Here is a 57,671-nt window from a genome sequence, read left to right on the forward strand (position 1 = left end):
ATTGGACGTTCCGTTTAGGTAAGGAACGCGGCGCTTATGCGCAGCAACCAGTCGGCATTAGAGGTTAGCTTGATTACTTAATTGTACCGGGTGATCGGAACTAAATGACCAATTATAGCGAGGACACGGACGAAGTTTTGTTTGCGCTGCTGCGCGATGGCGATCAGCGTGCGTTCAAAGCCTTGTATGAACGGTATTGGACACCCTTGTGGAGCTATGCCAGAAATGCCATAAATGATCCAGGCGATGCCGAGGATATTGTGCAGGAATTGTTCATGACGCTCTGGGAGAAGCGGGCATCCCTGCGAATAAGCACTTCCTTGAAAGCATACCTGTACCGGTCAACGCTAAACAAAGTGATTGATCGTGCCGATCGTTCAAAATACCGATTGTCGTATCTTCAGGACCTGAAACGTACATACGTTGAGGGCAACTATGCCACTGATAGTAAACTTTTTGAAAAGGAACTGGTGCAACGGTTCGAAGCTTGCCTGGGTAAAATGCCGCCAAAGATGCGGACGATCTTTACGCTCAGCCGACACCACATGATGACCCATCAGCAGATCAGTGATTCGCTGAAAATCTCCCGGGATAATGTGAACCGACAAATAAAAAACGCGTTGATCCTGCTGAAGAAGAGCGTATTGATCGGATATGCTACACTAATTTTAAAATACTTTTTACCCTAACAACCGTTTCGACCGTCATCATCCTATAAACCGATAGTATTGATGGACGAAAACGACTTGGCGAAGCTTTTGGATCGCTACCGGCGAGGTCAATGTACGGACGCTGAGCGCCTGCTAATCGAAAGCTTGCATTTGCATGCGTATACCAGCGAGCCCGTTGCTGAGGAGACGGCAACCAAAAAGCGCGTTTGGAAACGCTTACGGAAAGGGTTGCCGCCAAATGGCAGAAAGAGCTCCACTCCGTGGCTGGCTGCAGCTGCGTCAATCATACTGATTGCCGCGATAGCGTTGCTGTACAGGCCGGTAGCAAGCGATAGCGCTGCCGATCAATTGACCGATATACCGGCAGGAGGAAATAAAGCGATACTGAAGTTGGCAAGTGGGCAGACCGTCCATTTGGATAGCAGCCAACATGGGGTGATGGTCCTGTCCGATCGGCTGCTTTACACAGATAGCACGTTTGCGGGAGACTTCCACAATGGACATGAAGCGGGCGAAAGCGCATACAACGAAATCATTACGCCGCGGGGCGGAACGTATCAGGTGGTGCTTAGTGATGGCACCAAGGTCTGGCTTAATGCCGATTCTAAATTAATCTTTCCACAACGATTCGCCCGGACGATGCGTCAAGTAACCTTGGTTGGCGAAGCCTATTTCGAGGTGACAAAGAGTCAACACAGCCCGTTTGTCGTAAAAACCGCTGGCCAAGAGATTGCTGTGCTGGGCACGTCGTTCAATGTAGCGGCGTATGCTGATGAGCGGTTGGAGCAAACGACATTGGTGGAAGGTGAAATCATGGTGTCAACAGCACAGCGCGCCCGTCAATTGGTACCGGGTGACCAAGCGATAGTGAACGCCGGGGAGATATCGGTAGACAAAGTGGATACCTCACCGTTCATTGCCTGGAAATCGGGTTTTATCGCATTCAATGAAGAAACACTCGAACACATCATGCGTGACATCAGCCGTTGGTATGACGTTGATATTCATTTTGAAGGGGTGGATAAACAACTTCGTTTCGGTGGAACGGTTTCGCGGTATGCGAATGTATCGGAAGTATTGCGACGGCTGGAGCTGACCGGTCAGATTCATTTTAAAATTGAAGAAAGGGGGATTGTGATTAAACCGTAATACCAACTTATAAACTAAAAAACCGGAGATGTCTCACCATCCCCGGCTTATTGTGATGATAAATTAACTTTCGAACAGCCTGCTGTTTCAAGACTAACTGGTCTGTTCGAGTATCAAACACCTGACAAACTTAACCAACATGCACCAGCTTTCAAAGGCCTGGGGTTGTTTGTCAAAGCGTTAACCATTTTATGGACATTTATTCGTTGAAACGCAATCGCAGTGCGATTGCCATCCTGACAACACGGTTATTGAGGATTATGAAGATTGCGTATTTTCTATTGACGGTCTGCCTGGTTCAGGTATTTGCTGAAACATCGGCACAGAAACTGACCATCCAACGGGAACGCGTGGGGCTTCGCCGTATCTTTTCTGAAATACGCGTTCAAACCGGATACTCTGTGGTTTACAGCGTAAAGCATATTGATCAGATACCGCCCATAACGGTTTCCTTGGCAAATGTGGACCTCAATGAGGCTATGAAGCATATCCTAAGGGGACTTCCATTGGACTATGTGATCACCGGCAAAGAGATTGTGATTAAGGAGAAGCCCGACACACGCCGGTCTCCCGATATCCCGGCGGATTTCGAACTGCAACAGCAAACGCTCTCGGGTAGGGTACTCGATGAGCATGGTAACCCATTACAAGGCGCCGCGGTGCGGATAAAAGGGTCACAGCAGGAAACCAGCACGGATAACGATGGTCGATTTACGTTCAACAATGTGGAACGAAACGCTGTCATCGTTGTCTCTTTTGTGGGGTATGAGACCCGGGAGCTTGCAGTTTCGGCTGCTCTGGGTTCTATAGCGATGAAGCCCACTTTTGCCGACCTGAGTGAGGTGGTGGTGGTTGGGTATGGTACCCAGCGGAAAAGCGACATTACCGGCGCGGTGAGCTCGATCCGTGCGGAAGACTTCAATAAGGGAACAAATGCAACCTTTGACCAGCTAATTGCCGGAAAGGCGGCAGGGGTACAGTTCGTTCAGAGCAGCGGTGAGCCTGGTGGTGGTGTAGCCGTGCGTATCCGGGGCGCGAGCTCTGTCAATGCCGGGACGAGCCCGCTGTATGTCATCGACGGGTTGCCGATCGATAATTCTCCGGTGGCAGGGGGCGGAGGGGCTAATTTCGATGCACCGCCCTCTCCTCGGAATCCGCTGGCAGGCATCAACCCGGAAGATATCGAGTCGATCGAAATTCTTAAAGATGCTTCTGCGACGGCGATTTATGGTTCGCGCGGGGCCAATGGAGTGATTATGGTCACGACAAAAAAGGGTAGGGCAGGCCGGAATATGGTTTCATACAGCGGGTCGTATGGGCAGCAACGGGTGGCCAACACCATCGATCTGCTGACGACAGCGGAATACATCCAAGTTATCAATGAGCTCGTTGACGCGGGCGCAGGCCCCGAGTCCAATCGGATTACGGACGTAAATGCAGTGGGTACCGATTGGCAGGAACAGGTGTTTGATAACCGTGCGCCCATTCAGAACCACAGCCTGGCATTTAGTGGTGGAAACGAGCAAACCCGGTATTACTTGGCACTTAATGCCTTTGACCAAGGGGGGATATTGAAAAATACGGCATTCAGCCGGTATGCGGCGAAACTCAATATCAGCTCCAATATCACAGACCAGCTGGAAGTGGGAGCTGCCCTCAATGTAAGCTATACACACGATAGGCAGGTGCCATCGGGCTTCGGGATCAATGCACAATCCGGCACAATGTACACGGCACTCAATTTCGATCCCACGCTACCTATCTATGATGACGGAGGAAATTATCAGCTGTCGCCTTTCTTGGATATGGACAATCCGATGTCGCTGATTAACGAGGTTATGGCTGCATCCAATGCCTATCGGACATTTGGTACAGCCTATGCCCAATATAAAATCACGCCTTACCTGACCGCTAAAATCAATGCTGGTGGCGACATTAACACCAGGAGACGGGATGTTTACGTGGGGCAAAAAACTCGTCGTGCCATGGCGGCAGGCGGAAGCGGATCTGTAATAAGTGGCATGCAGGGCAACTACCTGCTCGAAGGAACGATTACGTATGACCGGAGGTGGGATAATCACTACCTGAATGTGATCGGAGGAGCTACCACACAGCGCTTTGTATACTCGTCTTCTTTCCAAGACGCTATGGGTTTCCCGTCAGATGTCACCGGTTCTGACAATATGGGCTTGGGCGATCAGGAGACGTTCAGGATAGGCACCGGCCGGGCGGCCAACCGGCTCCTCTCTTACTTGGGACGGGTAAACTATGAGTTGAATAACAAGTATCTGGTTACCGCTTCACTAAGGGCCGATGGCTCGTCGCGATTCGGTGCCAACAATAGGTTCGGTTATTTCCCATCGTTTGCGCTGGGCTGGAAGCTGATGGAGGAGGAGTTTATGCAGGGAATATCGGTTTTCTCCGAACTCAAACCGCGGTTTAGCTGGGGGCAGACTGGCAATCAGGAAATCGGCAACTACAGTGCGCTTACTACCTTCAGCGGCGGGCCAACCGCGATTTTGGACGACCGGCTCAATGTCGGTACACAACCGGCACGGTATCCCAATCCGGACTTGAAGTGGGAAACTACCGAACAGCTGAACGCCGGATTGGATTTCGGTCTCTTCAATGGGCGGATAACGGGAAGCGTCGACTATTTTACGAAGACGACCTTCAATATGTTGTTTGCGCTTCCTATCCCGTCATCCACAGGCTATTCAACCAGGCTTTCTAATGTCGGTAGTATACGCAACAGAGGCTGGGAGTTTGCTTTGAGTACTGATAACCTGACCGGCAACCTCAAATGGAGTACGCAGGTGAACCTTGCCACACTGGCAAATGAAGTGCTCAACATCGGTCAGGACAACCCGATTATTTCTGGAAACGTCGGGCAGACCAGTGGCGTGTTTATTCTAAGGCCTGGTTCTCCGCTGTTTTCGTTCTATGGTTGGGAAATCAATGGGGTTTGGCAGGAGGGTGATGATTTTTCGACGACACGTGATGTCGTGGAACCGGGTGATATCAAATACCGCGATGTCAACGGTGATGGGACCGTAAATGGCGAGGATCGGGTACTGTTGGGTAATGCGTTCCCGAAGTTAACATGGTCTGTGGGTAACCAGTTTTCCTATAAAGGATTTAACTTTTCGATTTTTCTGGATGGCGTCTCGGGCGTGAAGATGCTAAACAACAACTTGGTTGAATCGTATTTTCCTGTTAGTTTCAGGAGAAACCGGTATGCCGAACCTTACCTGAACCGGTGGACCCCGGAAAACCCATCAGATCGCTACCCCTCGTTTATCAATCCGGGCGGACAAGGGGATAAACGTGTAAACAGCTATACTGTGGAAGACGCCTCCTTTGTTCGTATCCGTAATGCCTCACTGTCCTACAGGTTTTCGCCGGGATGGACTTATCTAAAGAATCTTGGTATAAGTTTTTCGGTCGAGAATCTGGCTACGTTTACCGATTATTCCGGGTTTGACCCTTCGGTAAATCCCAACGGCGGTGCTTTTAACCGAATAGACTATAACGCCTATCCCCTTGCGCGTACGTGGATGGTTGGGCTGACAGCTGATTTTTAATCCTTTTATCTGTAAAGTCATGAAAACAAATCATATCAATTTGACACGTCGACTGCGGTACCTAATGAGTGTGGTTGCTTTGGCGCTTAGCACGGTGAGTTGCGAGAAATACCTCGATGAGCCTGTTTATTCCGAAATGGATCCTGAAACATTGCTAGCTACTGAGGCGGGTGTCAACTCGCTGCTTAATTCCACATTCGGTGAGCTCCTCTTAAGCGGCTGGGACGGGAAGTCACGGATGAACCTGGAAAGCTGGTGTACGGATATTGAGTGGGAAACAGGTGGGGGTGAAAACCTGATTGCAACCCAAATGATCAATTTTACGTGGGACGCCTCGTTGCCTTGGTTCAATAACATTCTATGGCTAAGGCCATACCGCGCGATTCGGAATGCAAATTTGTTGCTGGAAAACATTGATCGGGGCTCATACGATGCAGCCCGAAAGGCGATGTATACGGCTGAAGCACGTTTCATGAGGGCTTTGGCCTATGCAAAGCTACATAGCTGGTTTGGCCCCGTACCGCTCCGTACGTCAAGCGATGATCCGTTAGAATTGGGAAGGCCTTCGGAGGCGGAAATGCGTGCATTCATCGAAGGCGAGCTGCAGTTGATAATTGATGCACTGCCCATGCCGGGTGATGAAGTGAATTATGGGAGGCCCAATAGGGGAGCTGCGTTGGCGACGCTATGCAAATTTTACCTGAATACCAAGCAATGGGAAAATGTGGCGGCTACCGCTGATGACATCATCGCCCTTGATAAATACCGGTTATATCCGGAGTACGAGCGATTGTTTAGGGTAGAGAACGAACGGAACAACGAATATATACTGGTATTTCCGCAATCGCCTCAGGGGGCTGGCAATAACTATATCAATGGTGCATTTCCTCCCGGTTTTCAACGCGATCCTGTGTTGGGTTTGGAATTTCGGAGTGGTTGGCAAAATTGGGCGGCGCAGTACCGGCTGTACGATAGCTTCTACGATTCCTTTCATATATCGGATAAGCGTAAGAATTCGATTATGACCGGCTATATCAATGGCGCCGGGCAGACCATATCATTGCTGAATAACAACGATACACGGTCCATGAAATTTTGGCCCGACCCGGATGCGATCGTGAATGAACATGGTAATGACCTGCCTGAAATCCGGTACGCCGATATTTTACTGGCTAAGGCTGAGGCGCTCGCTGAGCTGAACTGGCCAAGCCAGTTAGCGGTAGACCTGGTAAATCAGGTGCGGGAACGGGCCGGTCTGGTTGGCGAAAATGCGATTTCAGTATCGGATTTTGCAAACCTGCAGGCTTTCCGTGACCACTTGCTAAACGAGCGTGCATGGGAGTTTTACAACGAAGCGGGTATACGCCGTGAAGATCTCATCCGTTTTGGTAAGTTTGTGACTTCGGCCCATGCACGTGGGAAAACAAATGCGACCGAAAACCATACGCGCTTTCCGATACCACAGGCGGCGATGGATGCAGATCCTTCTTTGGAGCAGAACGACGGGTATTGAATGATAAAACAGCGTTGATATATTTGGATATGAAAACAATGACAGTATTGAACATTAAAAGGAGGACGGCAGGATATAAAAAGGTAATCGCACTATGTGCGGTTACCATCGCGCTTTTGGCCGGTACTTCCTGCACCACGGCAAGCAAGCCGGATAAGCCGAATGTATTGCTAATCTTGGTAGACGACCTGCGCCCCGCGATTGGTGCGTATGGAGACCGTCTAGCCATCACCCCAAATATGGATAAGTTGGCTGCGAACGGATTTCGGTTTGAACAAGCTTATTCCAATCAAGCTGTCTGTGCACCATCGCGGTTTAATCTACTGTTGGGCAGCAGGTCAACTTCATCGGGAATTTATGGTTTCGGGCAAAATTTTCGCGACTATTATCCCGATGCCGTGACGTTGCCCCAATATTTCAAGCAGCATGGCTACCACACAGAATCCATGGGCAAGGTGTATCACATTGGTCACAACACGTATGCCGATGAAGCCTCTTGGAGCGTGCCTCATTACAAAGACTTGGTGATTGAATACGTAGATCCGGAAAGCAAAAAAGAAGGCTTTACCCGCGAAGAGGCGCTGTTTTCGAATCAGCCTGCACGCGGATTACCCCGTGGATGGGCTTGGGAAGCGCCAGACGTCGAGGACGATGCTTATGCCGATGGCCGTGTGGCACAACGGGCGGTTGAGCGGCTGCGAAACTTTCAGTCGCAGCCCGACCAGCCATTTTTCCTTGCTGTAGGATTTGCCCGGCCGCACTTACCGTTCTCTGTGCCGAAGAAATATTGGGATATGTATGATGAAGAAGCGCTTCCCTTGCCTCAATACACCATCCGGCCGGAGGGCGCCCCCCCATATGCTGTGAAATATGGCGATGAAATCGATCAGTATATCCCGATTCCCACAACGGTTACCGCGGAGCCGTTCCCAGATAGCCTTACCCGCAAATTGATACATGGGTATTACGCAGGGGCGAGCTATGTGGATACCCAGATTGGGAAAGTGTTGGACGAATTGGCTGCGCTTGGCCTCGATGATAATACGATCGTGGTGCTCTGGGGTGACCATGGTTACATGCTCGGCGATATGGGTATGTGGACCAAACATGTCAACTATGAACTGGCAAACCGCATCCCGCTGATTATTGCTGCACCGGGCGTCGCCCGCGCAGGCTCGCATACGGATCAGCTGACCGAAACAGTTGATATCTACCCCACATTGGTTGAACTCGCCGGGTTGCCCATACCGGATGTGCAGCAGCCGTTTGACGGCCTGAGCTTGGTGCCTGTGCTGAGCAATCCAGAGACCCGGATACGGGATCACGCCTACCATTGCTTCCCGCGGGGCGGCCACCTTGGAAGGGCCATCCGCACCGATCGCTACCGGCTGGTGGAATGGAAGAAAATCGGTGACACCGCCGAAACGGCAACGTATGAGTTGTATGACTACGAGAATGGGCTAATGGAGGTGAAAAATATCGCGGAGGAACAACCGGAAGTACGGAAGGCGCTTCAAGACATATTGGCACAGCACCCCGCGCCGATGCCCTCGCGTCCGCAAAGTCCGCGCAGGGAGTAATTTTGATATTTCGCTATCCGAATCTTATCTTTGTAGTGACGATGAAATTGAGCAAGAAGGAAATACAAGCGATTACACAGTACTTTATAGGTTTGCCCGTGAATAAGGCTTACCTTTTCGGATCCTTTGCTCGTAATGAAGCTGACGCTGATAGCGACATCGACATACTGGTGGAGTTGGATCATGACCAACCTATTGGACTTCGCTTTTTTGCTTTTAAAGATGAATTGTCGGCACTGTTACGCAGAGACGTCGATTTGGTGAGTGAAGAAAGTCTTTCTCCATATGTAAAGCCTTTCATTGAGAGAGATAAGGTGCTTATTTATGAAAAACCGGTTGGGTGATCGTATTCGGTTGCAACATATTTTGGATGCCATCGCTGAAATAGAAATGTATCTCGACGGAGTGACTTACGAGTCCTACGTCGCAAACTCTGAAAAGCGATTTGCTACCGTGAAGCAAATTGAGATAATTGGAGAGGCGTGCAACGCGTTAACCGAGAAGCTGAAAGCTGAGCATCCCGAAGTTCCGTGGGGTCCAATCAGAGGATTCCGGAATATTTCAGTACACGAATACTTTGGCGTAAATTTTCATTTGGTATGGGAAATCGCCAAATATGATTTGCCAGATCTTGAAGAGCAAATTAAATCTATTGTAAGTAGTCTTGACTAACCTCGAATCGATGATTTTTATACTTACCGCTCAACGAAACTTCTTTGCATTATTCATAGGCTTGTTTACAGCCTGCCTGATCGGTCCGGCGACAGCTCGGGAAACGTACCGGACCGAAGAGAACATCAATTACCGGTCGGGGGCCTCCGATGATACGTACATCCGTGAACGGTGCATATTGGACATTTACTACCCCGAAGATGCAACGGGCTTCCCTACCGTGGTCTGGTTCCATGGCGGCGGGATCACGGGCGGCGAAAAATTCATTCCCAATGAGCTGAAAGAGAAAGGGCTCGCCGTCGTGGCGGTCAATTACCGGCTGAGCCCGAAAGTGAAGAACCCTGCGTATATCGACGATGCCGCCGCGGCCATCGCATGGGTGTTCAAGCACATTGATGAATACGGGGGAGATCCCGGCAAGATTTTCATCTCCGGCCATTCCGCTGGCGGTTACCTCGCGGCGATGGTGGGGCTGGATAAGTCGTGGTTGCAACAGTACGGTGAAGATGCCGACAGGCTTGCGGGGATTATCGACTTCAGCGGACATGCCGTTACCCACATGACCATCCGCGCGGAGCGGGGCATAAGCGATAAACAGCCCATCATCGATGAGTTTGCGCCGCTGTACCACGTGCGCAGCGATGCGCCGCCGCTGGTGCTGGTGTCGGGAGACCGCGAGCTGGAGCTGTTGGGCAGGTATGAGGAAACCGCATATTTCTACCGCATGATGAAAGTGGTGGGCCACCAGCAGGTATACCTCTATGAGCTGGATGGTTTTGACCATGGTGCCATGGCTGCACCGGGGTTTCATATCCTGCTCCGCCATGTAAACGAATTGACAAGAAAAGATAAATAGATGAAATTGACCCGTAAAGTTATTGCCGCTGCGCTGTTCTTAGTCCTGCCGTATCTCGGCAATGCCCAGGAGGTGCCGTCTTCTTCCCATAATCCGCTCGATGTTGTTTTCGGCGATCCGTATATCATCTATGACGATGCGACCGCGCGCTACTATATGTACGGCACGGGGGGAGGAGCCAAGAACGGGTTTGCGGCCTATTCCTCAGACGACCTGGTAAATTGGCGGAACGAAGGCCAGGTCTACCATGCCGGTAACGAAAATGGCTGGAGTGACTCAACCGCGGCATGGGGCGGCGCATACTGGGCACCGGAGGTATATGCGCATAAAGGCAAATTTTACCTGTTCTACAGCGCGCAGTGGAAAGACAACCCCGGCAAGGAGCTGGAAAATTTCCGTATCGGCGTTGCCGTGGCCGACAAACCCACCGGACCCTTTGTTGATCTGCAAAACCGTCCGGTTTTTGATCCCGGCTATCCCATCATCGATGCCAACGTTTATTTCGCGGACGATGGCCGGATATACCTGTATTACTCCCGTTGCTGTTATAAGCATCCGGTGCAGAGCGAGGTGGCCGACTGGGCAAAGCGGAAGGGCTGGTTTGACGAGATCGAAGAGAGCTGGGTGTATGGCATAGAACTGAAACCGGACTTTTCGGGCGTCATTGGCGAACCGGTGTTGCTTTTGCGCCCGCCCGTTAGCATGAACGATGCCCAGGCTGAATGGGAGAGCCGTTCGGTAACCAGCCGTGAAGTGAATCGCCGCTGGACAGAGGGCTCCTTTACGTTCAAACATGGCGATACGTACTACATGATGTACTCGGCCAATCATTTTGCCGGAGAAAACTATGCGGTGGGCTATGCAACGGCTAAACATCCCTTCGGGCCATACACCAAGGCGACCAACAACCCGGTGCTGGAAAAGAACACGGCAACGGGCGGACAGGTGACGGGTACCGGCCACAACAGCGTGGTGTTCCTGCCAGACGGTCGCATGCTGTGTGTCTATCATGGCCGCACCAGGCAGACCGGCGATGAGCGTGTGGTATTCATCGATGAAATGAAAATCGATGACAATGGCCTGCTGACGGTGCAGGGACCGACAACACGGTCTCAGTAAACGGCCCGCCGGATCAGAACTCTTTTTCCCCGAACTCGCTTCCCGGAAGCCTGAGTTGGCGGGTCAGCTTATTCAGGTTAAACGACAGGTTAAGCATAATCACATCCACCTCATAAATGTAGTTGGTGGTCGTGTAGAAATCGGGTGCCCATGTCGTAATCCGTTGTTCATTGCTCGGCAGGATACCCATCCCGATGTTTTGCCATTGCACGAGCGCGGTCAGTGCGCCATCCATGAACGTGTGTTTCAGTGAAAGGTTGGGTGAAAGGAAACGGGAATCCTCTCCTTGCACCGTCGGCCTCGCCGACAGGTAATTCACGTTGCCCTGGATGCTGAATTGCTGCGTCAACTGTACGTTGGCGTTGCCGTTTACCGAATATGCCCATGCGCGGTTTTCCCGCGGCTCGGCGTAGTCCAGTACGACTCCCCGTGTGGTGCTCCGGAACACATTAGCGCCGAGGTAAAGCTGGGCCCATTTTACCGGAGTGTAATTGGCGCCCAGTTCAATTCCGGTACGCGTAGCGCGGTCTGCGTTGGTAAATACACGGTTCAGGATGGTGTCTGCAAAGACACTGTTTACCCGCTGGATGGGGTTTTTGATGTCCTGATAATAGGCGGTGGTGAAAAAAGAGCCCTGTTTGAAGTTCCGTATAATGCCCATTTCCGCTAAATATATAAACTCAGGCAGCAGGTTTGCGTCGCCTTGCTCCAAGGTTTCCGAGTGTTCGCGCTCGGGAATGGGATTCAGCTCGAAATTGCTGGTTCGCTGCACGCGTCGGCTGATGCCCGCTTTCGCTTTCCACCGGTCGTCGATGCTGTACAAGGCGCTTGCCGAGGGAAACAGGTTGTGCAGCTCCAGCGTGTAATTGTCATCATCCAGCGAGCGGACCTGCAGATCCCGGTAGGCATACTCGTAGCGCAATCCGCCCATGTACTCCAGTTTCTCGGTTTTACCTGAGTACTGGGTATAGATGGAATGGATCTGGTTGATGGCTTCGACGTCGCCCGTAAACTCCGGCATGATGGCGAAATCGGGGTCGCCGATCTCTTTTGCCCGGTAGATGAAGCGTCCGTCCTGCGCATCGCGCCTGTACTGATAGCCGCTTTCCCAGATCCCGTTTCCTGCCGGAGCGGTGAAGTCGACTTTTCCGCGAAACCCGTTCAGGGGATTCTGATAAGTACTTATCGTATTTTGCACCGTGTCGGCCCCTTCGATATTTCCATTGAAGGTAGATCCGTACAGATCAGCGCGTTCATACAAGGCAGAGAATGCCAGCGACGCCCCGCCCGTAAACGTATGCGTATAGTCAATATTGCCCAGCACAAAGTCGCCCTGTTTATTCTGCAGGTTGGCGTTGAAATAACGGCTGCGGCCAAGGACGGCGCCGGTGTTGAGGTCTGTGGTTACATTATCGTAGTGGATGTCGGCTATCCGGTCCTGGAATTTGTGGCCGGCAAAAAAGCCTGCGGAAAGCTGGTTGCGCTCGTTGGGGGTGTAGCTGACATTAAACCGCCCGCCGTAATTGTACTTGTCGAAGCTCCGTTCACCGTGTGAGGGAAAGGAGGTCCGCCGGTTACCGATTATGGTGTAGACGTCCCCATCGCGCAACCCGGCGTTGTCGTTGCGCAGGTAATTAGCGCTGGCCGAGATGTCCCATTTATCCTTGCGGTAATTGACCGTCACGTCTGCGCCATAGCGTTGCTGGCGCTGAGGGTTGCCGTAGTCTTCAATTGACGGAAGGCCGCCCTGGAGGTTGGCAATCAGCGCGAACCCGTCATCAGCTCCCCTTTTTGTCGTCACGTTGATGATACCACCCCTGCCATCAGGATCATACTTTGCCGAGGGGGACGTTATCAATTCGATGTTTTCGATTTGGTTGGCCGGCAACTGGCTCAATATGGTGGCGGCATCGGTTTGCACGGGTTTACCGTTGATGAGCACGAGAAATCCCTGTGCCCCGCGCATGGTGATCTGCCCCTGGCCGTCCACAGAGACGGAGGGCATATTGCGAATCACATCGATGGCCGTACCGCCTTTGGCCGACTCGAATTGTTCGGCTTTGTAGACCTGCTTATCGATTTGGTTGATGTGTTGCAGCTGCCGCCCGGTTACCTGCACTTCGCTTAAAAACTGCGGATTGACGGCCAGTTCGATCCGGCCCAGATCGATGTGCTGGTTGGCGGTTAGTGTGATATGGGATGATTCGGCCGGTTCGTAACCCAGGAACTGCAAGCGGATGAAGTAGCTTCCCCGCTTCAGCTTGTCGAACTTGAAGGTGCCCGTCGTATCGGAAAGCTGCCCATTGACGAGCGTAGAGTCGGTGGCCTGGTGGAGCGAAACGCTGACGAAGGCAAGCGGATGCGCTGCCGCTTTATCAAATGAGACCCCGGTGATCGAAGCTGTTTGCGCAACGAGGTGTGTCGAGGCGGTCAGGAAAAAGAAACAAAGGCCCAGTAGGTATGAATTGTTCATTATCTATTATGTTTTCGCGGCAAAGGTAAGGGAAGCTACCACTAATTTGCGGTCGATTTGAAAATAGTATGGTATAATCTGCAGCTAAGGTATTAGGTGTGTTGGCGGAAAACGTTTGGCGTGGTTCCGGTGTGTCGCTTGAAATACTTGGTGAAATGCGAGTTGTCGCTGAAGTCGAGCCGGGTGGCAATTTCTCCGACGCCCATGTCGGTGTATAGCAGCAGGCGTTTTGCCTCACTTAGCAGGTGCCGTGCCACGACGGATGCGGCAGATTCCCCGACAGCTTTGCGGCACACAGCATTCAGGTTTTGTGGACTTGTGTTCAGTAATTCGGCGTAGTGGGCCACGTTGTTCTGCAAGGTGCTGGTATCCCTCAATAGCGCCTCGAACCGCTGAAATATGTCGGAGGCGCCCACGTGCTGCGGCTTTTTCGGCTGAGCTAGCTGAAGTACTTTAGCCAGCAACGCTTTCATGAGGCCGTCTACCACATCTTGACTGTATGAACCGGCTTTTTCACTTTGCCACTCGTCGAGCAGAAGTTTGAAAAGCGCGGTGAGGGGCTCTGGAGCGGTGATGTGAACGCACGTGTGCGCACTAACTTTCGAAAGGAGATCGCCGAGGGCTTTGTCAAGACTAGCCGCTACGTACTGTCTCTTGATGATTAATACGTATCCCTCAGGCTCATCCGTTATTTCCCAATGGTGAACCTGTTCCTTGCGGACAGTGAACAAAAGTGGGGGCGAAACGTTGTAGGGCTTTCCATCGATGGTATGAAAGCCGCTCCCTTTTGACAGGAATATGAACTCGATGTAACTGTTATGCCTGTGCGGAGCGGTCCGGCGGATGTCCCTCCGAAACTCCGAAATTTTAATAAATTGATGATGAGCTATCTTGTTTTTAGTCGCAAGCATTGGTCAACCGAAAATTATACACTTCATCGCGCAAGGTTAGCAAATATCCGATTTTCCCGCCGTATTTTAGTGCCTATGTCGTTCGTTTTCGATTTACAAGATACCAGCTGCTTCTGATGGCATCGATTTGCAATTCCCCTAAGAAGTACGTAGCTTTCGCCAATAGTTTTTGTTGCATGTTTTATGGGGAATCAAGCCAAGTTTATCGAACGTATATCAGCGTCCTATAACCCAAAGGGGGCTTTTATTTTTTTGGGGGCAGGATTGCTCCATGGTGAAGTGGTGACCGGCGCGAAGATCAACCTGCCACTGCGGATGATGAACCGCCATGGCTTGATCGCGGGGGCTACAGGTACGGGGAAGACCCGTACATTGCAGCTGATGGCCGAACAGCTTGCTGATGCCGGTGTGCCCGTGTTCTTACTCGACGTGAAAGGCGATCTTTCCGGCTTGAGCCAGCCGGGTGAACTCAGTCCTGCTTTGGTGGAACGCGGAGAGGCGCTGGAATGGCCGTTCGTGCCGTCTGGTTTTCCTGTGGAACTGTATTCATTGTCAGGCAAGGTCGGCAATCCCATGCGGCTGACAGTAGGGGATTTCGGTCCGGTGATGTTGGCCCGGATCCTGGAGCTTAATGATACTCAAACCGGTGTGTTGGCTGCTGTGTTTAAGTATGCCGAAGACAACCGGCTGCCGTTGATCGACTTCGCTGATTTGAAAAAACTGCTCACTTACCTTGCCGATGGGCCGGGTGCGGAAGAAATAAAGGATAGCTATGGCCGCATCAGCGGCAGCACGTCCGGCACCATGCTACGCAAGCTGGTCGCGCTGGAACAGCAAGGGGTGTCGGGCATTTTCGGAGAGAAGGAATTCGATATTAACGACCTGTTTGAGCGTGTTGACGGCAAAGGGGTGATTAGCTTGTTGAATATATCAGACATACAGGACCAACCGGTACTGTTCTCCACGTTCTTATTGAGCCTTTTGGCACAGCTTTTTAAAAACCTTCCGGAGGTTGGCGATCTGGATAAGCCCAAGTTGGTGTTCTTTTTCGAAGAAGCGCACCTGCTGTTCAAAGGCGCCCCTAAGGCGTTCCTTATGCAGGTTGAGCAGATTGTGCGGCTGATCCGCTCTAAAGGGGTAGGGGTGTTCTTTTGTACCCAGTCGCCCACGGATATTCCGGAAAGCGTGCTTGGTCAATTGGGGAATCGCGTGCAGCATGCGCTGCGGGCGTTCACGCCCAATGATGCCGAGGCGCTGCGAAAAACCGTCAAAACATACCCGCGTTCGGAGTTTTATGAAATCGACCGGATACTGACCTCGTTGGGCACCGGGCAGGCATTGATAACCGTCCTCAATGACAAGGGAATTCCCACGGAAGTGGCAGCCACTCACCTGATACCGCCACGCGCGTTGATGGGGCCTGCGGATGAGCGCACTTATCGGCAGCTGGTCGGCGCTTCACCCTTTTATGCCAAGTACCATCAGGTGGTGAATAGACGGAGTGCGTCCGAAATATTGGAAGAACGGTTGCGGGAGCATGCCGCGAAAACCGCCAAGGCAGAAGCGGCCAAGCAACCGACGAACGCGTCTGGGCGGAGAAGCACCCGGCAGACACCACTGGAGGCTGCGCAGCGGGCGGCAACCACAACCTTGGCGCGGGAAGGCACTAAGCTGCTGGCCAGACTTGCCAACGGTCTATTGACGGCTATGTTTCGAAAGAAACGTTGAGATAACATAGAAGTTGTATATTTGGACGTAGTATATAGAACGTTAATTTTCAGTAACCATAATTTTTAGTTATGAGTAAACCCACTTTGTTGATTCTTGCGGCCGGAATGGCCAGCCGCTATGGAAGTATGAAACAGATAGATCCCTTTGGGCCCAATGGCGAAACCATCATTGACTATTCAATCTACGATGCTATACGCGCTGGATTCGGAAAGGTGTGCTTCATTATCCGTGAGGAATTTGCGGATAAGTTTAAGGGGATTTTCGAACCCAAGTTGGCGGGAAAAATCGAGACGGACTATGTATATCAAAGCTACGACCTGACATCATTTGGTATAACGAAACAAATTGAGCGGTCTAAACCGTGGGGTACGGCTCATGCGGTGTTGTCCGCTCGTAACCAGATCAACGAACCATTCTGTGTCATCAATGCCGACGATTTTTACGGCTTCGAGGCGTTCGAGAAAATGGCTAAGTTCCTAACGAGCGAAGTTACGGACAACAATTTTTCCCTGATGGGGTATCAAATTGACAAAACCCTTTCGGAATATGGTTCGGTATCCCGTGGTGTGTGCAAGGTGGACGATGAAGGAAACATGACAGAAATCAATGAACGGCTCAAGGTTTATTTTAAAGAGGTGGATGGTGAAAAGCGGATCTTTTTTGAAGAAGATGGGATAGAAACTGAATTGCCCAAAAGCAGCCGGGTATCCATGAATTTTTGGGGATTCACTCCGGCAATCTTTGAGGTGAGCGAAACATTGTTCAAAGCATTTGTGCCAGCTAATGAAGATAATCCGAAATCCGAATTCTTGATTCCCAAGGTTGCGGATGAGTTAATTAAAGAAGGTAAAGCCACCTTTAAGGTTATACCCACATCACAGAAATGGTTTGGGGTTACCTATCCAGATGATAAACCCATCGTACAGGAAAATATTGCGCAACTGGTAAAGGGCGGAACATATCCCGAACAATTGTTTTAATCGATCAGGCGCGAATGGAAACAAAAAACCTCGCAGGAGTTATCCTGCGAGGTTTTTTTATTGACAATGGACTCCGTATTTACTTCTTATCGTTGTCCTTCACTTCTTCATATTCCACGTCAGTTACATCGTCGCCGGCGGAATTGCTGGTTGATGATGATCCGGCACCTGCACCGCCGCCTGGCTGTTCGTTTGCAGCGGCTTCCTGTGATGCTTTGTACATGTCTTCTGAAGCAGCGTTCCAAGCGTTCTGCAGCTCAGCCTGTGCCGCATCGATGGCAGCAAAATCTTTGGCGGCATAAGCGTCCTTCAGTTTCTTCAAGCCGTCTTCAATAGGTGCTTTTTTATCAGCGCCGATCTTATCGCCATATTCATTCAACTGCTTCTCGGTCGAGAAAATCAGTGCGTCCGCAGCATTTAGCTTATCTATCTCCTCTTTGGCCTTTCGATCAGATTCAGCGTTGGCTTCCGCTTCCTGCTTCATCTTCTTGATTTCGTCCTCCGTAAGGCCAGAAGATGCTTCGATGCGGATTTTCTGTTCCTTGCCGGTTGCCTTGTCTTTCGCCGATACGTGCAATATGCCGTTGGCATCGATATCGAAGGCTACTTCGATTTGCGGTACGCCGCGAGGTGCAGGCGGAATCCCGTCCAGGTGGAACCGCCCGATTGTGCGGTTTTGGGAAGCCATTGGCCGTTCGCCCTGCAAGATGTGTATCTCTACGGAAGGCTGGTTGTCCGAAGCGGTCGAGAATACCTCTGATTTCTTGGTCGGGATAGTCGTATTCGCCTCGATGAGTTTAGTCATCACGCCGCCCATAGTTTCGATACCCAAAGACAGCGGGGTTACGTCGAGCAGCAATACATCTTTCACTTCACCGGTCAATACACCGCCTTGAATAGCAGCACCCAAAGCAACTACTTCATCTGGATTTACACCTTTGGAAGGTTCTTTTCCAAAGAACTTCTTCACCGCTTCCTGAACTGCCGGGATACGGGTAGAACCACCCACCAGAATGATTTCATCAATGTCAGAGGCCGAATAACCAGCATTTTTCAATGCGGATTTACAGGGCTCGATGGTCCGCTTAATTAAATTATCTGCCAATTGCTCGAATTTAGCGCGGCTCAACGTACGCACCAAATGCTTTGGACCGGTTTGATCGGCTGTAATATAAGGCAGGTTAATTTCGGTCGACGAAGAGCTGGATAGCTCGATTTTAGCCTTTTCAGCAGCCTCTTTCAACCGTTGCAACGCCATCGGGTCCTTGCTTAGGTCGAAGCCGTTATTCTCGTTTTTGAACTCCTCATTCAGCCAATCGATGATCACCTGATCGAAGTCGTCACCACCAAGGTGAGTGTCACCATCGGTTGATTTTACTTCAAATACACCATCGCCCAATTCCAGTATAGATACGTCATGCGTACCACCGCCACAATCGAATACGGCGATTTTCATATCCTTGCTGGACTTGTCTAAACCGTAGGCCAAAGCGGCGGCTGTCGGTTCGTTGATAATGCGCTTCACGTTCAACCCTGCAATTTCGCCCGCTTCTTTCGTGGCCTGGCGCTGCGCGTCATTAAAGTAAGCCGGTACCGTAATTACAGCTTCGGTCACTTCCTGGCCGAGAAAATCTTCAGCGGTCTTTTTCATTTTCTGTAAGATCATCGCCGAAATTTCCTGAGGCGTATATTTGCGGTCATCAATCTCTACACGCGGCGTATTATTATCTCCCTTTACCACGGCATAAGGCACACGTTGCACCTCTCTGAGGGCCTCATCGTAGTTGGTGCCCATAAACCGCTTGATGGAGTAGACGGTTTTCTTCGGGTTAGTGATGGCTTGGCGCTTCGCAGGGTCACCTACTTTGCGTTCGCCATTTTCAACAAATGCCACAATCGAGGGGGTCGTTCGCTTCCCTTCGTTGTTGGTGATGACTACCGGCTCATTACCCTCCATCACAGCTACGCAAGAGTTGGTAGTTCCTAAGTCGATTCCAATAATTTTTGCCATATCTATATTTCCTTGTTCTACGTAAATATTCCAATTCCTTCATTCCATTGTAACAAGGCCTGTGCCAATTGGCCGGTCACCGCCAATTAGAGCCTGTCAGCCGCGAAAGCGTCATTGGCTCATGACGCATACATGACAATGTGTCATTTATTGCTCGTGAAAAATGTAGCCGTGCGCGGAAGTGGCTGGGTAATTCAGGAGTAGTGAATAAGTGACGGAGGTGTGGTGGTACAAATGAAAATTGTATTTTTGCGTAGCTATGCACATCGAACAATTGCGCGATTACTGCCTTTCCAAACCTGGCACCACCGAGAGCTGCCCTTTCGGGCCGGATACATTGGTCTTCAAAGTGGCTGATAAACTATTCCTGCTGACCGGGCTTGACAGCCAGCCGCTTTCATTCAGCGTAAAATGTGATCCTGCATATGCGCTGGAGCTGCGTGAGCGGCATCCGCATACCGTGAAGGGTGCCTACCATATGAATAAGCGCCATTGGAATGAAGTGGTTTGCAACGGTGAACTAACGGATGAAATGCTGCTTCATCTTGTTGATCACAGCTATGAGCTCGTCGTGGCTGGTTTGCCGCGGAAAGTGCGGGAGCAATTATGCAAGTGATCAAAGCTGTTTTTGATAGTTTCGGCGTCCCTATCTTGGCGGGTGTCTTTGTTGTACTATTTTTGATTGAGAGCAAATTCCAACTGCGCAGAAGGGTACAGAACCGTTGGAAGCGGATCGTGATTAATTCCATCTTGTCCATACCTGCCTTTTTATTGCTCCGCTTGCTGTTTATTCCTGTAATGGTCTGGCTGGCCATAAAAAACCAGACGTGGCAAATTGGGCTGAACTATATGCTTGATTTGCCGACTGTTGTTAGCGCCATGGTTGCCTTTTTATCGCTTGATTATAGCAACTACCTTTGGCATATTTTATTGCACCGGCTGCCGGTGCTGTGGCGGTTTCATTTGGTGCACCACACCGATCTCGATCTGGATATTACCACCGCCTTCCGTTTTCACTTTGGTGAGATGATCGGTTCGGTGCTGTTCCGCGGCGCGGCCATTGTATTGATAGGAGCTTCTCCATTTATGGTGCTTATCTATGAAATTGTATTTGAGGCGGCTACCCAGTTTCATCACAGCAACATAAAAATGCCCTTCCGGATGGAAAGGTTATTGAATTTATTCATTGTCACTCCGCGCATGCATGGCATTCATCATTCCATAATCAAAAGGGAGACAGACAGCAATTACGCGGTGATATTCTCGGTCTGGGATCGGCTACACCGGACCGTCCGGTTAAACGTTCCACAGGATAAAATTGTGACGGGCGTGCCGGCATATCGCGATGAAAAAGAATTGACCATAGGAAACCTGTTGATACTGCCTTTCACTAAGATCCGTCCTTGGTTGACGCGCTTAAGCAGGCACCCATCTGAAGAAGGAAACGAGCAACGGGACTGCCTGCATAGGTAAACGGCCTTCGTCAGCTGAAAACCTTGTAGGCGATGTGCAATAGACGCTTTGCCAGCGGGCCCAGCCCTTCGGATTTCCACTTGATGATTGCTGCTTGGTTGATGCGCGAAGCAGTTGGGTAGGGATAGATTTTATTGAATATCGCATTGATCGAAAGCCCCTGACTATTGGCCAGAATTAGTTCCTGGACCAGTTCCCCCGCGTTTGGCGCTACCATGGTGCCCCCTAAAATGCGTTGTTTTCCAACTAGGTTTTTGCTGGACAAGTACAGGATCAGCCTGCCGTATTGATAGTCGTCGGTGACCGCCCGGTCATCGTCTTTAAACCTATGATCCAGCTTCGTATAGCTGATGTTGCGCGCGTTCAGCGCCTCTTCATTAAGTCCGAAGGTGGCTACCTCCGGGTCGGTAAAGGTTACCCAGGAAAAGTGGTCGTTGCGTAGTTTTTTGCGAAAAGGAGAGAAGAAATTGTTCAGTAGGATACGGGCATGAAATTCCGCTGCATGCGAAAATTGGAGACTTCCTGCGACATCCCCACACACGAAAACATGTTTGTTGGTCGTTCGCAGGTACGCATCCGTTTTAATCTTATTATCTGTTACTGCGATGCCGGCGTTCTTCAGCCGGAGCGATTCCAACCTGATCTCCCGCCCCACAGCGACAAGCACGGCATCGAAATGCACGTGCTGTGCATTTCCGCTGGATCGGACAACAACTGCCTCGTTTGGCGAAATGAAATGGCTCACTTCCGCTCCGAAGTGAAATGTTATCCCTTCTTTTTCCAATCGTTTCACTAAAACGGCCGTCACCTTTTCGTCGTCGTGGGGCAATGCACGCTTACCGTGGCTGACCAGCGTTACGTCACTGCCAAGCCGGCACATGGCCTGGCTGATTTCCATGCCAATCGGGCCGGCGCCGACGACCAGCAGCCTTTTTGGGAGGGTAGCCAACTCGAAGAAGTTTTCATTGTCGTAGTATGTTACGTTCTCAACGCCGGGAACCCGTAGTTTCGTTGGCGATGAACCCGTTGCGATGACGATTTTTTTTGCAGTATAGCGGGTGCCATTCACTTCAATTTCCCGCTTCCCAACAAAGAAACCTTCGCCTAATGCTACATCGATGCCCTGCTCCCGCAGCCATGCTGCATTCTCGTGGGTTCTGATTTTTTCCTGACGATTTGTAATGTAAGCGGTTACTTTTTCGATATCAATGCTGCCTGTTAAGGACAGCCCGAACTGTTGCGCCTGTTTTGCATGGTGAGCTGATTTTGCGGCATAGATCAACGACTTGCTCGGTACGCAGCCATCGTTCAAGCATTCGCCACCTATATCACGGTCCGAGCGCGATACCATCAGCACCCTGAAGCCCATCGTGCCCATGGAAAGCCCGATACTTAGTCCGCCCGATCCGCAGCCAATGACGATGATGTCATATTGATATTGATCCATGTGGTATGAGTTGCGGTACGCCGGCCTGACCCGGTTTCCCTGCCGGTATTCTAACAAGATAAACATTAAATCCACTTATTAGTTTACTATATAATGTTGTTGCGGTATGGCCGGAACAGGTTGCGATCATTAGTTTTGCTCGGATACAGCACCGGGATAGGGAATAGCGTGATTTTTTAACTTAAAATACATAGCCAAAGGACCATGAGTGAGCATTATTACAACAAAAAAGATCTGGCTAAATTTGCTAGGGTAGCAGATTTTCAAAAAGAACTCGGCGAAAAATTTTTTGATTATTACAATGAAGTTTTCAAAGACAGTGCATTGACCGCGAAGGAGAAATCGTTGATTGCGCTGGCCGTGGCACATGCTGTGCAATGCCCATATTGCATCGACGCATACAGCAGCGACGCCTTTGAAAAAGGGTGGAACGAGGCACAGATGATGGAGGCCGTGCATGTGGCCAGTGCCATCCGCGGCGGGGCTTCCCTGGTGCATGGTGTGCAGATGATGGAAAAGGTCAACCAAATAGCGATGTAGATGAAGTCATTGAAAGCACAGCACCACATACTTTCGGACGCCTATGCACAGGTCGGAATCATTGAAAACGGACCATCCGACGATCTCGGATTGCCCGCCTTCCGCGAGCGGTTGGGGCAATCCGGTCTGTATCCGCTTAAGCCCACGGAAATATCCACATTCCAGGTAAACATCGGCAAAATGTGCAACCAAACGTGTAAGCACTGCCATGTAGATGCAGGTCCCGATCGCAAGGAGATTATGACAAGGGAGACCATGCAGCAATGCTTAACCGTACTGGAGCAAAACGAGCAATTGCAAACGGTCGACATCACGGGCGGGGCACCGGAAATGAATCCAGCATTTCGGTGGTTTGCGTCGGAAATTTTCAAACTGAACCGGCGTATTATCGTGCGCTGCAACCTTACCATTATTCTGGCCAACAGAAAATACCATGATTTGCCCGAATTTTACAGAGCGCACGGCATTGAAGTGGTATCTTCATTGCCTTTTTATGCGCAGGATCGAACGGACAGGCAGCGTGGCAGCGGCGTGTTTGACAGCAGTATCAAAGCACTGCAACTGCTGAATGAAGCAGGTTATGGCAAGCCAGGTACCGGATTGACCCTCGATCTGGTATACAATCCTGCCGGGGCTTTCCTGCCGCCTTCACAGGCGGTATTGGAAAGGGACTACAAAGCGGTATTGCAACAGCGGTTTGGCGTCACCTTCAACCATTTGTTGGTCATCACGAATCTGCCGATAAGCCGTTACCTCGACTACCTGCTCATCAGCGGCAATTATGAAAGCTACATGGAGAAACTCGTCAATGCGTATAACCCCGCTGCGGCGCAGAACGTCATGTGCCGTAATACCATTTCCGTGGGTTGGGATGGCTACCTATATGATTGCGATTTCAACCAGATGCTGGAATTGCAGGTAGCTTGTACCCGCAAGCATATCCGTGAGTTCGATATCGACGTGTTGCAGAGCAGGGAGATCGTCACCGGCCAGCATTGCTATGGGTGCACGGCAGGCGCTGGCTCCAGTTGTGGCGGAGCACTGGCATAATCCTAGCCAAGAGATGAACAATAGCACGATGAAACAACCCAATGCGTTGGTGATTTTCGCAAGGAACCTGGTTTATGGCCAGGTGAAAACAAGGCTTGCCGCCACCATCGGTGCCGACAGGGCGTATGAAACCTATAAGCAGCTGCTTGTCCATACAAACCGGGTCGTACAGCATTGCGCGGCAGATAAACTAATTTTTTATTCCGAGGAAGCGGTGACCGGTGACTTGTGGGACGCTCGGTTTTCCAGGGAGGTACAGCTGGGCGCGGATCTGGGCGAACGGATGCAGAACGCTTTTGCGGCTGTTTTTCAAAAAGGGTATGTCAACACCGTCCTGATCGGTACTGATTGTCCGGCGTTGAGTGAACACATTGTCCAAAGGGCGTTCGACGAATTGGAAGGGCATGACGTGGTGATCGGACCCGCTGATGACGGCGGTTATTATTTGCTGGGCATGAACGCGCCGCATCCGGAGCTTTTCACCGGCATCGCATGGAGTACCGAAAGGGTGTTTGAAACGACAACAGTGATTTGCGACAGGCTCGGTCTCCGGTACGCTATCTTGCCGTCTCTGCCCGATATCGACGAAGAAAAAGACTTGGTGCACCTGAAGTTGCTAGTAGTGTAACGGTATGGAGCCTATAGTGAGCATCGTTATCCCCGTGTACAATGAAGCCGCTACCATCGCTGCGACCATCGGCAATATACATGCGGCGAAAGGCGGGCAACATCAACTGGAAATCATCGTTGTCGACGGCGGTAGCACAGACGGCACGTTGGATGTCGCAAGGGCACATGGAGCCATCGGTGTACGGAGCGAACGCAAGGGTAGGGCAACCCAGATGAATCTGGGGGCCTCGGTGGCTTCCGGCGAAATCCTGTATTTTCTCCATGCAGACACCATTCCACCGCTGGGATTTGACGTGCAGCTGACAGCCGCATGTGACCATGGCACCGTGGGTGGGTGCTTCCGCTTGGCGTTTGATTACCATCATTGGTTTTTGAAAGCCAATTGCTGGTTTACACGGTTCAACATCAATGCGTTCAGGTTCGGTGACCAAAGTCTGTTTGTCACCCGTGCTGTGTTCTGCAAATCCGGAGGTTTCCGGGAGGATCTATTAGTAATGGAAGATCAGGAAATCATCCACCGCATCAAGCGGTACGGCCGATTCAGCGTATTGGAAGATAGCGTCATTACATCAGCCCGGAAATACCTTACCCATGGAATATTCCGCACACAGGGTGTCTTTTACCTTGTCTGGATGCTGTATTACCTCGGTGCACCGCAGGAACGGTTGGTGAACATGCTCCGCCGGCTATGAACTACATCTTTAACCCGATTTCTTTAAGCCGCTCATCAAGGTATTCCCCGGCGGTGATGTCTGGATAAGCTTTCGGATGTTCGGCATCGATACAAGACTCCAAAACGGCCAGACTCATGTCTGGCTTTGGGTGGAGGAAGAATGGAACGGAAAACCGGGAAGTCTTCATGAGCTCCCTTGGCGGATTGACCACCCGGTGGGTTGTCGATTTCAGCCTATTGTTGGTAAGCCGTTGCAGCATATCGCCCACGTTGACCACGATGTCAGCGCCCTGTGCTTTCACCGGATACCAAGTGCCTTCGCGGGTAAGCACCTCAAGGCCATCGGCACTGGCACCGATTAGCAGCGTGATCAGGTTAATGTCTTCATGGGCACCCGCCCGCACCGCATCATCCGGTAGCCGGGCTGGATCCTCGACCGGGAAATAATGGATCGCCCGTAAGATGGAGTTCCCTTTGATGACGTTTGGCTCAAAATAATCTTCAGGCAGTTCCAGGTACACCGCTATCGCTTTGAGCAATTCACGTCCCGCGGTTTCCAATCGTTCGATTACTTCGCCCGTAACGCGATCGAAACGGGGGAGCTCTTCGACAACCGGATTGTTATCCTGCCCACGCTGCCAGAATTCTTTCAGGTCGGGCACGTTGGCATCTTTGGCTTTTTCCTTGCCCCTGGAAGTATAACCCCGCTGTCCGGCAAGACCCGGAATTTCGTATGTCTGTTTTACAGGCTCAGGCAAGGCAAAAAACGCTTGCACGGCTTCGTATAGGCCGTTGATCAATTCCTGATCCAAGCCATGGTTGGCAACCGTAATGAAGCCGATATCGTTAAACGCCTTGCCGATATCCTGTGCGAATCGGTGGCGTTGCGCCGCAGAACCTTTGGTATATTCATGTAAGTCAAGCCGTGGGATAGTGATTGTAGACATAGTGGAGTTTTATGAGGTAAAGATAACGGGTTTCTTCCAATTTTCAAGCCCACAAATGCCCTGGCTTTTGGTGGTATGCCAATAAAAAGCTTATGCCATAGGCACTAAAATTTGGACACTTAAATTTTAAAACTTAAATTTGCTATGCATGCATAATAAATTCAGGCGAAACCATTATGAATGACGACAACACGATAGACTACTACCTGAAAGCCGCATGGCAGTCGGCCGCCAACAAATACAACCAAATTGCGGCGCAGTTCGGGATAACGCAGGCCACGGGTTATGTGCTGATCAATATTCATAAAGAGGGGACGCCGGTGTCCCAGATTGCCAATCTGTTAGGGGTGAAAACGACAAGCTTATCGCGCATACTCAACAATTTGGAGGCGTTGGGGTTGATTTATAGAGAGGCCAACAGTGCCGACAAACGCTCGGTAAAAGTTTTTCTTACGGAGCTGGGAAAAGAGAAGCGGGAACAGGCCAAGGACGTCGTGCGTAAGTTCAATACCTACCTCGACGAGCATCTTTCGGACGAAGAGCGTACGGAAGGGATCCGAATATTGAAGCGTATCAACCAATTGGCGATACAATACAAACCGGAATGAAGCGTGTATCAGTCGCTGCTCAAAGAGACAACAGATTATTCGAATGAAAGATATGACACACAGACGCATCAGAAAAGTAGCGGTATTGGGATCCGGGGTGATGGGTTCGCGTATTGCCTGCCATTTTGCCAATATCGGCGTAGAAGTCTTCCTGTTGGATATCGCTCCTAAGGAATTGACGCCCCAGGAAGAAGCCAAAGGTTTCACGATTGAAAGCCGGGCTGTGCGCAACCGGATCGTTAACCAGTCGCTCGAATCCGCTATTAAGAGCAATCCGTCGCCGGTTTTCAGCAAAAAAGCGGTCACCCTCATCACCACCGGGAATTTCGATGATGACATGTCCGCCATTGCATCTGCCGATTGGGTCATCGAAGTGGTGATCGAGCGGCTGGATATCAAGAAACAGGTGTTTGATAGCGTAGAACAGCACCGAAAGCCCGGCACGCTCGTCACGTCCAATACATCGGGTATACCTATCCACCTGATGGCCGAAGGGCGTAGCGATGATTTTTGCGCACATTTCTGCGGTACGCACTTCTTCAATCCGCCCCGTTATCTGCGGCTGCTCGAAATCATTCCAACACCGGATACGAAGCCGGAGGTTGTGGATTTTTTGATGCACTACGGCGACAAATTCCTTGGTAAGACGACCGTACTTTGTAAAGATACGCCCGCTTTCATCGGCAATCGCATCGGCGTATACTCCATGCTGGCTCTGACGCACCTGGTCGAACAGCTCGGCCTTACGGTCGAAGAAGTGGACAAATTCACAGGCCCGGCGATGGGCCATCCGAAGTCGGCCACCTTCCGGACAGCCGATGTCGTGGGGCTTGATACGTTGGTGAATGTCGCGCAGGGACTATCCGAAAATGCAACGGATGACGAGGCTAAAGGTGTATTTCAATTGCCACCCTACATGCAGCAGATGGTTGAGAAGAAATGGCTCGGCGAAAAAAGTGGTCAGGGCTTCTATAAGAAGATAAAGGACGAGGGGGGTATGAGCGAAATACTGGCACTTGACCTGAAGACATTGGAATACCGTAAGCAAGGCAAAGTGAAAGCCGCTACGCTGGAAGCCACCAAGCCGGTAGCGGATATCCGTAAGCGGATGAAAGTCTATGAAGCGGGGACGGATAAAGCCGGCGCATTTTTCCGTGCCATGCACTACCCCTTGTTCGAATACGTGTCCCGGCGTGTCCCAGAGATCACCGATGAGTTTTTCCGTATCGATGATGCCATGCGTGCGGGCTTTGGTTGGGAGCTCGGTCCCTTCGAGGTGTGGGACGCCCTGGGTGTGGAAGAAACCATTGAAAAGATCAAAACCGAAGAGAAGAGGGTGCCCGGCCACAGTGGAGACGTGGCTGCTTGGGTGCACGAGATGCTGGAGGCAGGACATCGCTCTTTTTATAAAGTGGAAAACGGCGTCAGGCATTACTACGATATCCAAAGCAAAACTTACCAGCCGATTCCCGGAGCCGAGGCGTTCGTCATTCTGGATAATATCCGGGGGCAGAAGACGATCTGGAAAAACAGCGGCCTTACCGTTACCGATCTTGGCGACGGTATCCTCAACGCCGAGTTCCACACCAAAATGAATACAATCGGAGGGGATGTCATCCAAGGCTTGCATAAGGCCATTGAACTGGCGGAAAAGGACTTCCGGGGGTTGGTGATCGGCAACGATGGCACCAACTTTTCGGCGGGCGCCAATATCGGCATGATCTTCATGATGGCGGTAGAGCAAGATTATGATGAATTGAACATGTCGGTAAAAAGGTTTCAAGACACATCCATGCGGTTGCGTTATTCAGCCATCCCGGTGGTCGCAGCGCCGTTTGCCATGACACTCGGAGGTGGCTGCGAGTTTTCCATGCATGCCGATTTCGTGCAACTGCATGCCGAAACCTATATGGGGCTGGTCGAGTTTGGCGTCGGTGTCATCCCCGGCGGGGGCGGGTCCAAAGAATTTGCCCTCCGTGCATCGGACGAGTTCAAAGCCGGGCAGATCGAACAGCAGGTGCTGCGGGATCGGTTCCTCACCATCGGGCAAGCCAAGGTGTCCACATCCGCGGTGGAGGCCTTTGAGTTGGGCTATTTGCAAACGGGCAAATACGCCATTAGCATGAACCGGAGCCGCCTGCTGGCCGATGCCAAAGCCAAGGCTATCGAGTTGGCCGATGCGGGTTATACGCAGCCCGCGCCTCGGAAAGATATCAAGGTGCTCGGCAAGCAGGGCCTCGGCATTGTCTATGCCGGGGGCAGCTCGATGCGCGCGGGAAATTACATCTCCGAACACGACCAGAAAATATCGGAAAAACTGGGCTGGGTGATGTGCGGCGGAGACCTATCTTCACCAACGGAAGTATCCGAGCAATACCTGCTGGATCTGGAGCGCGAGGCATTCCTATCGTTGTGCGGGGAACGGAAAACACTGGAGCGGATCCAACATATGTTAACGAACGGAAAGCCGTTGAGAAATTAGGGAGATGGGAGACGGGAGACAAGAGACAAGAGACTAGCTAAAGGTTCAGCCTACGAACTGTTAACCCAGTTAACTATTGCTGACAAGCTCGGCTTCTTAGGTCACGATAGTACAGATGGGTTGATGAGCAAGGTTGAGGAAGTACAAAAAATGATTCACGGGTTTCAAGAAAAGTTAAAAAAATAGATGACTTGCAGGCGTTTGATAGGATAATCTAACGTCTGTTGTCTAATGTCTCAAATCTTAAAAATATGGAAGCATACATCATAGCAGGATTTCGCACAGCAGTAGGTAAAGCGCCGCGTGGGGCGTTTCGTTTCACCCGAGCCGACGATTTGGCGGCAGACGTAATCAAACACTTGGTGACCTCCGTGCCCAACCTGGACAAAGATCAGATAGATGATGTCATCGTAGGCAATGCTACGCCCGAAGCTGAGCAAGGACTCAACGTTGGTCGGCTCATTTCGCTGATGGGACTGGACACCGATAAGGTGCCTGGTGTTACGGTAAACCGTTACTGCGCCTCCGGTTTGGAAACTATTGCCACAGCGGTAGCCAAAATCAAGGCCGGTATGGCCGAAGTCATCGTTGCGGGAGGCGTGGAAGTGATGTCAGGCATGCCGATGGGCGGGTGGAAGTTGGTGCCCAATCCAGAGGTAGCCAAGCGCCATCCCGATTGGTATTGGAACATGGGGCTTACTGCCGAAGCCGTAGCGAAGGACTACAAGGTAAGCCGTGAGGACCAAGACGAGTTCGCTTTTAAATCACATCAGAAGGCTATTGAAGCAACTAAAAGCGGTCATTTGACCGCAGGCGTTGTACCCATAACCGTGAAAGAAAACTATCTTGAAGACGGAAGGAAAATCAAGACCCGTGAATATGTGGTGGAAACGGATGAGGGTCCGCGGGCCGATACCAACTTGGAGGTGTTAGCGAAACTGAAGCCGGTCTTTGCCGCCGGGGGAAGCGTCACGGCGGGCAATTCTTCGCAAACGTCAGATGGCGCTGCATTTGTTTTGGTAGTTTCCGAAAAGAAACTCAAGGAACTCAATGTGCAGCCTATTGCCCGGTTAGTGAGCTATAGTGTAGCAGGCGTACCGCCACGCGTTATGGGGATAGGGCCCATCGAAGCCATCCCGAAAGCGTTAAAAATGGGCGGAATGAAATTGGAAGATATCGAACTCATCGAATTGAACGAGGCATTTGCATCACAGTCGCTGGCGGTAATTCGCGAACTGGGCATCAATTCCGATATATTAAACGTAAACGGCGGTGCGATTGCGCTTGGCCATCCGCTCGGTTGCACCGGCGCTAAGCTATCTGTGCAGCTTTTCAACGAACTGAAACGGAGAAACCAACGATACGGTATGGTCACCATGTGCGTGGGCACCGGGCAAGGCGCTGCGGGGATTTTTGAGATGTTATGATCGGTATAGCGTATTAGATTGTGCGTACCGAGCTATGATCTGAGTTGTGCGAAAAAATAAATTTATGGAAACGAAAAATAAGTCAGCAATCAAAGGTGGAGCATTCGTCATCAAAGAGACGTCGTATCAGGAGGTGTTCATACCGGAGGAGTTTGATGAGGAGCAGGTGATGATCCGGCAGACCTGTGAAGAATTCCTGAAAACGGAAGTCTTTCCGAATCTTGATCGAATTGATGCGCAGGAAGAGGGGTTGATGCTGGGCCTGCTCGGCAAGGCGGGCGAATTAGGTTTGCTGAGCGTGTCCATACCCGAGGCTTATGGCGGTTTCGGAAAGAACTTCAATACATCCATGCTCGTGGCTGATGCCATCGGCGCAGGACATTCGTTCGCTGTAGCGCTTTCCGCACACACCGGCATCGGCACATTGCCGATCCTCTACTATGGCAATGACGCGCAAAAGGAAAAGTACATTCCCAAGCTGGCTACCGGTGAATGGAAAGCAGCATATTGCCTGACGGAGCCCAACTCCGGGTCTGATGCCAATTCAGGGCGGACGAGCGCTAAGCGCAATGCCGAAGGCACCCATTACCTGATCAATGGCCAGAAAATGTGGATCACCAACGGCGGTTTTGCCGATGTGTTCATCGTATTTGCCAAAATCGATGATGACAAGAACCTTACGGCATTTATTGTGGAGCGTGATTTCGGCGGCATTACGATGAACCCCGAGGAGCATAAGCTGGGCATCAAAGGGTCATCCACACGTCAGGTGTTTTTCAACGATTGCCCGGTTCCAGTTGAAAACATGCTTTCCGAGCGCCAAAATGGTTTTAAGATTGCCGTGAATATCCTCAACGTCGGACGTATAAAATTGGGTGCAGCGACTATCGGTTCTTCGCGGCGTGTGATCAACCAGGCGATCAACTACGCAAATGAACGGGTACAATTCGGGCTACCCATTTCCAAGTTTGGTGCAATACGCTATAAGCTTGCCGAGATGGCCGTGCGCAACTATGCCGTAGAGAGCGCTGCCTATCGCGCTGGCCAGAACATTGACGACGCCTACGCAGCGTTGGTGGCAAATGGTATGGACGAGACCAAAGCGAAATTAAAAGCTACCGAACAATTTGCAATAGAATGCGCCATCTTAAAGGTTTGGGGATCAGAAATGCTGGATTACGCGGTCGACGAGGGTGTACAGATTTATGGGGGAATGGGATATTCTGCCGACGCCCCTATGGAGCGTGCATACCGTGATTCACGTATAAACCGCATTTTTGAAGGGACCAACGAGGTAAACCGACTGCTTATTGTAGATATGTTGCTCAAACGGGCGCTAAAGGGAGAGCTTGACCTGATGGGGCCAGCACAGGCAGTGACGGACGAGCTGATGGCCATTCCTGATTTCGGTGAAGTAGACTATACGGATTTTGTATATGAAAAGCAGCGGATCGCCAATCTTAAAAAGGCAGGGCTGTTGGTAGCGGGTGCTGCCGTGCAGAAACTGATGATGACCTTGCAGAAGGAACAGGAGATTTTGATGAATATCGCTGACATCATCGGCGATGTTTATTTGGCCGAATCTGTTTTGTTGCGTGTGGAAAAGCTAGCGAGCCAACGGGGTTTGGATGCGGTGCAAAGCCAGGTGGACATGGCTCGGATTTACCTGCATACCGCCGTCGATAGGGTCTACCTCGCTGGTAAGGAAGCCTTGCAATCCTTTGCTGAGGGCGATGAACTGAAAATGATGCTGGCCGGGTTAAGACGTTTTACGAAGGTCGAGCCGTACAACATCAAAGACGCCCGCCAACGGGTAGCTAAGCAGTTAATAGAAGCAAATGGCTGGTGTTTCTAATGACACAATGATTCACAAACACATGAAGCGGAGCCGGGACGATGGAAGTCGTTCCGGTTCTATTTGCCTGGCCATATGGAAACCACATGCTTTGTGCATCCATCTAATAAGAAAATTGTATTTTTGGTAGGTTAGCAACCGAGGGAGTATCAAAAACTGAAGCATTGGAGCTTGACGAGCAACGCCTTTTAGCGGAATACAAGCGAACAGGAGACCTGCAACTGTTAGGAAGACTGTACGAGCCGTATATGCCGTTGGTTTATGGGCTATGCCTGAAATACTATAAGGACGAAGTGAAAAGCGAAGATGCGGTCATGCAGATTTTCGAAACGCTTATCCCGAAATTGCGTGCCCATGACGTAACCAACTTCAGAAGCTGGCTATACACATTGGCAAAAAACCACTGCCTCATGGATCTACGAGTAACCAACCGTATCAATACGGTGGATATCGAAGAACACCTTGTGGAAAGTGACATGTTTCTGCATCAACATAATAAGGACGAGCGTATTCCGGAGGATCGGCTGGCCCAGATGGAATCGTGTCTGGGAGAGCTCAATGCCGAGCAGCAGCGCTGCATCCGGTTATTTTACCTGGAGCAGAAATGTTATAAAGACGTAGCTGAAATTACCGGGTACGACCTCAATAAGGTGAAAAGCCATATTCAGAACGGCAAACGTAACCTGAAGATCTGCATGGAAAGAAGAAAAGCGGAATGAGCAATTACTATATTATTCGAATACAGCGATACCTCAATGGCGAACTGAGCGGGGAAGAAATGCACCAGCTCGAACGGGAAGCGCTTGACGACCCATTGCTTCAGGATGCGATTGATGGGTATCGGACCCAAAAAGAGGTGAGCCATCGCCGGCTGAGCCTGCTGCAACAGCGCCTTGCGGCGCGTATCGCCGGGCGGGCTGCCGAACGCAATGCCTTTTACTTTGGGTGGCAGCGGTTGGCGGTGGCGGCTACGGCGTGTGTGCTGATGGTGTTGGTCCTCCTACTGTTATGGTTGCGTAACTATCCCGTATCGCAGCAGGCGGGTGAAAAGGAAGTACAAGTGGAATTAGTTCCATCCCAAGCCACTGCTGGTATTTATGCTGCAGCTATTGATGGAGGGAAATCTGACGCGACACCGGTGGGCGGATGGACATCCTTTAATGCCTATCTTAGCGAAAATAAGAAAGCCATGCTGCCTGCGGGTGAGGTAGCGCTAACCTTTCGGATCGATAGCCGAGGCAAACCAGTAGCCATTGAAAGTACCCATCGTGCGAACGCCGAGCTGTTGGCTGAAGCCAAGCGTTTGTTAGCTGAAGGACCTAAGTGGGAAGGAACCGCAGGAAAAATACGGGTCGCATTCCATTGACGCGCCTTTAGGCCGCCGATAAATTTGCAAATAAAGGCAAGTTTAGCTAAATTTGCTTTCCAGATGTCAGACTTACAGTTACATAGCGATGCTGATTTGGTATCGCAGCTGCGTGAGGGAGAAGAGCAAGCATTTACAGAAATCTACCACCGCTATTGGGACAAGCTACTTGCTATAGCTTATATGCACACCCGGGATAAGCCGAATGCCGAGGAACTGGTACAGGAAGTTTTCGTCAGCCTCTGGAACCGGCGCGCGAGCCTCGATATCAGGTTTCTTGATAACTATCTGGCGGTAGCCATTAAATTCGCTGTTTTCAAGCATCTGCATCGGAACAGAAGGCATACAGAAATCGAACATACCTATGCCGAAGGCGATGCCTTCCAACTGGATGAAGAACGGATCGATGCCCAGTTTCTGAAGGAATATCTCGAAGGGGTGGTAGAGCAATTGCCCGAACGTTGCCGGCTGGTTTTCCGGTATAGCCGTGATGAATACAAGAGCAATGCCGAAATTGCCCAGCAACTATCCATCAGCGAGAAAGCCGTTGAGGCCAATATTACCCGCGCTATCAAGATTTTGCGCCTTAGCTTACGTAAAGCAGGTCTTTCGCTGCTATATTTTCTTATTCAGTTTTAATTTTTTCGGGCGTTTTCAGATCGTTTATTAAAAAATAGTAAAAAAATAGTTAGCCGAATGTAGGGTTAGCTATGGGTGTGTGGTACCTATAGGTGTTATTTGCCATAAACTTAATGATGGAAAGCGACAAGTTAGACCGACTCATCGAAAAATACCTTAGCGGGTTGGCCACGCCAGCTGAGCGCGACGAACTGTTGTCGTGGTACCGGTCGCAGCATCCTGAAGCGGTGACTTGGGAATCGCCGCACGCAGACGAAGCCGAACGTGTCAAGCTGCGGATGCTTGAGGGCGTATTGGAGCAGACCGTGGCACGCCCCAATAAAGCAGTGCCGGCCAAGCCGCGCGGATCGTCACAATGGAAGGTCGCTGCAGCACTGCTGGTGGGGTTTTCGGTGGTCGCTTTTCTGCTGTTTCGTAATAACGAGAGCGCCTATGATGACAAGCTAATCGCTGAGGCACCTGCGCAACAGGCTGAAAACCGTTTCATCTTTTTGCCAGATAGCAGCAAGGTGTTGTTACGTCCCGGCAGCAAGCTGGAGTACGTCACCGATTTCGAGGGAAATACCAGGGAGGTTTCGTTGTGGGGAGAAGGATATTTTGATATCAAATCCAACCCTGACAAGCCGTTCATCATCCATACAGGCAAAGTGAAAACCCGGGTATTGGGTACGGCATTTACGATAAAGGCATCCGACCGGTTTGAGGAAGTATCAGTTACCGTGCAGCGTGGCGAAGTGTTGGTTCAGGAAGAAGACCGCGTGTTGGCTTCCCTTTCTTCAAACGAACAGGTGGTTTATCACGAGGCCGCATCACTAAACCCACAGAAGAATAAAGTGGCTGCTGAAGAATCCATGCAATGGGCGGCCTTGGACATGCGGTTCGATGGCATGTCGTTTGGGGACCTGGTAGCCCGGTTGGAGCGCCGTTACGATGTGCGGATCAAGTTTGAACGCGAAGAACTCGCCGCATGCCCTGTGAGCGGGCGGTTTCAGGGTACCGAAAGCCTGGAAGAGGTGCTGGATTTCCTCTGCGCCACGCGCAGTGCATCATACCACAAAACTAATCATAACCAATTGTTAATTGAGGGGGAGGGGTGTCAATTGCAATGAGGGGCGATTGATACCAGGGAGCAACAATGAACGGACTAAATTTAATCTTTATGAAAGGACTGATACATGATTTTCCATAGTCGCAGGCAGTGCATGAAACGTTGTACTGCCCATTAAAAAACTCCCCCGCCGTAGGAAGCTCAAGGGAGTTGGTGACTTAAAAATTTGGTAAACTTTTAAATCCATTACAAATAATGCAAAAATACTTCGTTTTTGCAAGCGGGGGGCCATGCGGTCCCTTCAATGCGCGTTCGCGAAACAAGCTACTATTTTTTATGCGGATAAATGTGATTTGTGGGGTACTGATGGCGTTGGCGATGAACCTACTGGGCACACCCAAGAGCATAGGCCAAAGTATCCACAAGGTGCAGGTGCGGCTGGAACTCAAGAACGTTCCGTTAAAAGCGGCACTGTCGGAATTGGAAGAAACATCTGGGATGACCATCTTTTATCCAACGGAAATCGTCGAACAATACGATGTGGCGTACTTGGATAAACGTAAGCGCTCTGTCGCCGAGGCGCTGGATGTTTTGCTGGCTAACACACCGTTGGCGTATGCTGAGTATGATGGTCGTATCATTCTCTCGGTAAAGCGGTCAGAAGGTCTGGCGGAAAAGGTGGCGGAGCATCAAGCCGCACAGCCTTCTATACGGGTTACGGGCATGGTGGTCGATCAGCAGGGCCGGCCGATACCGGGAGTAACGGTGGTGACCAAAGCGTTGTCGCAGTCGGCGACTCAGGTAAGCACGGCTACCGATGCCAATGGCCATTTCGGGATCAACGTACCCAATGAAGAGACGGTATTGGTGTTTTCATTGCTGGGACATAAGGGACAAGAGGTTGTCGTTGGAGAAAAGCGCGCTTTAAAGATCACCTTGGAAGAAGATGCGTCTATCCTTGAAGAAGTGGTCGTGACCGGTTTATTTGAACGACCGAAAGAAGTGTATACGGGGGCCGTTCGCTCATTCAATCAGGAAGAACTGCAGCAAGTTGCGGGCAACAACATACTTACAGCGCTGAAATCATTGGATCCCTCATTCCAGATGCCGGAAAATATTAATCTGGGATCCAACCCGAACGCGTTGCCTGAGATAACCCTGCGCGGAGGGAATAGCTTGGTTGATCCTACTGGCGCGACGGCCAGCCCTTTCAACTATCAGAGTGCACCAAACACGCCGTTATTTATCCTTGATGGATTTGAGGTTTCCCTTACCCGTATCAATGATCTTGACCTGACACGGATCAAGTCGGTAGACCTGTTGAAGGACGCCACGGCTACAGCTATTTATGGGTCGAGAGCCGCAAATGGCGTAGTGGTTATCGAAACCATCCGACCCAAAGCCGGTGATCTGCGGGTGACCTATACGGGCAATACTTCCTTGGAAATGGCCGATCTGTCAGATTACAATTTACTGAACGCACGGGAAAAGCTGGCTATTGAAGAACGCACCGGCGTGTACTCCTTTTACGGGGATACCCGCATCGAACAACAGCTGGAGCATTACTACAATCACCGTCTGTCGGAAATCGAACGCGGGGTGAATACCGATTGGACAACCTTGCCGATACAAGTGGGTGCAGGACATAAACATAATCTTTACATAGAAGGTGGCGATGAAAGTATACTCTACGGTATCGGTGGAACGTACTTGAATATGCAGGGGGTGATGAAGGGATCCAGCCGCCGAAACATATTAGGAAATGCGTATCTGGCCTATCGAAAAAATGGTTTGAATGTACGCAATGAGGTCACGGTCACCAGCAATCTAGGCAAAAATTCGCCTTACGGCACTTTCCGACAATATACACGTCTGAATCCCTATTGGACGCCCTATAATGATGACGGCACGTTGAAGTATTATCTGGAGGAAGTGTATGATGAATTTGGATATCGCTTGACCAACTTCGATTCTTACGATAATTTGGACGGCATTATCCCGTCGAACAACAATCCGGTGCGACCGATGAATCCGCTCTATAATGCGAATTTAGGAGTGGTTGACCAAACAGGTTATACGAATATTATGAACAATACGGCACTGCAATGGCAGGTGAACCCTTGGTTACGACTGACCGGTAGTGTGGCTTTGCAGTTTCAGTGGGATGAGTCGGATCGCTTTTTGCCCGCGCAACATACATCTTTTTCGGCTACGGAAACTTTCGAGCGGGGCGCTTACGATAAAGGACATGGCAAGCGAACGAACTATGACGTCAACTTGGGAGCGAATGTAAACAAAGCCTTTGGCAAGCATTTACTGTTTGGAACGCTCGGGATGAACGCACAGCAGGTGAAGAGTTTTTCCAACCTTTATACGGTCGTAGGTTTTCCGAACGCCCGCATGGATGATGTGACACAGGGGCTGGGTTTTAGAGACGGATCAAGCGTGACGGGCGACGAAGGATTTACCCGCTTGCTAGGTGCTTTTGTGAATGGTTCCTATGCCTATGATAACCGTTTCTTGATGGATGCTTCTTTCCGCCTGGATGGCTCTTCGCAGTTTGGAGCAAACAACCGTATTGCCCCTTTCTGGTCGCTCGGTGGAGGATGGAATGTGCATAATGAGCCGTGGTTGCAAGAAGAAGAATGGCTGGATATGTTTAGGATGCGTTACTCTTTCGGGTATACCGGTTCGCAGAATTTTGCGTCCTATCTGGCCAGGACCACTTCGCGCTTCTATAACAACATGGATTACCGGGGCATGATCGGTTCCTACCTGCTAGGTTTTGGTAACGACGATCTGTCTTGGCAGAGAACGCAAAAGAATAACTTTGGTTTCGATATCAATGTGTTTAATCGCCTGAATGTCGTGGGTAACTATTATATAGAAACCACACAGGGCTCTATCGGTACGGTGACTACAGCGCCTTCTTCAGGTTTTACGAGTTATTCCGAGAATATCGGTGACATGAAAACGAAGGGGTATGAACTTTACGTGCGTTACAATATTATCAACTCCATGTCTAATCGCAACAATTGGGCGGTTTTTGCGAACTTGTTCCGCGTAGATAACGAGATTACCAAGTTGTCAAGCACCTTGGAAGCCTTGAATGGGCGGGCAGACACAACGTTGTCCTCCGTGCCGATTACGCGGTATGCCGTTGGGCAGTCCACCAACGCCATTTGGGCCGTGAAATCACATGGGATTGATCCGGCATCGGGCTATGAGATTTTCGAGAAACAAGACGGTAGCTTGACCAATATTTACGATCCCCGCGATCAAGTGATCATTGCAGATGGCCGCCCGAAACTGGAGGGAACCTTCGGGACAAATTTTGAATACAATGGTATTGGGGCCAACGTATTCCTTCGCTTCCGCATTGGCGGTTATGCCTACAACCAGACGTTAGTTGATCGGGTAGAAAATGCCCAGGTAAATATCTACAATGTAGATCGCCGTGTGGCGGAAGAGCGTTGGCTGCAGCCGGGAGATGTTACTTTTTTCAAGGGCTTGCTTGATTATAATGGTTTTGCCATTAATACGCCGACTTACAACTCCTCGCGCTTTGTGCAACGCAGTGATTTGCTCTCTCTGGAAAGTGTTTCGGTATACTACCGCTTCAGCGATGCGCTAAACAAACGCCTAAACCTGTCGAATACACGCATTACTTTGTTTAGCAACGAGCTGTACCAATGGTCCGCTATTCAGCGCGAACGTGGATTGGATTATCCGTTTTCCAGAACGTTTACGTTGCAGTTTACCACCTCATTTTAAGATAGGATTATGAAGAAGAATATAAATAGAAATATACAAACCCTGTGCTTCGGCTTTGTTTTGATGTTTATGGTCGTATCCTGTAATAAATGGCTGGATGTTCGTCCGTCGAACCAATTCGATGAACAAGAACAGTTCCAAACGGCACAAGGTTATATAGATGTGTTGGTTGGAACATACCAATCCATGAACGATGAAGCGACCTATGGCGCCGAGCTGAGCTTCCGCTTTGTAGACGTGCTGGCACAATTGTATGCGAACAAGAGCAATAGCAACACCGATTATTACGGCTTATCCGCCCGTTATGCCTACACCGAGGCGAACGATACCCGACATAGTCCGAGAACCGTCATCGAGAACCTTTGGGCAAAGCAATATAACAGTATTGCGCAGCTGAATTATTTGTTGAAGCATATGGACACCCAGCCGGCGGAATTGTCGGAAAGAGATTACCGCCTGATCAAGGGAGAGGCGTTGGCTTTACGGGGCTTCCTGCATTTCGATTTGCTGCGCTTATTTGCGCCGGCTTACAGCGAGGCAACAGCCAATGAACCGTCAATTCCGTATGTAACGGAATTTACCGTTTCGCCGAGCGATGTGCTGACTGTCGCCGAAATTTTGGAGCGCATAGAAACGGATATGTTGGCGGGCATCGCCTTGCAGGAGGAAATGCAGAACATCGATCAAATAGCGGGTAATCAAGGGGCGACCGTGATCGGTGCAGAGTTATTCTATATGTTTCGCCAAAATCGCATGAATTACTGGGCGGCGAAAGCCTTGCTGGCACGAATGTACCTCTACGCTGGCGATAAAGTGAATGCCAAGATTTATGCGGATGAGGTGATCAATAGCGGATGGTTCCACTTCTCGCAGATTTCTGGTAGAAATTATGACGAGCGGGATGAACGCTCCAATATTATTTATACGTCGGAGCATATTTTCTCCCTACATCATTCCCGCCTGAACGACGTAGCGGATGACTTCTTCAAGACCAATGCTTTAGAGCCCGAAGGAAGAGACCTGTTTAATACCCAATCGGTGCTGAACGGTATCTATGAAACTACTGTCGATGGCCTGGGTTCGGACATTCGCTCGTCGCTTGCTTCACCAAGCCGCTGGTCGGCGCATAGTAATTCGGCCGTCTATTCCAAGAAATATTATTCCGATCACAGTACGAATGTTAAGCAGCGCCTGATACCGTTGATTCGCCTGCCGGAAATGTATTATATCGCTGCAGAATCGGCGACGTCCTTAGCAGAAGCTCGGGAATACCTGAATGTTGTTCGCGAAGCACGAAACATCGCTGTGCCCTTTACCGCCGAGAACTTGCCAGGTGAAGCAGCGCTCCAGGATGAACTATTTAAGGAATACCGGAAGGAATATTATGCAGAAGGGCAGCTGTGGTATTTTTATAAGCGTTTTGGCTATGCTAGCTTGCAAAACAGTGTTTATTTTGGAGCTATGAACGCCGTGTATACCTTGCCGATTCCGGATACTGAAATAGAGTTTAACCCTGACTATCAATAAGGAAGAGAAATGAAAAAAAGAACGATATACGGCCTGTTGGCCCTGTTGTTGATACTGGGCTGTAAGGAAGATGAACGTCTCATGTTTGAGGACGAAGCCAGTGTATATTTTGGTGCGCAATTGAATAACGGCGGTTTTTATAGTCTTGATTCGCTCAACTATTCCTTCGCCTTCGAGCCGGAGGAGGTGGAACAGGATACCTTCTACGTATATTGCCGGATTACAGGACTGGCGGCGGATCACGATCGCAGGATCAACTTTGTCGCCGATGAGGGTAACGATGCGAAATCTGGTTACCACTATGAGATTTTGAACCCGCTGATTCCTGCAGGTCAATACGGCAACGATATTGCCATCGTGTTGTACCGCCAGCCAGGACTGCGGGATTCTTTGGTAACCGCTTTGCTACGCATCGAGGATTCAGAGGATTTGCGGGCAGGATACGACGATACAGGAGCTCAGCCAGTTGGACGATCGGAATATACCCGTCGGGAGTTTAAGTTTACCATCACCGACCAGCTGCTGAAACCAACGAATTGGGACAGCTCCTGGCTGTCTTCTTTCGGGGAATATTCGGAGGTGAAGATCCGCTTTATCAGCAGTGTGACGGGATACACCAACTGGGGGAGCAACCCCTTGCCGCAGGATAGAAATTTTATTGTGCAAACGGCTTACCAAGCGTTGTATAATTACGAACAGCAAAACGGCGATTTGATCGACGAAAATGGTAATCCGGTTAAATTTTATTAGGCAATGAAGAAGATGAAAATAATAGGATACATGCTGCTGCTTATCACGATCGGCGCATGTACAAAAGATAAGAATAACTTTTCCTACGAAGAGCCGATTACCTTTGATATTAGCGATGAAGAAGCGCCTGATGTCATTGAAATTGGTCTAGGGCAGCACTTACGCCTGTCGCCAAACTTCGACGATTCGAAGGGCGATTACAGCTATCTCTGGATTGCTGCGCGAAATAATTCGGCGGTGAGCTATCGTGAGCCAAGAGACACACTGAGTAGGGAAAAAGAACTAGAAACGGAGATTTCCGACTTTTTCATTCTTGGCGAACCGTATCGACTTACTTTTAAGGTAACGGATAATAAGAGTGGGGTTTCTGGGTTTTATTTTTACGACCTGCGCATTACCAATCGCTATAGTGAAGGTTGGATGGTTTTGGAAGATAAAGGAGGTTTTGCAGACTTTTCCATGCTGTTGCCGGATACTTCGGTAGAGCGTGGTATCTATTCACTGATCAACCCGAATTACCCCATCGCGGAGCCCCTGATGCTCAGCCTGTCTTCGGGTTCAGTAACAGATGACGTCTCACCCACCGGAAGAAAATTATACGTTGCAGGCAAGCGTGATGCGGTAGAACTGGATCCGTTGACCCTGCAAATACGCTATAATCTGGATGCCCTATACTTCGTGCCACCAGCCACCAAAAATTTATCCTTTATCGGTTGGTCGGGAACGAATTTAGGTGTAATCCTTAACGATGGTCTATTGCAGGCGAATATGACCGGTGGTTTTCCGGGTGCGAAGAAATTTGGGCCAAGTATGCAGGCACCGGATGTGGAGTACGATTACCAGATTGCCCCTTTTACCGCGAATATTGGGGAGTACAATTGGCGGGCTCACCCCATCGTTTATCAGCATATTCTCTACGATCATCAAAATCAACGTTTTTATACGACTGGTGGACAAACAGTAGATGCTTTTCCGACTAATGCGAGCAACCCGTCTATTTTCGACATGAATGATGTAGGCTTGGGCATGCATTATATGGGTGTGGCTAATATAGCTAATGCACATAATGCCGTGATGTACGAAGGTACGCAGCCTTATTTGTTGCAATTTTCTTGTGTCACCACCCAAGGAAACCCCGTGATCACCCGCATGAAGCAAAGTATGAATGCTCCTTATATTCTGGATACAGAAGCGGCGAATATCGCCTCTTCATCCCAATCGGCGCATATCTTTTACGGCTATGAAAATCGACTGTATCGCTACGGCGTCAATGCAAATTCGACAAGCCAGTTGCATACATTCCCGGCAGGAGAGGAAATTATCAATACGAAGTTTAGAGCCATAGACGATAACGGTCGTGAATACGGTGAATTGCTGGTCGCGACCTGGGATGGCCAGGAAAGTAAATTGTACCTATTCTCCGTATCCCTGGCAGGCCTCGTCGGTGAACCTAGCGACGCCATCGCCGGTTTTGATAAGATTTTTGATATGGTGTATAAAGGCGAATCGTAGAGGCGTAGTGCATATGTGCTGTAACAAACATGCATACGCCCTTGCGGAAAAAAGCAATTTAACAATAAAGCAGAAACAAGAAAATAGAACAATGAAAAAATTAATCACAGCAGCCCTGATTTTCGCCGCAAGCGCAACCATGGCACAAAGCAGTCTGCAAGAAAAAAGAGCGGAATATGCGGAAATAGCCGAATCCGGCTCGAAAGCGGAAAAAGACGTGTTAGCCAAGGAGCTGCTTCAAGTAGCAAGAACCTCTAAAGATGAAGGCGATCTGATTTTTGCGAGCAATTTCATCTACCGGCTTGGGCATGAAAACAGTGCCGATTCCATACGCAAAGAAGTAATTCGCAAATTCCCGAAAGGGGTTACGGCACGCGATGCGTATATTCGAGGCTTTTACGATTTGGAAAGTACCGCAGAAATGGAGAAGAAGTTCAAGAGCTGGGTAAAGAAATGGCCGATGGAAAAAGCCGAAGGCGATAAACTGAACTACGATTACGTGCTAGCTTCCATGGCACGTACTTTTGCGCAGGAAGGTAATAAAGAGAAGGCAGTGATGTATGTGGAGCAGATGAATGAGCGCTTCTGGCGCGCGCAGGGCTATATCCCGGTAGCGACCATTTTCCTGCAGCAAGGTGATACAACGGCGGCCTTACCGCTGATCCGGACGGCTATTGATGATGCGGAGTACTACATCAATCTACCAAAAGAGCAAAAGGACAACAAGGCCGGATTTGCCGCGGTAGGCTATCCGGGCTATGTAAGTCAGTTGGCTGCCGTGTATGACGCGCAGGGCAAGCAGGTGGAAGCATTGCAGCTCGTTGAGAAGGCAATCGCGTTGGTGCCAGACCAGGCACCCCGTTTCAGTGCGATCTACTTCAAGGGGCTGGAAGCGGCCGGCCGCAAACTGGAAGCCCTGCAACAGTTGGAGCTCCTGTACAAGCAAGGCGTATTTACACACAAGGACAAGATGAAGGAGCTGTACACCGTATTGAACGGATCGGAGAAAGGCGTGGAAAACTATTTCGCCCGACTGGATGAAGACGTTATCAAAGGAATTCGTGAACATATCAAGCAGATGGAGAACTACAAACCGGCTCCGGATTTTGAATTGCTCAATTTAAAGGGCGAAAAAGTATCCTTGGCTAGCCTCAAGGGCAAGGTGGTGGTGCTTGATTTCTGGGCGACCTGGTGCCAGCCCTGCATCCGGTCGTTCCCGGGCATGAAAGCGGCGCAGGAGATGTACGCGAACGATGGCGATGTTCAGTTTTTATTCATCAATACCTGGGAGCGCGATAAAGAGTACAAGACAAACGTGGTCGACTTCATAACGAAAAACAACTATCCATTTGAGGTATTGTACGATGACCAAAAAGATGCAGAAACAGGCGAGGTTATAGCTGCTAAATATGGTGTAAAGGGAATTCCAGCCAAATTTATTATCGACGAGGAAGGCAATATCCGCTATTTTTTGACGGGTTCTTCGCCAAACGTGGACTATATCAGGTTGGAAATGAAGGAGCTGATTGAAGCGGCGAAGCAGCCAAAGGGATAATCGAAAATCCGTGCGGAGGGACAGTTTCGAGGAGGTATTCATTCACGATTGGCGCATCCCCCGTACGGATGCGGCAGTCCGGTGTTTGATTGGAATGGGCAGTTCAAGGGGCTCAATATATCGCGGTCTGGTGAGGCTTTACGTTTTGCATATTCTTCAATATATAACCTATTGAGTTATGAATAAAGCAATTGCTTTCATTATCGGATTCCTATGCGTTGGCACAGGTGCCTTCTCCCATCAACGCGGTGAGGCGATCCCTCAATCTTACACTTACAAAGTTAAGGGTAAAATTAGCGGTATAAAGACCGGAACTTCGATACGTCTGCTGTATCGGCTTAGCAAATTCAGAACGGATACCTTGGGCACAGCAGCGATCAAGGGGGGTCGGTTTGAGCTCAAAATCACACCGGCCATGATAACAAGGAACGGCCAACAGTTGGTCAAAGTCGGTACCCACGAGTCTCCTGGCACAAAGGAATTAGCAGGGATGTTATGTTATCTGGCCATCGATTCGGTACAGCAGGAGCTTCCCCTTTTTTTAGACCCCGACGGGATAGCCGTCAAGTCGACTGCGCGCGATTGGCCTGATGCGAGTGTGTCAGGTTCGGCTATCAATTCCGATTTTTTAGTATTTAAGAAACAGTTGATTGATAAATATCCGTATTTTGATACGCTGTTTTTCCCAGAACCCGAAAAAGTCTATGCGGAGCTTGTCGAGCGTGCTTCCGACATATACAAAGCGGAAGGGAACGGTGAGCGTTTCAGGGAGTGGGCCGATCGGTATCAGATTTACACCGAGGCCTTGATAGGCTTCGTTGAGCATCATCCCGATGCTGCGTTCAGTGCGTTTTTATTGAGCGGATCGAGATCCTATGATGTACAGCGAATCAATGCCAGGAGTAATTTTAGTGCGCTGTACAATGGCTTAACCGAAAAAGCGATGGACAGCTTTTACGGAAGACTTCTGTCATTTACGAAGGCTTCGATGGAACATGAGGACAGCTATGATTTTATAGGGATAGGAGATTCTGCTCCAGCGATCAATCAACTGGATTTGAATGGGAAACCTTTTTCACTTCAAGAGCTGTTGTCTGAGTATGGGAAGTGCGTATTGATCGATTTCTGGGAGTCGTCCTGCGCGGCCTGCCGGAAAAAAATGCCTTTTTACAAACAACTCTTGAATGAGTTCGGCGACCGGGGATTCAGCGTTGTGGCATACGCCCATGACAAAGACGAAAGAATCTGGAAAAATGCCATCGCCAAAGACGGTACCTGGGCGTTTCATCATTTGGGTGCCGTGCAAGATCCAGAGAAGTCGGTCGTTAGTAATTACAAATCGTCTGTCGCGTATCCTGGTTTTCTTATTGATAGCGATGGTACAATTATAGCTAAGTCGTTGAATGAAATAGATCTATTCTTGACAATCAGCGGAATGTTATCCGAGAAAAGCAGTAAATGATTCAGCTATTCGTTAATCCTAACGGCGACGAAGAACATGTTGATATACTTCGCCCCCTGCCAAGACGTAACAACATAATACATTACCGCTTCAATGCACGAGCCCTGACTTAAAATCCTCGTTGTTATAAAACAAATACTTCTCAATACCTACGTTTGTGCCGCCATGGATAAACAGGGGCACTGGTCAATTCGAATACATATCAAAAAGTTGTTCTAGGCTCGGATCACTTGGTCGCGGTGCATTATCAGCGATTACATTGCCATTCGTGTCCAGTATAAAATACTGGGGTATACTTTTTACCTGGTATTCGGGTAACTGTTCCTCTGAGTTGGCTTGTAACCAGTCTTGCTGTACTTTGTCCGTGGATAAATAGACAAATGCGATATCTTTGTATTTCTTCTTGAGTTCAAGTGAATTGGGCATCTCCACTCGGCAGGGGGCACACCAACTAGCCCATATATCGACATAGACATGCCGGCCTTTATATCGTTCCATCATTTGTTTCCATGACAACCGCTCCCCGTTCGCCTGAAGCATGGGTTCATCAAGTGCTGCGTCCAACTCATATTTATTCAAAAACCGATTTTTTATGAATGCATGGTAAGCCGTGTCTTCAAAACTCCCCGCAAGCGAGGACAAGGCGGTCTTCCTAGTTGATCCACTGATTTTTTCTGAGAACAAATCAGATGCGAATCGATACAATATATAGTCTCTGGTAGCACCCTTATTTATTTAAACTGATGTCCGCTTCATTATGTACAGCGAATGAATCAGACATGCAACAATTCGTTGATAAATGAGAAAAAATCTAAGGAAAATTATTTGTATGAATCAAGAGTGGCGCATCCGCTTTAATTCGTCCGGATATCCACACACTTGGGAGTTAATGGAGCGTAAGCATCTGGTCATTAGCAATCAAGCGGACGTTGATGGGTTGGTCGATGGGAATGATTCGAGTCGCGGAATCCGCCTGATAGGCCGTCACATTCAGCTTGCCTCCGGTTTTTTCCGAGCGAATTTCTCCCCTTGGCGTCTTTACTACAAACGCACGCCTCGTATCCGGAGCGATATCGAAAAACGCTTTTCCATCATCCGCGACGTGGCGCTCATCAGAACCAAATGGCATAGGGTATGCCAACGCAAGCTTCCGAATTTTTGCTGGTAATTGACGAAATCCAGAAGATTTCAAATTGGATGGATCCGCTGGCGTTGTTTTAAAGAACGCATTCAAAACCTTGTTCTAGCCCGCTGTTTGTTTCTATAGATTATGGCGTAACAGTTGAGTTACAGTTAAACTGTTGGCCGCGCTGTCTGTCCTATTCCCATATACATAAATTATAGACCGAGAACGTATGGTGCCAAGACTTTTTTTGCCGGTGCTACTAACAGCCATAACGACGGTGTTTTTCTCCCCTGTGAATGGCCAGACAACCATCACGGGCACCGTCCGCGACAGCTTATCCAAAAAGCCGTTGAAAGGGGCCACGCTTCAACTGACCGACGGCGACGGCATATCGGTTGTGCTGGGTTTTACGGATTCCATCGGGAGGTTTTCGCTGAAGGTGCCAGCCGTCGGGTCCTATACGGTCCGTGTGCAACATCTCGGGTTCAAGCGGCATTCGTTGCCCGTAGCGGTAAACGACAGTGTGCAGAAGCCGCTCGATATCATACTGGCCATGGACAACATCATGTTGGAGGGCGTGGATGTCGCCGCCATACAGACCGTCATACTGAAGGGCGATACCACCGAATTCAACGCGGCGGCTTTCAAAACCGAGCCTTTTGCCGATTCCGATGCTTTGCTTACACAATTGCCCGGTGTGGAGGTCGATGCCGAGGGCAACCTGATGGCCCAGGGCGAACGGGTGGCGCGTATCATCGTCGACGGGAAAACCTTCTTCGATTCCGATCCGCGCATTGCCATGAAAACGCTGCCGGCCGATATCATCGATAAGGTGCAGATCATTGATGAACAGAGCGAGCAGGCGCGGTTTACCGGATTTGATGATGGACAGCGCCGCAAGGTCATCAACATTGTCACCAAGCCGGACCGGCGGACGGGCTATTTCGGCCGTGTGGCAGGCGGCTATGGCAGTACGGACCGGTACACAACCGGGGGCAACATCAATTTCTTCGGCGGAGACCGCCGGCTTTCGCTTACCGCCGTGGCCAACAACGTGAACCAGCAGGGCTTCGGCATGGCTGATATCGGTGCCGGCGGAGGAGGAGGCATGGCCATGATGAGTGGCGGCGGCGGTATGATGAGGGGCGGCCGACGCGGTGGTGGACGTGGCGGCCCGGCGGGTGGCGGTATGATGATGGGAGGTGGTGGTACGATGGGCGGTATTCCGGGCAATACCAATACCGGAAGCCTGGCGCTGAACTACAATACCACATGGTTTGAGAATCTGGAATTCGGCGGCGATTATGCGTTTAACCGTACGGCATCCCTGGTGACCTCGGTGGTCAACCGCGAAACGTTGATAGGCGACCCCATCAATCAGATCAGCTTGCAGGAAAGCCATAATGATCGTTTAAACCAAAGCCACCGCGCCGGTTTCCGGGTGGAATATAAGCTGGATTCCATGCAGGAGCTTACCTTCCGGCCCAATTTCAGCGTGCAGCGCACAGGTGGTATCAACCGGACGGCTGGATCGACCATGTTCGCCGACCAAGTGCCCATCAATGCTTCCGATCGCAGCCAGGAAAACCGCAGCAACAACTTTAACATATCCGGCAACCTGGACTACCGGCTTCGGTTGGCTAAGCCCGGACGGACCGTTTCCCTCAGTGCCAACGGGTCGTACAACAGCAACAAGGGCCTTGCCCAGACATTGTCATTCAACGAGTTTTTCGAGGATCATGTATTGGGCCGGACCGATACGGTCAACAACCTGAACAACACAAGCGGGTTTGGCAACGGCCTTACCGGACGCCTGGCGTACACCGAACCGCTCGGCGGCGCGAGCCGCGTGCAGGCTAACTACAGTTTGCGCACCAATGCCAGTTTTTCTGATCGTGAAACCATGGATTTTCTTGCTGAAACCGGCCAATTCAGTGAGCTGAACAGGCAGCTTTCCAATACCTTCAATAACGATTACCTGCACCACAGCGGCGGGCTTACTTACCAGTTTTCCAAGGAAGCTTTCAGCTTCGACGCAGGAATGGATTACCAGGGCGCCAATATCCGCAACCATCAGACCTTTCCCGAAGATCAGTTGCTTTCACACGGATTCCGCAGCTTTCTGCCCAACGCCAGCCTGAGCTACAGGCCGTCCCGTGCATACCATGTCCGGTTGCAGTATAACACCGCTACCAATCCGCCGTCCATTAACCAGCTTCAGAACGTGATTAATAACGAGGATCCGTTGAATATCCGATCGGGCAACGCGTCCCTGGCACAGGAATTTCAGCACCGGTTTAACCTGACGTTTACCAAAATCAACCGAGAGACCGGTGCACATCTCAACGTGTCGGCCAATGCTGACTTTTCCAACAACCGCGTGGTCAACTCCACCTTCATCGCAACCGAAGACACGGAAGTGGCGCCGGGCATCGTCCTGGGTGCTGGTGGGCAGTTCACCCGGCCGGTCAACGTAGACGGATACTACGCCGTGCGGGGCAACATCAGCTGGGGCAAGCCGATCGAAGCATTGAAGCTGAACCTCAGCCTGAATACCGGATTGTTCCATACCCACGACATCGGGCTGCTGAACCTGCAGGAGACTTTTTCCAACACCACAGGCATCAACCAGCGTATCAGTGTGAACAGCCGTATCAGTGAAAAACTGCTGTATAATGTAACGTACAGCGGCAATTATAGCATGGTTGACAACAGCAACGTCGCTTCGGGCGACAGTTACAACTATTTCAACCAGACCTTTCGGCAAGACCTGACCTGGATATTCTGGAAAGGCATCCGCGTCAATTCATCGATCATGTACACCAAAAACAGCGGCTTGTCACAGGGATATAACCAGGATTTTTTCCTGTGGAACGCTTCCCTTGGCAAGAAACTGTTTAAGGGCGACAAGGCCGAGCTGACACTGTCAGTCAATGATGTGCTCAACCGGAATACCAATGTGGACCGCAGCGTTACCGAGCTCTATATTATCGATAGCAGCAGCAATGTGCTGCGCCAATATTTCTTACTCAGCTTTACGTACAACCTGCGGCACTTCGGTCCCGGTATGGGTGGCTTTGGCCGGGGCATGGGTAGGGCATCATAGTCATCAGGAGATCAGTTTTATCACAAAATAAGTAACAATGAACAGACAAACAATGATGAAATGGGTGGGAGTAGCTTTCGCCCTATTGGTATGTTCCTCGGCAGCCCTGGCGCAACAAGGTCGTGGCCGGATGAACATGGACCCGAAGGAGATAGCGCAGCGTACGGTTGACCGGTTGACCGAGCAACTGCAATTGGACAAAGCACAGCAAGACTCCATCTATCAGTTTCAATTGGCACAGAGCGAGGAGATGGGCAAACTGTTTCAGGCCGGGCAAGGCGGCGACCGCGAAGCCATGCGGGCGAAGATGACCAGCCTGCGCGAAGAAACCGATAAGAAGATTCTCTCGGTATTGACGCCCGAACAACAAGCGGGCTACAAAAAGATCCAGGCAGAACGGATGAATCGTGGCCCACGGGGCGGAGGAAATGCCGGAGGAAGACCCGTGTAAGCCTCCGCATTTTCAGTTGCTCCGTGAAGACGGCAATGACAGGGTGCGCTGAGACATGGGCCTCGCCATGTTTAGCGCATTTTGTTTTTTCGTGAATATCCTGTTAATTTACCGGCTAATCGTTAGCTGCAGGTACCATGGCCCTCGTCCCACTTCCTGATGAACCGGAATTGCTCAAGCGTCTACGCAAAGACGACCATGCCGCCTTTACGCGTCTTTATGCACATTATTGGCGGCCCATGCTGCTGGTAGCCTGGAACCATACCAAAGATAAGCTGTTGGCAGAGGATATGGTCCACGAGGTTTTTATGGCGTTGTGGACGAAACGTCACCTGCGGGAAATCGAAAGTGCCGCGGGGTTCTTGACCACAGCAGTGAAGTTCAGCGTTTTTAAGCACTACCAAAAAGAGCAACACCGACAGCGGTTGGTAGACAACCGGCTCGCCTATGACGGCGCTAGCGATGACGAATCAAAACTGGATGCGCTGTTTTTGCAGGAATATATCGCCGGTTTAGTGGAGCAAATGCCCGAAAAATGCCGCTTGGTTTTCAGATACAGCCGCGAACAAGGCTTAAAAAATGCGGAAATAGCCGAAATTCTGAATATATCCGAAAAAGGAGTGGAAGCAAATCTGACAAGGGCCCTGAAAATTATCAGAAAAGGCATGGGGGAGGACGGGTTAATACTGTTCTTTGCCGCTCGGCAATTGGATATGGTGCTGTTCTGATCGTGTTTATAAAAAAATAACAAAAATTTCACGTTTGATGTAGGGTAAAATCCATTTCACCGTACCCTGATTATAGAACACATCGGATAAATGGACAAAAACCGTATAAACTACCTCATCAATGCCTACCAAAACCGGCAGGCTTCTGCTGAAGAGCATGAAGAGCTGATGCAATGGTATCGCGAGGTCAGCTACCACGATGGCGAATATCCCGATACCGAAGCCGCAGTACAGGTACGCATGTTGGCGCGTTTGCTGGACGATACCGGTTATACGCCCGAGCATGTCCGAAAGCGGTGGTATGCGCGGAGGGATATCGCTGCCGCTGCTATCTTAATGGTGGTATTCTTAGGTGTGTGGGTGTTTTTCGGCGACCAAATCCTGGATCAGCCAACTGACGACCAGGCCTTTGCTGAAGTCACCGATGTACAAGACGTTGCTCCGGGCGGTAATCGCGCCACACTTACGCTAGCCGACGGACGGACGGTCGATTTGAATGAGGCTCAGAGCGGTATTGTCGTCGGAGATGGGATTACGTACCTTGATGGGACTGAAGTTCTGGGATCCGACGCCACCGAACGTCAACCTACGGCCAGGAACCTGCGACTTACGACACCTGAGGGCGGCACTTATCAGGTTACCCTTTCGGACGGCACCAAGGTATGGCTCAATGCCGCATCGTCGCTTAACTATCCGAGCCGCTTCAGCGGCGGTGAACGGGTGGTAGAATTGGAGGGGGAAGCGTATTTTGAGGTCATGCCCGTTCGCAGCGGAGCAAACCGGCAAAGCAGCACATCAGCGAATCTGCCCTTCAGGGTAATAAGCAAAGGGCAGACCGTAGAAGTCCTCGGCACACAATTTAACGTATCGGCTTATGACGACGAACCGGAAACGAAAACGACATTGGTGGAAGGCCGCGTGCGTGTAGGTGTCAACGGCCAAAGCTCAACCCTGAAGCCTGGTCAGCAAAGTGCCACCAAAGCAGGGAATATCGCGATAAGCGGCGTGGACGTGTCAAGAGCGACGGCTTGGAAAGACGGTTACTTCAATTTTACCGATATGACCCTTCACGAGGTGATGCGCCAGCTCGGCCGGTGGTATGGATTGGAAATCGAATACGAAGGGCAAATCCCTTACATAGCGTTCTATGGCAGCATCGAACGCAATAACCGGCTTTCTACGGTGATGGCGTTGCTGGAAAGTAATGACCTGACCTATCGCCTCGATGGCCGGAAGCTTGTAGTCAGCAGCAAAGCGCGCCGATAAAATCAGAAAGGAGTACACATAGCGAAGACAAATACTGAAGACAAATACTTGTTGATACTTACCCGATAGACACGAGGTGTCTGCGTGGTAGCGGAAAAACGGGAGGTGCTGTCATCACCTCGCCGTTTGGATGTCGGATAGCGGCACAGATCCGCTTCGTGAATCGAATTGTTTACTATCCAAACCTAACAAAGTTAATGATTAAAATTTACTTAAAAGCAATGAGGCTCATTGCATTCCTGTTGTTGTGCGTTTGTTTCAGTTTGAGTGCAACCACGTACTCGCAGACGGTCACCTTAAAAACGACAAACATGCCCTTGGAAGAGGTCTTCGATCAAGTATACCAGCAAACCGGCTACCGGATGTTGGTCAACAAGGCGCTACTCGACAAGGCCCGTCCGGTTACCGTGTCGGCAGAGGCTATGCCATTGAAACAATTTCTTGGCGAAGTGCTGGGCGATCAATCACTTACCTATCGGCTCGAAGGAAAGAACATCTTTCTTTCGCCTAAACCAGCTGGATCTCCTGCAACGGTTCAGAAAGATGCAGAAGCCGTTCAAAACCAACCCCAAGCTGTTGATATCAAGGGTCGGGTAACCGATGAAAACGGCGAGCCACTTTCAGGGGTTACGATTTCCGTCAAAAATAGCCGCACCTCCGGGGTAACCAACGCCGAAGGTGCTTTTCAGCTCAATGTTTCCGAAGGCGATGTGTTGGTGGTGTCTTATATGGGGTACGAAATCCAGGAAGTCGGGATAACCTCCGCCGTGCTATCCCGTACGGACGGTCTGGTCATTGCGTTGAAGCCTGCGGTCGCGCAACTGGAGGAAGTGGCTGTGGTCAATACCGGTTATCAGAAGATCGCCCAGGAAAGGGCCACGGGTGCGTCTACCACCATAACAGCAGACATGCTGGAAGGACGCTTCACCCCCAACATTATGGATAACCTGGAAGGTCGCGTTGCGGGGCTTGTAAACTACGGAGACCGCATGATGGTCAGGGGTACCGGGACACTCTTTGCCGAGAGCAGGCCGCTGCTTGTGGTAGATGGTCTTCCCGTTGAAATGGATTATGAAGACCTCAACCCCTATGATATTGAGTCGATCACGATCCTGAAAGATGCGGCCGCAGCAGCTATCTACGGCGCGCGCGCGTCCAACGGCGTGATCATTGTTACCACTAAAAAGGCGTCGGGGGTCAACAAAACAGATATCGAAGTATCGTCCAACATCATGGCTTGGCAAAAGCGTAATGTCGACTATGCGGACAACTGGTACATGACCCCCGAGCAGCAGGTAAACCTTGAAGATGAATACTATCGGTGGTATTATAATGAGGCGGAGGCTGCCGAAGCCAGTCTGACCGCAACAGCCAATGCGATTGCCGGTACGGGTAGTTTTAATATGAATATCACCCCGATCCAGTACGCGCATTATCAGCTGGCTACCGGCGCGATCGGGCAGTCAGAACTGGATAGCAGGCTGGCGCAATACCGAACGCAGAACTTTGCAAAAGACTATGCGGACCATGTGCTGCGGAACAGGGTACTGCAAACGTACAATGTGGCCGTGCGCAATCGCACAGACAATTTTCAATCCAACCTGGTGTTGAACTATAAAGGCGACAATACGGGTACGATCCATGACAAGGACGATCAGTTGAATGTATTCTATAAGGGTACTTACGACATGACCAAATGGATGACCATTAATTTTGGCGTGAACAACATCTTCCAGCGCGCTACGGAGCGCAGGAGCAGCTTTGTTGAGAATATCTCGAGTCCGTTCAGCCTGCCTGCGTATTATAGCTTGTTCGATCCGGACGGAAGCCCGGCCAATATTTCTCCCGGGTCGGCACATTATTACAACCCTTATGCAACATGGGTGGAAGATAATGAAGCCCTCCGGCCGATGCATTACCACCTGCTGGATGAGCTGAACCTCAACAGGCACAAGATCGAGCGGCAAAATATACGCTATCATGGCGAACTGCTCTTTAAGATCATGGATGGCCTCTCCGTCAATACCCAATATGTCTACGAAGTGAACCGGGAGTCTGTAGCGAATTATACGGAGGAAGACAGTTATGTCATGCGGTTGATGCGCAATGTCTATACGGTACAGAATCCGAATGGAACTTACCGGTATATGATTCCCCAGACCGGGGGCAGGCTTGCTGCTGAGAATAGGCAGGGTGATCACTGGACCGCCAGGGCCCAGGTCAACTACAACCGTGTTTTTGCCGATGTCCATGCCGTTGATTTCCTTGCGGGTGTTGAATTCCGTGAAACCAACTCGAAAGGCACACGGAACTTGTACCTGGGGTGGGACGACCAATTGCAGAGCCATTCCACTACGACCGTAAACTATAACGAGCTTTGGAACATAAACAATACCAGCTGGTTCGCAAACGGTTATCCTGCACGGCAATTTATCTTCAATCCGCTGATCCGGGATGCCCTCAACAACATTCCGGAAATCCGGCGGCGCAATGGTTCGGGTTATGCGAATATGACCTATACCTACGATAGGCGTTACAACGTGTTTGGTTCGCTCCGGAAAGATTACGCCGACGTATACGGGCTGGCTACCGAGTTCCGCGGGGCTCCCTTTGGATCAGTGGGCGTAAGCTGGAATTTGCATCATGAGGAATTCATGAAGGGACTCCCGGAGGTGAATACGTTGAAATTGCGGACGAGCTACGGCTATACGGGCAACATTTATCAGGGCGCTACCAGCTACATGACCGCAACAACGGGCCAGGTAAACAATAATACAGGGCTTCCCAGAGCCTCCATAGAAAGCCCGGGCAATGCGGAACTGTCCTGGGAACGGACCGGTACCTTCAACATCGGTGCCGAGTTTACGGCATTCAGCCACCGGCTCCGCGGGGTGCTGGATTGGTATCGCAAAGAAAGCGACAAGGTTTTCTCCAATCAAACCCTTGAATCCACCAAGGGCTTCACCAGTCTGGTGATGAATATGGCCAGCATGAAAAACGATGGCGTAGAGTTAAACTTGGCCTATGACTGGCTCCGGCCGGAAAGCAGGGATGGATTTTCCTGGACCACTTCGGGAACAGCATCTTGGAACAAAAATGAAGTGACCCGTGTAGAGATCCAGGCGAACAATGCATGGCAGGTGGTTGATATAGGTTACAAAGAGGGATATCCTGTTCGCTCGCTGTTTTCATACCGGTTTGCCGGACTCACCGACGAGGGGGTGCAGTCGTGGTATGCGGAAGACGGCCGGGTCATTCCCAGTGTGAGGATAACAAGCGAAACGCCGGGATCGGTCTATTTTACCGGACAGGCAGACCCGAAGTACACGTTTGCCATGGAAAACCGCCTGGCCTGGAAAGGGCTTAGCCTGAACGTGATGATGGTGTACTACGGAGGGCACCACATGCGTGCAAATCAGGTGCAGATCAATCGGGTTCCCAATGCGGGTCCCGTCCGATCCTGGTACCTGGATGCCTGGACCCCTACCAATACCAACACGGTCGTGCCGGGAATATGGCAGTACAATGCTTCGGGAAGCACGCAACCTGCTGTCCAGGACAATACGGACATTTTTGTACACGCTGCTGATTTCCTTAAGATTAGAAACCTTGTATTGGGCTACGACCTGCCCAGGACAACGCTTTCCAGAATCGGGTTGGACGGGCTGTCGCTTCGTTTCCAAGTCGATAACCTGCCGGCACTTTACCAAAGTAATGATCTCGGCGTGGATCCCGAGACGCTGGGCCTGCGTCTCCCGACTAATTATGTGTTTGGCCTGAATTGCAGATTTTAACGCCAAAAAATAAGAAATGAAGACGATCATATATATCCTGACCTTAGCCTTCGCGTTGGCGCTTGCCGGTTGTGAAAAATTTACTGATATCCAGCCAAAAGGCAAAAACCTGCTGAGCGCGGCAGGTGATCTGAACCTGTTGCTCAATGACCCCTATGGCGGATTTACCGTGTCCCGTCTGGGCATGCTGACCTCATCGATATACTATACCAATATCGGGCTCCTCAAAAACGAACCCGTCAAGACGTTCAACTACGCCACGGTATTTTGGGATGAAAGCATCGACCGCGCGTTGCTGCGGCCCAGCTGCAATATCTACGAGCCGATTTATAGCCTAATTGGGCGAACATTCAATCCGGTCATCGCACGTGCCGATGCGGCAACCGGTGACCGCCTCCTCGTAGACCGGTATAAAGCGGAGGCCTATGTACTGCGCGCTTGGTTCCATTACCTGGCCGTAAATATCTTTGCAAAGGCTTACGATCCGGCAACGGCAGCAGCCGATGGCGGTGTGCCATACCTGCTCGACACCGACCTGCTGTCACAGCCGAGTCGTAAGTATACCGTAGCCGAAGTTTATGACCTGATGCTGAAAGACCTCCACAGTGCGTTTGAACTCGATGCCCTGTTGGACGAAGGCGTCAACCCACAACGCGTAGGCAAGTCGTTTGCCCACGCCGTGCATGCCAGGGTGCTGTTGTCCATGCGCAGGTACGATGATGCGCTGGCGGCGGCACGTGCTGCCCTGGCCATCAACGACCACATCGATGACCACAACGAAATGCTGGTGGACTATCCGGTAGCGGGCGTATCACCCACTCCGCAAGGTTGGGTCAGGCCCAGGCTTTCCAGCCGGGAAGATTTGTTCTACACCCCAACAGGCCTGTTGCTGACGTGGTTTCCCCCGGAGCTCCTTGCCGAGTTTGACCCTAATTCGGTGCTGTACAATTATATGCCTACCGAGGTCAATATCCCGTTTTCAGACGACTTAGGGGCAGACTTTGGTATGCCGGGCGAGAATGCGGTCTGGACATGGGATACCCAATCGGAGGTCAGCGGCGCCGGGCTCACCTCCGTCGATATGCACCTGGTTGAAGCCGAGTGCCTCATGCGGGCTGATGACCTCCCCGGGGCAAAAGCCAAGCTGGAACTGATCCGAAAAAAGCGGATCATCACCGACCGATA

General features: G+C 50.5%; 45 protein-coding genes and 1 pseudogene (2 of these 46 running past the window's edge). 39 read left to right on the plus strand and 7 right to left on the minus strand.

Annotated elements, in window-relative coordinates; all coding sequences use genetic code 11:
• The 10 genes from ACFOET_RS15765 to ACFOET_RS15810 form a co-directional block, all read left to right on the plus strand.
• Positions 1-22, plus strand: the final stretch of a protein-coding gene (locus tag ACFOET_RS15765) for a sulfatase family protein (protein WP_379024387.1). The gene continues 1,352 nt to the left of window position 1, outside the view; only the last 22 of its 1,374 coding nucleotides appear in the window; its start codon lies beyond the left edge, outside the window; its stop codon occupies positions 20-22.
• A gap of 82 nt (positions 23-104) precedes the next feature.
• Positions 105-689 carry an RNA polymerase sigma factor gene (locus tag ACFOET_RS15770; RefSeq protein WP_379024389.1) on the plus strand — a complete coding sequence of 195 codons (585 nt, stop codon included), beginning with the start codon at positions 105-107 and terminating at the stop codon, positions 687-689.
• A 42-nt stretch (positions 690-731) separates the two neighbouring features.
• On the plus strand, positions 732-1,820 hold the full coding sequence (locus tag ACFOET_RS15775; protein WP_379024391.1) for a FecR family protein: 1,089 nt from the start codon (positions 732-734) through the stop codon (positions 1,818-1,820).
• A gap of 191 nt (positions 1,821-2,011) precedes the next feature.
• The gene (locus ACFOET_RS15780; RefSeq protein WP_379024393.1) at positions 2,012-5,404 is read left to right on the plus strand and encodes a TonB-dependent receptor; all 3,393 of its coding nucleotides are present in this window, start codon (positions 2,012-2,014) and stop codon (positions 5,402-5,404) included.
• Positions 5,405-5,423: 19 nt separating this feature from the next.
• Positions 5,424-6,917, plus strand: a complete 1,494-nt coding sequence (locus tag ACFOET_RS15785) for a RagB/SusD family nutrient uptake outer membrane protein (protein WP_379024395.1) — start codon at positions 5,424-5,426, stop codon at positions 6,915-6,917.
• A 38-nt stretch (positions 6,918-6,955) separates the two neighbouring features.
• Positions 6,956-8,497, plus strand: coding sequence for a sulfatase (locus ACFOET_RS15790; protein WP_379024397.1), 1,542 nt, complete (start codon positions 6,956-6,958; stop codon positions 8,495-8,497).
• A gap of 41 nt (positions 8,498-8,538) precedes the next feature.
• The gene (locus ACFOET_RS15795) at positions 8,539-8,841 is read left to right on the plus strand and encodes a nucleotidyltransferase family protein (protein WP_379024399.1); all 303 of its coding nucleotides are present in this window, start codon (positions 8,539-8,541) and stop codon (positions 8,839-8,841) included.
• Positions 8,822-9,169, plus strand: a complete 348-nt coding sequence (locus tag ACFOET_RS15800; RefSeq protein ID WP_379024401.1) for a HepT-like ribonuclease domain-containing protein — start codon at positions 8,822-8,824, stop codon at positions 9,167-9,169. The genes ACFOET_RS15795 and ACFOET_RS15800 overlap by 20 nt, the downstream gene beginning before the upstream one ends.
• A 10-nt stretch (positions 9,170-9,179) precedes the next feature.
• Complete coding sequence (locus ACFOET_RS15805; protein WP_379024403.1) at positions 9,180-10,025, plus strand: alpha/beta hydrolase; 846 nt, start codon at positions 9,180-9,182, stop codon at positions 10,023-10,025.
• Complete coding sequence (locus ACFOET_RS15810; protein WP_379024405.1) at positions 10,026-11,144, plus strand: glycoside hydrolase family 43 protein; 1,119 nt, start codon at positions 10,026-10,028, stop codon at positions 11,142-11,144.
• Between the two features lie 13 nt (positions 11,145-11,157).
• Here ACFOET_RS15810 and ACFOET_RS15815 read toward each other — a convergent pair whose 3' ends face one another.
• Together ACFOET_RS15815 and ACFOET_RS15820 are read right to left on the minus strand one after the other, a co-directional pair.
• The gene (locus tag ACFOET_RS15815) at positions 11,158-13,617 is read right to left on the minus strand and encodes a TonB-dependent receptor domain-containing protein (protein ID WP_379024407.1); all 2,460 of its coding nucleotides are present in this window, start codon (positions 13,615-13,617) and stop codon (positions 11,158-11,160) included.
• A gap of 92 nt (positions 13,618-13,709) precedes the next feature.
• Positions 13,710-14,528, minus strand: coding sequence for a helix-turn-helix domain-containing protein (locus ACFOET_RS15820; RefSeq protein ID WP_379024409.1), 819 nt, complete (start codon positions 14,526-14,528; stop codon positions 13,710-13,712).
• A 183-nt stretch (positions 14,529-14,711) separates the two neighbouring features.
• Here ACFOET_RS15820 and ACFOET_RS15825 point away from each other — a divergent pair, with 183 nt between their 5' ends.
• Positions 14,712-16,256 (plus strand): helicase HerA-like domain-containing protein, encoded by a 1,545-nt coding sequence (locus ACFOET_RS15825; protein ID WP_379024411.1) that lies wholly within the window; start codon positions 14,712-14,714, stop codon positions 16,254-16,256.
• A gap of 71 nt (positions 16,257-16,327) precedes the next feature.
• Positions 16,328-17,239: a nucleotidyltransferase family protein gene (locus tag ACFOET_RS15830; RefSeq protein ID WP_379024413.1), complete on the plus strand. Its 912-nt coding sequence runs from the start codon at positions 16,328-16,330 to the stop codon at positions 17,237-17,239.
• A 79-nt stretch (positions 17,240-17,318) separates the two neighbouring features.
• On the opposite strand, the gene dnaK is transcribed toward ACFOET_RS15830, so the two are convergent.
• Positions 17,319-19,250 (minus strand): molecular chaperone DnaK, encoded by a 1,932-nt coding sequence (gene dnaK / locus ACFOET_RS15835; protein ID WP_379024415.1) that lies wholly within the window; start codon positions 19,248-19,250, stop codon positions 17,319-17,321.
• 259 nt (positions 19,251-19,509) lie between these two features.
• Between dnaK and ACFOET_RS15840 the strand changes: the two genes are divergently transcribed.
• Entirely contained in the window at positions 19,510-19,866 is a 357-nt protein-coding gene (locus tag ACFOET_RS15840) for an MmcQ/YjbR family DNA-binding protein (protein ID WP_379024417.1), read from the plus strand.
• Positions 19,857-20,723, plus strand: coding sequence for a sterol desaturase family protein (locus tag ACFOET_RS15845; protein WP_379024419.1), 867 nt, complete (start codon positions 19,857-19,859; stop codon positions 20,721-20,723). The genes ACFOET_RS15840 and ACFOET_RS15845 overlap by 10 nt, the downstream gene beginning before the upstream one ends.
• Positions 20,724-20,733: 10 nt before the next feature.
• On the opposite strand, the gene ACFOET_RS15850 is transcribed toward ACFOET_RS15845, so the two are convergent.
• Positions 20,734-22,236, minus strand: coding sequence for a dihydrolipoyl dehydrogenase family protein (locus ACFOET_RS15850; RefSeq protein WP_379024421.1), 1,503 nt, complete (start codon positions 22,234-22,236; stop codon positions 20,734-20,736).
• 138 nt (positions 22,237-22,374) lie between these two features.
• On the opposite strand from ACFOET_RS15850, the gene ACFOET_RS15855 reads away from it, so the two are divergent.
• Genes ACFOET_RS15855 through ACFOET_RS15870 form a run of 4 tightly spaced genes read left to right on the plus strand, consistent with a single transcriptional unit; the run spans position 22,375 to position 25,082 of the window.
• On the plus strand, positions 22,375-22,710 hold the full coding sequence (locus tag ACFOET_RS15855; protein ID WP_379024423.1) for an arsenosugar biosynthesis-associated peroxidase-like protein: 336 nt from the start codon (positions 22,375-22,377) through the stop codon (positions 22,708-22,710).
• On the plus strand, positions 22,711-23,760 hold the full coding sequence (arsS, locus tag ACFOET_RS15860; RefSeq protein ID WP_379024425.1) for an arsenosugar biosynthesis radical SAM (seleno)protein ArsS: 1,050 nt from the start codon (positions 22,711-22,713) through the stop codon (positions 23,758-23,760).
• A 28-nt stretch (positions 23,761-23,788) separates the two neighbouring features.
• On the plus strand, positions 23,789-24,388 hold the full coding sequence (locus ACFOET_RS15865; protein WP_379024427.1) for a TIGR04282 family arsenosugar biosynthesis glycosyltransferase: 600 nt from the start codon (positions 23,789-23,791) through the stop codon (positions 24,386-24,388).
• A 4-nt stretch (positions 24,389-24,392) separates the two neighbouring features.
• Positions 24,393-25,082 carry a TIGR04283 family arsenosugar biosynthesis glycosyltransferase gene (locus ACFOET_RS15870; RefSeq protein ID WP_379024429.1) on the plus strand — a complete coding sequence of 230 codons (690 nt, stop codon included), beginning with the start codon at positions 24,393-24,395 and terminating at the stop codon, positions 25,080-25,082.
• 1 nt (position 25,083) lies between these two features.
• Here ACFOET_RS15870 and ACFOET_RS15875 read toward each other — a convergent pair whose 3' ends face one another.
• On the minus strand, positions 25,084-26,010 hold the full coding sequence (locus ACFOET_RS15875) for an isopenicillin N synthase family dioxygenase (RefSeq protein WP_379024431.1): 927 nt from the start codon (positions 26,008-26,010) through the stop codon (positions 25,084-25,086).
• 176 nt (positions 26,011-26,186) lie between these two features.
• Here ACFOET_RS15875 and ACFOET_RS15880 point away from each other — a divergent pair, with 176 nt between their 5' ends.
• The 15 genes and pseudogenes from ACFOET_RS15880 to ACFOET_RS15950 all read left to right on the plus strand — a co-directional run bounded on the left by ACFOET_RS15880 (position 26,187) and on the right by ACFOET_RS15950 (position 46,015).
• The gene (locus ACFOET_RS15880; protein WP_379024433.1) at positions 26,187-26,618 is read left to right on the plus strand and encodes a MarR family winged helix-turn-helix transcriptional regulator; all 432 of its coding nucleotides are present in this window, start codon (positions 26,187-26,189) and stop codon (positions 26,616-26,618) included.
• 52 nt (positions 26,619-26,670) lie between these two features.
• Entirely contained in the window at positions 26,671-29,100 is a 2,430-nt protein-coding gene (locus tag ACFOET_RS15885) for a 3-hydroxyacyl-CoA dehydrogenase/enoyl-CoA hydratase family protein (RefSeq protein ID WP_379025126.1), read from the plus strand.
• 42 nt (positions 29,101-29,142) lie between these two features.
• Positions 29,143-29,286, plus strand: a pseudogene (locus ACFOET_RS15890) (four helix bundle protein); the annotation flags it as partial.
• A 65-nt stretch (positions 29,287-29,351) separates the two neighbouring features.
• Positions 29,352-30,527 (plus strand): acetyl-CoA C-acyltransferase, encoded by a 1,176-nt coding sequence (locus ACFOET_RS15895; RefSeq protein ID WP_379024435.1) that lies wholly within the window; start codon positions 29,352-29,354, stop codon positions 30,525-30,527.
• Between the two features lie 64 nt (positions 30,528-30,591).
• Positions 30,592-32,382 carry an acyl-CoA dehydrogenase family protein gene (locus ACFOET_RS15900; protein ID WP_379024437.1) on the plus strand — a complete coding sequence of 597 codons (1,791 nt, stop codon included), beginning with the start codon at positions 30,592-30,594 and terminating at the stop codon, positions 32,380-32,382.
• Between the two features lie 164 nt (positions 32,383-32,546).
• Positions 32,547-33,101 carry an RNA polymerase sigma factor gene (locus tag ACFOET_RS15905; RefSeq protein WP_379024439.1) on the plus strand — a complete coding sequence of 185 codons (555 nt, stop codon included), beginning with the start codon at positions 32,547-32,549 and terminating at the stop codon, positions 33,099-33,101.
• The gene (locus ACFOET_RS15910; RefSeq protein ID WP_379024441.1) at positions 33,098-33,748 is read left to right on the plus strand and encodes a hypothetical protein; all 651 of its coding nucleotides are present in this window, start codon (positions 33,098-33,100) and stop codon (positions 33,746-33,748) included. The genes ACFOET_RS15905 and ACFOET_RS15910 overlap by 4 nt, the downstream gene beginning before the upstream one ends.
• 63 nt (positions 33,749-33,811) lie before the next feature.
• The gene (locus ACFOET_RS15915) at positions 33,812-34,387 is read left to right on the plus strand and encodes an RNA polymerase sigma-70 factor (RefSeq protein WP_379024443.1); all 576 of its coding nucleotides are present in this window, start codon (positions 33,812-33,814) and stop codon (positions 34,385-34,387) included.
• A gap of 113 nt (positions 34,388-34,500) precedes the next feature.
• Positions 34,501-35,496: a FecR family protein gene (locus ACFOET_RS15920; RefSeq protein ID WP_379024445.1), complete on the plus strand. Its 996-nt coding sequence runs from the start codon at positions 34,501-34,503 to the stop codon at positions 35,494-35,496.
• A gap of 275 nt (positions 35,497-35,771) precedes the next feature.
• Entirely contained in the window at positions 35,772-39,209 is a 3,438-nt protein-coding gene (locus tag ACFOET_RS15925; RefSeq protein WP_379024447.1) for a SusC/RagA family TonB-linked outer membrane protein, read from the plus strand.
• 9 nt (positions 39,210-39,218) lie between these two features.
• On the plus strand, positions 39,219-40,736 hold the full coding sequence (locus ACFOET_RS15930; RefSeq protein ID WP_379024449.1) for a RagB/SusD family nutrient uptake outer membrane protein: 1,518 nt from the start codon (positions 39,219-39,221) through the stop codon (positions 40,734-40,736).
• Positions 40,737-40,745: 9 nt separating this feature from the next.
• Positions 40,746-41,486, plus strand: a complete 741-nt coding sequence (locus tag ACFOET_RS15935; RefSeq protein WP_379024451.1) for a DUF4843 domain-containing protein — start codon at positions 40,746-40,748, stop codon at positions 41,484-41,486.
• 3 nt (positions 41,487-41,489) lie between these two features.
• A complete protein-coding gene (locus ACFOET_RS15940) occupies positions 41,490-42,998 on the plus strand; it encodes a PKD-like family lipoprotein (protein WP_379024453.1) in 1,509 nt (502 codons plus the stop codon).
• Positions 42,999-43,089: 91 nt separating this feature from the next.
• Entirely contained in the window at positions 43,090-44,553 is a 1,464-nt protein-coding gene (locus ACFOET_RS15945; RefSeq protein ID WP_379024455.1) for a TlpA family protein disulfide reductase, read from the plus strand.
• Between the two features lie 178 nt (positions 44,554-44,731).
• Positions 44,732-46,015 carry a redoxin domain-containing protein gene (locus tag ACFOET_RS15950; RefSeq protein ID WP_379024457.1) on the plus strand — a complete coding sequence of 428 codons (1,284 nt, stop codon included), beginning with the start codon at positions 44,732-44,734 and terminating at the stop codon, positions 46,013-46,015.
• A 186-nt stretch (positions 46,016-46,201) separates the two neighbouring features.
• Here the strand turns inward: ACFOET_RS15950 and ACFOET_RS15955 are convergent, their stop codons facing one another.
• Positions 46,202-46,594 carry a TlpA family protein disulfide reductase gene (locus ACFOET_RS15955; RefSeq protein ID WP_379024459.1) on the minus strand — a complete coding sequence of 131 codons (393 nt, stop codon included), beginning with the start codon at positions 46,592-46,594 and terminating at the stop codon, positions 46,202-46,204.
• 307 nt (positions 46,595-46,901) lie between these two features.
• On the minus strand, positions 46,902-47,144 hold the full coding sequence (locus ACFOET_RS15960) for a FecR family protein (RefSeq protein WP_379024461.1): 243 nt from the start codon (positions 47,142-47,144) through the stop codon (positions 46,902-46,904).
• Positions 47,145-47,370: 226 nt separating this feature from the next.
• On the opposite strand from ACFOET_RS15960, the gene ACFOET_RS15965 reads away from it, so the two are divergent.
• The 6 genes from ACFOET_RS15965 to ACFOET_RS15990 all read left to right on the plus strand — a co-directional run.
• Complete coding sequence (locus ACFOET_RS15965) at positions 47,371-50,247, plus strand: TonB-dependent receptor (RefSeq protein ID WP_379024463.1); 2,877 nt, start codon at positions 47,371-47,373, stop codon at positions 50,245-50,247.
• Between the two features lie 37 nt (positions 50,248-50,284).
• Positions 50,285-50,698, plus strand: coding sequence for a hypothetical protein (locus tag ACFOET_RS15970; RefSeq protein ID WP_379024465.1), 414 nt, complete (start codon positions 50,285-50,287; stop codon positions 50,696-50,698).
• A gap of 137 nt (positions 50,699-50,835) precedes the next feature.
• Positions 50,836-51,426: a sigma-70 family RNA polymerase sigma factor gene (locus ACFOET_RS15975; RefSeq protein ID WP_379024466.1), complete on the plus strand. Its 591-nt coding sequence runs from the start codon at positions 50,836-50,838 to the stop codon at positions 51,424-51,426.
• A 90-nt stretch (positions 51,427-51,516) separates the two neighbouring features.
• The gene (locus ACFOET_RS15980; RefSeq protein WP_379024468.1) at positions 51,517-52,692 is read left to right on the plus strand and encodes a FecR family protein; all 1,176 of its coding nucleotides are present in this window, start codon (positions 51,517-51,519) and stop codon (positions 52,690-52,692) included.
• Positions 52,693-52,913: 221 nt separating this feature from the next.
• Positions 52,914-56,486 carry a SusC/RagA family TonB-linked outer membrane protein gene (locus ACFOET_RS15985; RefSeq protein WP_379024470.1) on the plus strand — a complete coding sequence of 1,191 codons (3,573 nt, stop codon included), beginning with the start codon at positions 52,914-52,916 and terminating at the stop codon, positions 56,484-56,486.
• 16 nt (positions 56,487-56,502) lie between these two features.
• Positions 56,503-57,671, plus strand: the 5' portion of a protein-coding gene (locus tag ACFOET_RS15990) for a RagB/SusD family nutrient uptake outer membrane protein (protein ID WP_379024472.1). Its footprint extends 253 nt past the window's final position; only the first 1,169 of its 1,422 coding nucleotides appear in the window; it begins with the start codon at positions 56,503-56,505; its stop codon lies off the right edge, out of view.

The organism is Parapedobacter deserti (genome assembly GCF_042646065.1).
Lineage (GTDB): Bacteria > Bacteroidota > Bacteroidia > Sphingobacteriales > Sphingobacteriaceae > Parapedobacter > Parapedobacter deserti.

Bases quoted from the DNA above. Each gene is read 5' to 3' on its own strand.
- ACFOET_RS15775 (WP_379024391.1), top strand. From the start codon at position 732: ATGGACGAAAACGACTTGGCGAAGCTTTTGGATCGCTACCGGCGAGGT.
- ACFOET_RS15895 (WP_379024435.1), top strand. From the start codon at position 29,352: ATGGAAGCATACATCATAGCAGGATTTCGCACAGCAGTAGGTAAAGCG.
- ACFOET_RS15825 (WP_379024411.1), top strand. From the start codon at position 14,712: ATGGGGAATCAAGCCAAGTTTATCGAACGTATATCAGCGTCCTATAAC.
- ACFOET_RS15930 (WP_379024449.1), top strand. From the start codon at position 39,219: ATGAAGAAGAATATAAATAGAAATATACAAACCCTGTGCTTCGGCTTT.
- ACFOET_RS15875 (WP_379024431.1), bottom strand. From the start codon at position 26,010: ATGTCTACAATCACTATCCCACGGCTTGACTTACATGAATATACCAAA.
- ACFOET_RS15940 (WP_379024453.1), top strand. From the start codon at position 41,490: ATGAAGAAGATGAAAATAATAGGATACATGCTGCTGCTTATCACGATC.
- ACFOET_RS15935 (WP_379024451.1), top strand. From the start codon at position 40,746: ATGAAAAAAAGAACGATATACGGCCTGTTGGCCCTGTTGTTGATACTG.
- ACFOET_RS15870 (WP_379024429.1), top strand. From the start codon at position 24,393: ATGGAGCCTATAGTGAGCATCGTTATCCCCGTGTACAATGAAGCCGCT.
- ACFOET_RS15790 (WP_379024397.1), top strand. From the start codon at position 6,956: ATGACAGTATTGAACATTAAAAGGAGGACGGCAGGATATAAAAAGGTA.
- ACFOET_RS15910 (WP_379024441.1), top strand. From the start codon at position 33,098: ATGAGCAATTACTATATTATTCGAATACAGCGATACCTCAATGGCGAA.
- arsS (WP_379024425.1), top strand. From the start codon at position 22,711: ATGAAGTCATTGAAAGCACAGCACCACATACTTTCGGACGCCTATGCA.
- ACFOET_RS15820 (WP_379024409.1), bottom strand. From the start codon at position 14,528: ATGCTTGCGACTAAAAACAAGATAGCTCATCATCAATTTATTAAAATT.
- ACFOET_RS15880 (WP_379024433.1), top strand. From the start codon at position 26,187: ATGAATGACGACAACACGATAGACTACTACCTGAAAGCCGCATGGCAG.
- ACFOET_RS15970 (WP_379024465.1), top strand. From the start codon at position 50,285: ATGAACAGACAAACAATGATGAAATGGGTGGGAGTAGCTTTCGCCCTA.
- ACFOET_RS15915 (WP_379024443.1), top strand. From the start codon at position 33,812: ATGTCAGACTTACAGTTACATAGCGATGCTGATTTGGTATCGCAGCTG.
- ACFOET_RS15785 (WP_379024395.1), top strand. From the start codon at position 5,424: ATGAAAACAAATCATATCAATTTGACACGTCGACTGCGGTACCTAATG.
- ACFOET_RS15950 (WP_379024457.1), top strand. From the start codon at position 44,732: ATGAATAAAGCAATTGCTTTCATTATCGGATTCCTATGCGTTGGCACA.
- ACFOET_RS15985 (WP_379024470.1), top strand. From the start codon at position 52,914: ATGAGGCTCATTGCATTCCTGTTGTTGTGCGTTTGTTTCAGTTTGAGT.
- ACFOET_RS15840 (WP_379024417.1), top strand. From the start codon at position 19,510: ATGCACATCGAACAATTGCGCGATTACTGCCTTTCCAAACCTGGCACC.
- ACFOET_RS15850 (WP_379024421.1), bottom strand. From the start codon at position 22,236: ATGTTTATCTTGTTAGAATACCGGCAGGGAAACCGGGTCAGGCCGGCG.
- ACFOET_RS15855 (WP_379024423.1), top strand. From the start codon at position 22,375: ATGAGTGAGCATTATTACAACAAAAAAGATCTGGCTAAATTTGCTAGG.
- ACFOET_RS15815 (WP_379024407.1), bottom strand. From the start codon at position 13,617: ATGAACAATTCATACCTACTGGGCCTTTGTTTCTTTTTCCTGACCGCC.
- ACFOET_RS15945 (WP_379024455.1), top strand. From the start codon at position 43,090: ATGAAAAAATTAATCACAGCAGCCCTGATTTTCGCCGCAAGCGCAACC.
- ACFOET_RS15980 (WP_379024468.1), top strand. From the start codon at position 51,517: ATGGACAAAAACCGTATAAACTACCTCATCAATGCCTACCAAAACCGG.
- ACFOET_RS15770 (WP_379024389.1), top strand. From the start codon at position 105: ATGACCAATTATAGCGAGGACACGGACGAAGTTTTGTTTGCGCTGCTG.
- ACFOET_RS15865 (WP_379024427.1), top strand. From the start codon at position 23,789: ATGAAACAACCCAATGCGTTGGTGATTTTCGCAAGGAACCTGGTTTAT.
- ACFOET_RS15900 (WP_379024437.1), top strand. From the start codon at position 30,592: ATGGAAACGAAAAATAAGTCAGCAATCAAAGGTGGAGCATTCGTCATC.
- ACFOET_RS15800 (WP_379024401.1), top strand. From the start codon at position 8,822: ATGAAAAACCGGTTGGGTGATCGTATTCGGTTGCAACATATTTTGGAT.
- ACFOET_RS15975 (WP_379024466.1), top strand. From the start codon at position 50,836: ATGGCCCTCGTCCCACTTCCTGATGAACCGGAATTGCTCAAGCGTCTA.
- ACFOET_RS15795 (WP_379024399.1), top strand. From the start codon at position 8,539: ATGAAATTGAGCAAGAAGGAAATACAAGCGATTACACAGTACTTTATA.
- ACFOET_RS15885 (WP_379025126.1), top strand. From the start codon at position 26,671: ATGACACACAGACGCATCAGAAAAGTAGCGGTATTGGGATCCGGGGTG.
- ACFOET_RS15810 (WP_379024405.1), top strand. From the start codon at position 10,026: ATGAAATTGACCCGTAAAGTTATTGCCGCTGCGCTGTTCTTAGTCCTG.
- ACFOET_RS15920 (WP_379024445.1), top strand. From the start codon at position 34,501: ATGATGGAAAGCGACAAGTTAGACCGACTCATCGAAAAATACCTTAGC.
- ACFOET_RS15780 (WP_379024393.1), top strand. From the start codon at position 2,012: ATGGACATTTATTCGTTGAAACGCAATCGCAGTGCGATTGCCATCCTG.
- ACFOET_RS15965 (WP_379024463.1), top strand. From the start codon at position 47,371: ATGGTGCCAAGACTTTTTTTGCCGGTGCTACTAACAGCCATAACGACG.
- dnaK (WP_379024415.1), bottom strand. From the start codon at position 19,250: ATGGCAAAAATTATTGGAATCGACTTAGGAACTACCAACTCTTGCGTA.
- ACFOET_RS15845 (WP_379024419.1), top strand. From the start codon at position 19,857: ATGCAAGTGATCAAAGCTGTTTTTGATAGTTTCGGCGTCCCTATCTTG.
- ACFOET_RS15805 (WP_379024403.1), top strand. From the start codon at position 9,180: ATGATTTTTATACTTACCGCTCAACGAAACTTCTTTGCATTATTCATA.
- ACFOET_RS15960 (WP_379024461.1), bottom strand. From the start codon at position 47,144: ATGCCATTTGGTTCTGATGAGCGCCACGTCGCGGATGATGGAAAAGCG.
- ACFOET_RS15925 (WP_379024447.1), top strand. From the start codon at position 35,772: ATGCGGATAAATGTGATTTGTGGGGTACTGATGGCGTTGGCGATGAAC.
- ACFOET_RS15830 (WP_379024413.1), top strand. From the start codon at position 16,328: ATGAGTAAACCCACTTTGTTGATTCTTGCGGCCGGAATGGCCAGCCGC.